The 43,996-nt window shown below is 60.2% G+C and carries 42 protein-coding genes; 17 read left to right on the top strand and 25 right to left on the bottom strand.

All coding sequences use genetic code 11. The features are described from left to right. Positions 1-189 precede the first annotated feature (189 nt). Positions 190-855 (bottom strand): fumarylacetoacetate hydrolase family protein, encoded by a 666-nt coding sequence (locus Q1V60_RS14450; protein WP_300631450.1) that lies wholly within the window; start codon positions 853-855, stop codon positions 190-192. Positions 856-879: 24 nt separating this feature from the next. Continuing rightward, the gene (locus Q1V60_RS14445) at positions 880-2,274 is read right to left on the bottom strand and encodes an FAD-binding oxidoreductase (protein WP_300631449.1); all 1,395 of its coding nucleotides are present in this window, start codon (positions 2,272-2,274) and stop codon (positions 880-882) included. Positions 2,275-2,639: 365 nt separating this feature from the next. Here Q1V60_RS14445 and serA point away from each other — a divergent pair, with 365 nt between their 5' ends. Beyond that, positions 2,640-3,869 (top strand): phosphoglycerate dehydrogenase, encoded by a 1,230-nt coding sequence (gene serA / locus Q1V60_RS14440; protein ID WP_003195214.1) that lies wholly within the window; start codon positions 2,640-2,642, stop codon positions 3,867-3,869. A gap of 178 nt (positions 3,870-4,047) precedes the next feature. On the opposite strand, the gene Q1V60_RS14435 is transcribed toward serA, so the two are convergent. Next, a complete protein-coding gene (locus Q1V60_RS14435; RefSeq protein WP_300631446.1) occupies positions 4,048-4,488 on the bottom strand; it encodes a DUF4399 domain-containing protein in 441 nt (146 codons plus the stop codon). Between the two features lie 134 nt (positions 4,489-4,622). Between Q1V60_RS14435 and Q1V60_RS14430 the strand changes: the two genes are divergently transcribed. Further along, positions 4,623-5,117, top strand: coding sequence for a transporter substrate-binding domain-containing protein (locus tag Q1V60_RS14430; protein WP_300631444.1), 495 nt, complete (start codon positions 4,623-4,625; stop codon positions 5,115-5,117). A gap of 30 nt (positions 5,118-5,147) precedes the next feature. Here Q1V60_RS14430 and Q1V60_RS14425 read toward each other — a convergent pair whose 3' ends face one another. Further along, entirely contained in the window at positions 5,148-5,780 is a 633-nt protein-coding gene (locus tag Q1V60_RS14425) for a 2OG-Fe(II) oxygenase (protein ID WP_300631455.1), read from the bottom strand. Between the two features lie 131 nt (positions 5,781-5,911). Here Q1V60_RS14425 and Q1V60_RS14420 point away from each other — a divergent pair, with 131 nt between their 5' ends. Next, on the top strand, positions 5,912-6,664 hold the full coding sequence (locus tag Q1V60_RS14420) for a DUF2059 domain-containing protein (protein ID WP_300631442.1): 753 nt from the start codon (positions 5,912-5,914) through the stop codon (positions 6,662-6,664). Positions 6,665-6,701: 37 nt separating this feature from the next. Here Q1V60_RS14420 and Q1V60_RS14415 read toward each other — a convergent pair whose 3' ends face one another. Further along, positions 6,702-7,643 carry an alpha/beta hydrolase gene (locus tag Q1V60_RS14415; protein WP_300631453.1) on the bottom strand — a complete coding sequence of 314 codons (942 nt, stop codon included), beginning with the start codon at positions 7,641-7,643 and terminating at the stop codon, positions 6,702-6,704. 99 nt (positions 7,644-7,742) lie between these two features. Here Q1V60_RS14415 and Q1V60_RS14410 point away from each other — a divergent pair, with 99 nt between their 5' ends. Then, the gene (locus tag Q1V60_RS14410) at positions 7,743-8,318 is read left to right on the top strand and encodes a DUF6436 domain-containing protein (RefSeq protein WP_300631441.1); all 576 of its coding nucleotides are present in this window, start codon (positions 7,743-7,745) and stop codon (positions 8,316-8,318) included. Between the two features lie 27 nt (positions 8,319-8,345). Continuing rightward, the gene (locus Q1V60_RS14405) at positions 8,346-10,700 is read left to right on the top strand and encodes a penicillin acylase family protein (protein ID WP_300631439.1); all 2,355 of its coding nucleotides are present in this window, start codon (positions 8,346-8,348) and stop codon (positions 10,698-10,700) included. Positions 10,701-10,741: 41 nt separating this feature from the next. Here the strand turns inward: Q1V60_RS14405 and Q1V60_RS14400 are convergent, their stop codons facing one another. Continuing rightward, positions 10,742-11,644, bottom strand: a complete 903-nt coding sequence (locus Q1V60_RS14400; protein WP_300631437.1) for an AraC family transcriptional regulator — start codon at positions 11,642-11,644, stop codon at positions 10,742-10,744. Between the two features lie 99 nt (positions 11,645-11,743). On the opposite strand from Q1V60_RS14400, the gene Q1V60_RS14395 reads away from it, so the two are divergent. Beyond that, positions 11,744-12,097, top strand: a complete 354-nt coding sequence (locus Q1V60_RS14395; protein ID WP_010167834.1) for a carboxymuconolactone decarboxylase family protein — start codon at positions 11,744-11,746, stop codon at positions 12,095-12,097. Here Q1V60_RS14395 and Q1V60_RS14390 read toward each other — a convergent pair. Beyond that, positions 12,075-13,040 (bottom strand): DJ-1/PfpI family protein, encoded by a 966-nt coding sequence (locus Q1V60_RS14390; protein ID WP_300631434.1) that lies wholly within the window; start codon positions 13,038-13,040, stop codon positions 12,075-12,077. The genes Q1V60_RS14395 and Q1V60_RS14390 overlap by 23 nt on opposite strands. A 242-nt stretch (positions 13,041-13,282) precedes the next feature. On the opposite strand from Q1V60_RS14390, the gene Q1V60_RS14385 reads away from it, so the two are divergent. Further along, positions 13,283-13,924, top strand: a complete 642-nt coding sequence (locus Q1V60_RS14385) for an HD domain-containing protein (RefSeq protein WP_300631432.1) — start codon at positions 13,283-13,285, stop codon at positions 13,922-13,924. Positions 13,925-13,970: 46 nt separating this feature from the next. Here the strand turns inward: Q1V60_RS14385 and Q1V60_RS14380 are convergent, their stop codons facing one another. The 7 genes from Q1V60_RS14380 to Q1V60_RS14350 form a co-directional block, all read right to left on the bottom strand. Next, positions 13,971-14,855: an ABC transporter permease subunit gene (locus Q1V60_RS14380; RefSeq protein WP_300631430.1), complete on the bottom strand. Its 885-nt coding sequence runs from the start codon at positions 14,853-14,855 to the stop codon at positions 13,971-13,973. Further along, positions 14,852-15,772, bottom strand: coding sequence for an ABC transporter permease subunit (locus tag Q1V60_RS14375; protein ID WP_057014223.1), 921 nt, complete (start codon positions 15,770-15,772; stop codon positions 14,852-14,854). Before Q1V60_RS14375 ends, Q1V60_RS14380 begins: the two co-directional genes overlap by 4 nt. Beyond that, on the bottom strand, positions 15,769-16,911 hold the full coding sequence (gene potA / locus Q1V60_RS14370) for a polyamine ABC transporter ATP-binding protein (RefSeq protein ID WP_003176776.1): 1,143 nt from the start codon (positions 16,909-16,911) through the stop codon (positions 15,769-15,771). Before potA ends, Q1V60_RS14375 begins: the two co-directional genes overlap by 4 nt. 62 nt (positions 16,912-16,973) lie before the next feature. Further along, positions 16,974-18,068: a polyamine ABC transporter substrate-binding protein gene (locus Q1V60_RS14365; RefSeq protein WP_300631427.1), complete on the bottom strand. Its 1,095-nt coding sequence runs from the start codon at positions 18,066-18,068 to the stop codon at positions 16,974-16,976. Positions 18,069-18,308: 240 nt separating this feature from the next. Continuing rightward, positions 18,309-19,403, bottom strand: coding sequence for a polyamine ABC transporter substrate-binding protein (locus Q1V60_RS14360; protein ID WP_300631451.1), 1,095 nt, complete (start codon positions 19,401-19,403; stop codon positions 18,309-18,311). Between the two features lie 147 nt (positions 19,404-19,550). Beyond that, a complete protein-coding gene (locus tag Q1V60_RS14355) occupies positions 19,551-20,915 on the bottom strand; it encodes an aspartate aminotransferase family protein (RefSeq protein ID WP_300631426.1) in 1,365 nt (454 codons plus the stop codon). 57 nt (positions 20,916-20,972) lie between these two features. Next, positions 20,973-22,331 carry a glutamine synthetase family protein gene (locus tag Q1V60_RS14350; protein WP_300631424.1) on the bottom strand — a complete coding sequence of 453 codons (1,359 nt, stop codon included), beginning with the start codon at positions 22,329-22,331 and terminating at the stop codon, positions 20,973-20,975. A gap of 597 nt (positions 22,332-22,928) precedes the next feature. On the opposite strand from Q1V60_RS14350, the gene Q1V60_RS14345 reads away from it, so the two are divergent. After that, positions 22,929-24,305: a glutamine synthetase family protein gene (locus Q1V60_RS14345; protein ID WP_003176781.1), complete on the top strand. Its 1,377-nt coding sequence runs from the start codon at positions 22,929-22,931 to the stop codon at positions 24,303-24,305. Between the two features lie 153 nt (positions 24,306-24,458). Further along, positions 24,459-25,088 carry a TetR/AcrR family transcriptional regulator gene (locus Q1V60_RS14340; RefSeq protein ID WP_300631421.1) on the top strand — a complete coding sequence of 210 codons (630 nt, stop codon included), beginning with the start codon at positions 24,459-24,461 and terminating at the stop codon, positions 25,086-25,088. 129 nt (positions 25,089-25,217) lie between these two features. On the opposite strand, the gene Q1V60_RS14335 is transcribed toward Q1V60_RS14340, so the two are convergent. From Q1V60_RS14335 to Q1V60_RS14300, 8 genes are all read right to left on the bottom strand, one after another. Continuing rightward, positions 25,218-25,433, bottom strand: a complete 216-nt coding sequence (locus Q1V60_RS14335; protein ID WP_169376958.1) for a TOBE domain-containing protein — start codon at positions 25,431-25,433, stop codon at positions 25,218-25,220. Between the two features lie 19 nt (positions 25,434-25,452). Then, positions 25,453-26,259, bottom strand: coding sequence for an aliphatic sulfonates ABC transporter ATP-binding protein (gene ssuB / locus Q1V60_RS14330; protein WP_300631417.1), 807 nt, complete (start codon positions 26,257-26,259; stop codon positions 25,453-25,455). Next, positions 26,256-27,044 (bottom strand): aliphatic sulfonate ABC transporter permease SsuC, encoded by a 789-nt coding sequence (ssuC, locus tag Q1V60_RS14325; protein ID WP_300631415.1) that lies wholly within the window; start codon positions 27,042-27,044, stop codon positions 26,256-26,258. Before ssuC ends, ssuB begins: the two co-directional genes overlap by 4 nt. A 9-nt stretch (positions 27,045-27,053) precedes the next feature. Next, entirely contained in the window at positions 27,054-28,202 is a 1,149-nt protein-coding gene (gene ssuD / locus Q1V60_RS14320) for an FMNH2-dependent alkanesulfonate monooxygenase (protein WP_300631413.1), read from the bottom strand. 25 nt (positions 28,203-28,227) lie between these two features. Continuing rightward, positions 28,228-29,196: a sulfonate ABC transporter substrate-binding protein gene (locus Q1V60_RS14315; RefSeq protein WP_300631412.1), complete on the bottom strand. Its 969-nt coding sequence runs from the start codon at positions 29,194-29,196 to the stop codon at positions 28,228-28,230. Between the two features lie 96 nt (positions 29,197-29,292). Further along, complete coding sequence (gene ssuE / locus Q1V60_RS14310; RefSeq protein ID WP_300631411.1) at positions 29,293-29,886, bottom strand: NADPH-dependent FMN reductase; 594 nt, start codon at positions 29,884-29,886, stop codon at positions 29,293-29,295. Positions 29,887-30,211: 325 nt separating this feature from the next. Then, positions 30,212-30,850, bottom strand: coding sequence for a peroxiredoxin (locus Q1V60_RS14305; RefSeq protein ID WP_300631409.1), 639 nt, complete (start codon positions 30,848-30,850; stop codon positions 30,212-30,214). A 271-nt stretch (positions 30,851-31,121) separates the two neighbouring features. After that, a complete protein-coding gene (locus Q1V60_RS14300) occupies positions 31,122-32,465 on the bottom strand; it encodes an OprD family porin (protein ID WP_300631407.1) in 1,344 nt (447 codons plus the stop codon). 370 nt (positions 32,466-32,835) lie between these two features. On the opposite strand from Q1V60_RS14300, the gene tauA reads away from it, so the two are divergent. Further along, positions 32,836-33,822: a taurine ABC transporter substrate-binding protein gene (gene tauA / locus Q1V60_RS14295; protein ID WP_300631405.1), complete on the top strand. Its 987-nt coding sequence runs from the start codon at positions 32,836-32,838 to the stop codon at positions 33,820-33,822. A gap of 73 nt (positions 33,823-33,895) precedes the next feature. Here tauA and argA read toward each other — a convergent pair whose 3' ends face one another. Together argA and argE are read right to left on the bottom strand one after the other, a co-directional pair. Beyond that, the gene (gene argA / locus Q1V60_RS14290; RefSeq protein WP_124368750.1) at positions 33,896-35,194 is read right to left on the bottom strand and encodes an amino-acid N-acetyltransferase; all 1,299 of its coding nucleotides are present in this window, start codon (positions 35,192-35,194) and stop codon (positions 33,896-33,898) included. A 136-nt stretch (positions 35,195-35,330) separates the two neighbouring features. Next, complete coding sequence (gene argE / locus Q1V60_RS14285; RefSeq protein WP_300631402.1) at positions 35,331-36,479, bottom strand: acetylornithine deacetylase; 1,149 nt, start codon at positions 36,477-36,479, stop codon at positions 35,331-35,333. 157 nt (positions 36,480-36,636) lie between these two features. Here argE and Q1V60_RS14280 point away from each other — a divergent pair, with 157 nt between their 5' ends. After that, the gene (locus Q1V60_RS14280; RefSeq protein ID WP_300631400.1) at positions 36,637-38,004 is read left to right on the top strand and encodes a CYTH domain-containing protein; all 1,368 of its coding nucleotides are present in this window, start codon (positions 36,637-36,639) and stop codon (positions 38,002-38,004) included. A 113-nt stretch (positions 38,005-38,117) separates the two neighbouring features. Here Q1V60_RS14280 and Q1V60_RS14275 read toward each other — a convergent pair whose 3' ends face one another. After that, a complete protein-coding gene (locus Q1V60_RS14275) occupies positions 38,118-38,588 on the bottom strand; it encodes an Lrp/AsnC family transcriptional regulator (protein ID WP_300631398.1) in 471 nt (156 codons plus the stop codon). A 127-nt stretch (positions 38,589-38,715) separates the two neighbouring features. Between Q1V60_RS14275 and Q1V60_RS14270 the strand changes: the two genes are divergently transcribed. The 6 genes from Q1V60_RS14270 to Q1V60_RS14245 all read left to right on the top strand — a co-directional run bounded on the left by Q1V60_RS14270 (position 38,716) and on the right by Q1V60_RS14245 (position 43,967). Then, positions 38,716-39,054: a hypothetical protein gene (locus tag Q1V60_RS14270; protein WP_300631396.1), complete on the top strand. Its 339-nt coding sequence runs from the start codon at positions 38,716-38,718 to the stop codon at positions 39,052-39,054. 80 nt (positions 39,055-39,134) lie between these two features. Next, complete coding sequence (locus tag Q1V60_RS14265; RefSeq protein ID WP_300631394.1) at positions 39,135-40,820, top strand: GspE/PulE family protein; 1,686 nt, start codon at positions 39,135-39,137, stop codon at positions 40,818-40,820. A 77-nt stretch (positions 40,821-40,897) separates the two neighbouring features. Next, positions 40,898-41,818: an SPFH domain-containing protein gene (locus tag Q1V60_RS14260; RefSeq protein ID WP_003176797.1), complete on the top strand. Its 921-nt coding sequence runs from the start codon at positions 40,898-40,900 to the stop codon at positions 41,816-41,818. Between the two features lie 10 nt (positions 41,819-41,828). Continuing rightward, positions 41,829-42,275 (top strand): NfeD family protein, encoded by a 447-nt coding sequence (locus tag Q1V60_RS14255; RefSeq protein ID WP_300631391.1) that lies wholly within the window; start codon positions 41,829-41,831, stop codon positions 42,273-42,275. Positions 42,276-42,343: 68 nt separating this feature from the next. Then, on the top strand, positions 42,344-42,658 hold the full coding sequence (locus Q1V60_RS14250) for a DUF2388 domain-containing protein (RefSeq protein ID WP_003176799.1): 315 nt from the start codon (positions 42,344-42,346) through the stop codon (positions 42,656-42,658). A 163-nt stretch (positions 42,659-42,821) separates the two neighbouring features. Next, complete coding sequence (locus tag Q1V60_RS14245) at positions 42,822-43,967, top strand: DegT/DnrJ/EryC1/StrS aminotransferase family protein (protein ID WP_300631388.1); 1,146 nt, start codon at positions 42,822-42,824, stop codon at positions 43,965-43,967. The last annotated feature ends 29 nt before the right edge of the window (positions 43,968-43,996 follow it).

The raw sequence follows: 43,996 nt of genomic DNA, 5'->3' as shown, positions 1-43,996 counted from the left end.
GCTTGCCCTAATGCCAGTCAGTTAAGACAGAACCGGTCACTGTGGCGAGGGAGCTTGCTTCCGCTGGACTGCGTAGCAGTCCCATTTTTGGGGCCGCTTCGCGCCCCAACGGGAGCAAGCTCCCTCGCCACGGGGACCGGTTCTGTCTTAACTGACTGGCATTAAGGCTTGCCCTCCTCCTGCAGTCTCTCAGCGAACTACGCTTTCGAAGCGGTTGACGCCCGACAATTCCAGTACCAGCTTATCCCCGACATTCAGCGGCCCTACGCCGGCCGGAGTGCCCGTCAGGATCACATCGCCCGCCTGCAGCGAGAAGCAGCCGGCCATGTGCTGGATCATCGGCACGATCGGGTTGAGCATTTGCGCACTGTTGCCGTTCTGACGCACTTCGCCATTGATGGTCAGGCGAATGCCGATATCGGTCAAATCCGCAAAGGTGCTGCCGACCACGAAAGGCGCGATCACCGCCGCGCCGTCGAACGACTTGGCGATTTCCCACGGCAGGCCTTTGGCCTTTAACTCGGCCTGCTTGTCACGCAGGGTCAAGTCCAGCGCCGGGGCGAAGCCGGAGATGGCGTCCAGCACTTCTTCGCGGCTTGGCTTGTTCGACAACGGCTTGCCGATCAACACGGCGATTTCCGCTTCGTAATGCACCGAACCGCGCTCGGTCGGAAGGGTGAAACCGCCTTCCAGCGGCACCACGCAACTGCCCGGCTTGATGAACAGCAGTGGCTCGGTCGGCACCGGGTTGTCCAGTTCCTTGGCGTGTTCGGCGTAGTTACGCCCGATACACACCACTTTACCTACGGGAAAGTGGATGTTGGTGCCGTCGACATACTTGTGCTGGTAGCTCATGGAACGACTCCTTAAACAGCGTCCTTAAACAGCGAAGATCTTGCCTGGGTTCATGATCCCGTTCGGGTCAAACACCGCTTTCACGGCCTTCATGTATTCGATTTCCACCGGTGAGCGGCTGTACGTCAGGTAATCGCGCTTGGTCATGCCCACGCCGTGTTCGGCGGAGATCGAGCCGTTGTATTTGGCGACGGTCTCGAACACCCACTTGTTGACGGTGGCGCACTTGGCGAAGAACTCGTCTTTGCTCAGGTTTTCCGGCTTGAGAATGTTCAGGTGCAGGTTACCGTCGCCAATGTGGCCAAACCAGACGATTTCAAAGTCCGGGTAGTGTTCGGCGACGATAGCGTCAATTTCCCTGAGGAACGCCGGCACTTTGGAAACGGTGACAGAAATATCGTTTTTGTACGGCGTCCAGTGGGAAATCGTCTCGGAGATATACTCGCGCAGTTTCCACAGATTATGCAGCTGGGTTTCGCTCTGGCTCATCACGCCGTCCAGCACCCAGCCTTGCTCGACGCAGTGCTCGAAGGTTTCCAGGGCGTGATTGGCGACTTCTTCGGTGGTGGCTTCAAATTCCAGCAGCGCGTAGAACGGGCATTCGGTGTCGAACGGCGCCGGCACGTCGCCACGGCCGAGCACTTTGGCCAGTGCCTTGTCGGAGAAAAATTCGAAAGCGGTCAGGTCCAGCTTGTTCTGGAAGGCGTGCAGCACCGGCATGATCGAGTCGAAGTCGGTGGTGCCGAGCACCATGGCGGTCAGGTTTTTCGGTGTACGGTCCAGGCGCATGGTGGCTTCCACCACAAAGCCCAGAGTACCTTCGGCGCCGATGAACAGCTGGCGCATGTCGTAGCCGGTGGCGTTCTTGATCAAGTCACGGTTCAGCTCCAGCACATCGCCCTTGCCGGTGACGACTTTCAGCCCGGCCACCCAGTTACGGGTCATACCGTAGCGAATCACCTTGATCCCGCCGGCATTGGTGCCGATATTGCCGCCAATCTGGCTGGAACCCGAGGATGCGAAATCCACCGGGTAATACAGCCCGTTTTCTTCGGCGACGTTCTGCAATTGCTTGGTGACCACGCCCGGCTGGCACACAGCGGTGCGGTCGGTCAGGTTCACGTCGAGGACCTGGTTCATATAATCGAACGACACCACCACTTCGCCGTTGGCCGCAACAGCCGCCGCCGACAGACCGGTTCGCCCGCCGGATGGCACCAGCGCCATCTTGTGCGTATTGGCCCAACGGACGATGGCCTGCACCTGCTCGATGGTCTTAGGGAAGACGATGGCGCACGGCGCGGGCGCAAAATGCTTGGTCCAATCCTTGCCGTAAGCCTCCAGGGAGTCGGCGTCGGTCAGCACTTTGCCGGGCTCAACCAGGGTCTTCAGCTCATCAATCAGGGCAGCATGGGTCATTGACAGAACTCTCGAACAATTCATGGTCATCCTGAGAACGCTTCACGTCGCAGGAATAGGTGTTTAGCGGGGCGCGTATGCTAGCATACCGCCCCCGCAGGACAGAGCCCAAGGGCGTTTCTGCGGTGACGGCTTTCCTGCCGTCCGGGTCAGCTCTGTGCCTTGATTGACCAATACGTTTCTGTTGACGAGTGGCTGTTGTCGTCAGGCAAGACGCCGTGACGACTCATAGCTGGCTATGGGGAGGAGCGGCAACGCAGCATGACGGCAACAGTCGCCGTCAAACGGGAACAGTATTGGTGGATCAGGGCACATCCGGCTATTCGATTCCCTGCCATTTTTCTCCGGGATACAGGTTTACGCAGATGAGCAAGACTTCTCTCGATAAGAGCAAGATCAAGTTCCTTCTTCTGGAAGGCGTCCACCCATCGGCTGTCGACGTTCTGAAAGCCGCCGGGTACACCAGCATTGAGTACATCACCAGTTCTCTGCCGGAAGCCCAGCTCAAGGAAAAGATCGCCGACGCGCACTTTATCGGCATTCGCTCCCGCACTCAGCTGACCGAAGAGATCTTCGACCACGCCAAGAAACTCGTGGCCGTCGGCTGTTTCTGCATCGGCACCAACCAGGTCGACCTCAATGCAGCGCGCGAGCGCGGCATCGCGGTGTTCAACGCACCGTACTCCAACACCCGTTCCGTTGCGGAGCTGGTGCTCGCCGAGGCCATCCTGCTGTTGCGCGGTATCCCCGAGAAGAATGCTTCCTGCCACCGTGGCGGCTGGATCAAAAGCGCAGCCAATTCCTTCGAAATACGCGGCAAGAAGCTGGGTATCGTCGGTTACGGCTCGATCGGCACGCAGCTGTCGGTACTGGCTGAAGGCTTGGGCATGCAGGTGTTCTTCTACGACACCCTGACCAAGCTGCCGCTGGGCAACGCCACGCAAGTGGCGAGCCTGACCGAACTGCTGGGCATGTCCGACATCGTCACCCTGCACGTTCCGGAAACCGCTGAGACCCAGTGGATGATCGGCGAGAAGGAAATCCGCGCTATCAAGAAAGGCGGGATCCTGATCAACGCCGCGCGCGGCACCGTGGTCGAACTGGACGCCCTGGCCGACGCGATCAAGGACAAGCACCTGATCGGCGCCGCCATCGACGTGTTCCCGGTGGAGCCACGCTCCAACGACGACATCTTCGAAAGCCCGCTGCGTGGCCTGGACAACGTGATCCTCACCCCGCACATCGGCGGCTCCACCGCTGAAGCCCAGGCCAACATCGGCCTGGAAGTGTCGGAAAAGCTGGTCAAGTACAGCGACAACGGCACCTCGGTATCGTCCGTGAACTTCCCGGAAGTGGCCCTGCCGGCTCACCCTGGCAAGCACCGCCTGCTGCACATCCACCAGAACATTCCGGGTGTGATGATGGAGATCAACAAAGTCTTTGCGGAAAACGGCATCAACATCTCCGGTCAGTTCCTGCAGACCAACGAGAAGGTCGGCTACGTGGTGATCGACGTCGACGCCGAGTACTCGGACCTGGCGCAAGAGAAGCTGCAGCACATCAATGGCACAATTCGTAGCCGCGTTCTTTTCTAAGAACTCCGGGCGAACTGTAAGAGCGAGCTTGCTCGCGAAAGGCCCGAGGACGCCGCGTTCAATCCGGATAAACGCGTTATCGCTGACGTTCTTCGCGAGCAAGCTCGCTCCTACAGATGATCACCAAAAAAAATGGGAGACCCGCAGGGGTCTCCCATTTTTTTGTCTGCACACATCTTTACTTGACGTTAACCGTGATGACTTTCGAGGCTATCGTAGGCTCGAACTGGCGATGCAAGTTGTCGCCGGCGACCAGTTGCAAGGTGTGCTCGCCTGGCGTCAGGGTCAGCTCGGTTTCGGTTTGCGCCTTGCCGAAGTGAATCGAAGTGGGGTCGGCTGGGATAGGGGCATTTGCGTCAAGCGATTTCACGTCCCGGTCTACCAGCAGGTGGTGGTGGCCGGCGTTAGGCACTTGCTTGTCGATCGGCTCCAGGTCCAGCTTCTTGATGCCGAATTTTACGGTAAAGGTTTTATCGACGGTTGCGCCATCCTTCGGCGAGACGATAAACACTTCGGCACCTTCAGGCGCGGGCGTACGAGGAAGGTCTGCGGCACTGGCCAACATTGAGGTACCCAGCAAAAGGCTGGCGATCGTTGCACGGGACAAAAGGGCTTTCATTCGTTTCTCCAGTTTTTCTGTGAATTCTGTAGGGTTACGACAACTTCGCGATAATTTGGGGTCCAAGGCAACCAACACCATAGCAAAACGATGCTCAACGGCACCTCGTACATTCGAATTCTTTAGGAGTGACCATGCGCTTTTCGCCTGGCCTGTTACTGTTGCTTCCCCTTCTGAGCCCTTGGGCTCACGCCGAGCTGATCGACGATGTCAACGATCGCGGCGAGCTGCGCATCGCCCTTGATGCCAACACCCCGCCTTACAACTTCAAGCAAGGCGACAAACTCACCGGCTTTGAAGTCGAGCTGGGCGAATTGCTGGCAAAAGAAATGGACGTACGCTCCTCGTTTCTCACCACCGATGATGCCGACCTGCTGCCTGGCGTGGCGACCGGCAAATACGACGTGGCGATTAACCATATCGCTATGACTGCCGAGCTTAAGGATCAGTTCGATTTCAGCACGGCTTATCACGAGTCGCCTGAGCTGGCGATTCCCTTCCAGAAAGGCAACCCGGCGTTCAAGAGCAGCCTCGACAATGCGCTGGGCCGGGTGAAAGCAGATGGTCGATTGAAAGCGCTGGAGAGCAAATGGTTTGAAGGGGATGCGCCGGTAGCCAACACGCAGTAATGCCCGCAGCAGCCAGACTCTTTGGCCTGCTTAAAACGGCTCGTTGCCGCGCCGGCGAAACCAGCCGGTCAGGGACAGGCGCTCACGCGTGGCAGGCAGGACCTCATGTGGCACCTCGCCCGAGAGGAACACCACCAGGCTACCGCCGGCGGGCAACACGTCGTGTTCGATGCCACCCTTGAGGTACATGCGCAACTGGCCGCCATGTTCGGGCAGCCAGGCGTCGTTCAAATAGATCACGGCCGAGACCATGCGCCGGTCATCGTCGCGAAAACGGTCCACGTGCTTGAGGTAGAACGCCCCCGGCGGGTACATCGCGAAGTGGCTTTCGAAATCTTCCAGGCCCAGGAACAGGCCACGGTTCATTGCCAGGCGCAGGCTGTCCATCACCGCCATGTAGGTGTCGCAGACGGCGGCGTCGCCCTCTTCCAGCCATTGGATATGGTCGCCGCGAATCCCCTCGCGAATTTCCTGGGCCGGCCCACGCCCTACCGCGGCCGGCGCCAGCTCACCCTCCGCCGCACGTTTACGGCACTCGGCCGCCAACTCCAGGGTCAGAGCCTGGGGCAGGAAAGCATTTTGCTGCGACCAGCCTTTTTCGGCCAGGTCGTCGACAATGCGTTGCAGCAGTGGGTGATCAAGGGGTATTTGCATGGCGCGCATAGTATCCATACGCCTGTTAATCCGACAGCGCCGTCGAGCGTCTGAATACACTTTAGTCAGGTGACTGATAGGACTTCTCGACAAATCCTACGCCCGACACGGACAATAGTGGCCGCCTGACAGGAGTCCTTATGCGTCGTTTGTTTTTTTCCTTGCTGATGTTCTGCGTTTTGCCCGCCTGGGCAGACGGCCATGACCAGTTGTACAAGGTCGCCGGCTGGGCCGAACAACGTGCGCATTTCAATGACGCCCTCAGTGCCGCCCAGCAGCGCTACCGCAACAGCTTGCCGCCGGCGGTGTACCAGGCGCTGGTGGATAACAGCAACAAACGCTTCGCGGCCCAGGCCATGGACCAGCGTGCCGAAGCGCAATTGCGCCAGCACCTGGCGGACTCGAAACCGGCCCTTACGTTTTTCCAATCGCCCCTGGGCCGCAAGATTGTCGCCGCCGAGTTGCTCGCCACGCGTCGCGACCAGTTGGCGAAAAACGCTCAGGGCCTGCCGAAAATTCAAGCCGACGCCACCCGCAGCTTGATCATCGGCCACCTGGCCCAGGCCCTGCCCGCGCGTGAAGCCGGCGCCGAAGTCAGCTTGGCGATTGCCGGTGTGGCGGCGGACAGCTTGAGCCAGATGATCCCCGGCCTGTTGGGCGGCGGCCAGGCCCAGGGCATGCTGAATGGGCAGCGTGAGCGGCTGATGCAGCAGATCGATAAAGACCTGAACAACACGTTGTTGTACGTCTACCGGGACTTGTCCGACCCGGAGCTGGAAGAATTCGCTACGTTTGCCGAATCGCCGGAAGGTAAGGCGTATTACCAGGCGGCGCTCGCCGCCATTCGCGCAGGATTGGCTGTCGGCCAAAGCACCTCAAGCCTGGCCCCGTAAGCGGGGCTGGCTTGCCAGCTTGCACATTTGGATCGCGTTATTTCGAATGGTCCGTCAGGTAGCGGAAATACTCTTCGCGAATCTCCGGAATCTCGTTCGCCAGATGGTGCCGCCCGCGCTTGAGCATCAGCACCTGCGGCTCATCGAACTTGCCCCGCAGCACGCGCAAATTATGCTGCCAGTCCACCGTCATATCCTCTTCCCCCTGTACGATCACCGGCCGCCGTGGGCTGCGCGGGGCGGCTTCGATGCGCTTGATCCAGCGCGCCAGGGCGCCTACCCAGGCGGTGGGCAGTTGGCGCGGCTGCAGGGGGTCGGCTTCGAGAAAGGGTTTGAATGCCGGGTCGTTGGAGTTATCGCTGAACCGTCGCGCGATGCCTTTGACGAACGGGCGCAGCAGGTAATAGCTGAACTGGGACCAGCCCCAGGCGCGCGGGCGCACCAGCGGCGACAGCAGAAAGGTCTTGCCTTGGGCCGGGCTGTGGGCGCCGTGGTTGAGCAGGTGGTCCACCACAATCGCGCCGCCGGTGCTTTGCCCGAACAAGTGCCAGGGTTGCGGCAATTGCAACGCCTTGGCCTCGGCGAACAACGCCTGCATCACGTCCTGGTACACCGCAAACTCATCGATGCTGGCGCGCACGCCGCTGGACAAGCCATGGCCCGGCAGGTCGCAGGCAATCACCACGAAGCCCTGGTCCAACGCCCAGTCCACGACGTGGCGGTACAGCCCCATATGGTCGTAGAAGCCGTGAAACAGGAACATCGTCGCCACGGGCGCAGGCGGCCACCACACCTGGGCCACCACCTCGAACCCGCCCACCTCCAAGCGCCCCAGACGGCTCACGGCCGGCACCGTGCGTGCGCCCAGGTCGAGCCCATAGAAACGTTGATAAACCCTCGCTTCGGCTGACAGCGGCTGCGCATCCACCAGGGGGCGCAAGCTTTCGCGCAGATGATCAGGGTCAAAGGTGACGGGCATAAAGGGTTCCAGACTGACGGTGAAGATGAAAATCGAGCTGCGATATTCATCTGTCAGGACAAGCATGGCAAGCTACGCGACCCGCGAGGATACAACTGAATGCGACAGCCCTACCGCACTGCCTTGTTCGCCAGCCTGGTGCTGATTATCTGCGCCGGCATGCTGTGGGCCGCCTATGACTGGTTCCAGGGCCGTTACCTGCGCGCCTTCAGCGAGCACACGGCGGTATTCTCCGGCGATGCACTGCAACTGCCCGCCGCCCTCAGCGGGCACGGCCCGATTCGCCTGGTGCACTTCTGGGACCCGGCCTGCCCGTGCAATGTCGGTAACCAGCAACACCTGGGTGAGCTGATCGAGCAATACGCGCCGCAAGGTGTCGAGTTCTACGCCCTGCAAAAAGCCGGCAGCCACGGTGCCCTGCCGGACAACCTGCGCCTGATGAAAACCCTCAACGCCCTGCCCGGCGCCGATCAGGTGCCGGCCAGCCCGGCCGTGGGCATTTGGGACCGTACGGGCAAGCTGGCGTATTTCGGTCCGTACAGCGAAGGGCTGACCTGCAATGCCAGCAACAGCTTTATCGAGCCGATCCTCAAAGCCTTGCAAGCCGGGCGCGAAGTGAATGCCACGCACACCCTGGCGGTGGGCTGCTATTGTTCGTGGCCTAAGGAACCGTAGTCCGTCCATTCCGGGTGAGGAAAGTCGATGAAGCGTGTCTTGCAGGCCCTTGTGGCACTGGTGGTGCTGGTCGCCCTCGGTGCCGGCTGGTACGTCTACAGCAAGCAACCGACCCGCCAGGGCACGGCCACGCTCGCGCACCTGCAAGACTCGGTCACGGTGCGCTACGACGACCGTGGCGTGCCGCATATCCGCGCCGAGAACGAGACCGACCTGTACCGCGCTTTAGGCTATGTGCATGCCCAGGACCGGCTGTTCCAGATGGAAATCATGCGCCGCCTGGCCCGTGGCGAGCTGGCCGAGGTGCTGGGGCCCAAGCTGCTGGAGACCGATAAGCTGTTTCGCAGCCTGCGGATTCGCGAGCGCGCCTTGAACTATGTCGAGCATATGAACCCTGACTCGGCCTCGTGGAAGGCCCTGCAAGCCTATCTGGACGGCATCAACCAATATCAGGCCAGCCACGCCAGCCCGATGGAGTTCGATGTGCTGGACATCCCCAAGCGCCCGTTCACCGCCGAGGACTCCATCAGCGTCGCCGGGTATATGGCCTACAGCTTCGCCGCAGCCTTTCGTACCGAACCGGTGCTGACTTACATACGCGACCAATTGGGCGGCGACTACCTCAAGGTGTTCGACCTTGATTGGCACTCCAAAGGCGCGCTTAACCTGGCGGCCGGCGACTGGAAGACCCTCGGCGCCCTCGCCGGCCTGAGCGAACAAGCCCTGGCGGACAACGGCTTGCCGCAATTGGAAGGCAGCAATGCCTGGGCCGTCAGTGGCAGTCGCACCCGCAGCGGCAAGCCATTGCTGGCGGGCGACCCCCATATCCGTTTCTCGGTGCCGTCGGTGTGGTACGAGGCGCAGCTGTCAGCGCCTGGCTTTGAGTTGTATGGCTACCACAACGCGCTGGTGCCGGTGGCATTCCTGGGGCACAACCTGGATTTCGGCTGGAGCCTGACCATGTTCCAGAACGACGACCTCGACCTGATCGCCGAAAAGGTCAACCCGGCCAACCCCAACCAGGTCTGGTATCACGGCCAGTGGGTTGATATGAGCAGCAGCGAACAGCAAATCCAGGTCAAGGGCCAGGCCCCGGTCACGCTCACCCTGCGCCGGTCGCCCCACGGCCCGATCGTCAATGACGTGCTCGGTGAAAACGCCGGCACCACGCCGATTGCCATGTGGTGGGCCTTTTTGGACACCGAAAACCCGATCCTCGAGGGTTTCTACCAGCTCAACCGTGCCGACTCCCTGGCCAAGGCCCGTGCTGCGGCGGCCAAGGTGTCGGCGCCGGGCCTGAATATCGTGTGGGCCAATGCCAAGGGCGATATCGGCTGGTGGGCGGCGGCGCAATTGCCGATACGCCCGGCCGGCGTCAACCCGGCATTCATCCTCGATGGCAGTACCGCCCAGGCCGACAAGCTCGGCTTCTACCCGTTCAGCGCCAACCCCCACGAAGAAAACCCGGCGCGCGGCTATGTGGTCTCCGCCAATGCCCAGCCGGCATCGCCCACCGGCATGGAAATCCCCGGTTATTACAACCTGGCCGACCGTGGCCAGCAGTTGAATGCGCAATTGAGCGACAACCGCGTGAAGTGGGATGTGAACAACAGCCAGGCCCTGCAACTGGGCACTATCACCGCCTTTGGCCCGCGCCTGCTGGCGCCGCTGTTGCCGGTGTTGCGTGAGGTGGTCACAGACCCGGCGCAGTTGAAGCTGGTGGAACAGTTGGCAAGCTGGAAAGGCGATTACCCGCTGGACTCCACCAGCGCCACCCTGTTCAACCAGCTGCTGTTCAACCTGGCCGACGCGACCTTCCACCCGAAACTGGGCGACGCCATGTTCAAGACCCTGCTCAGCACTCGCGTGATCGACGCTGCACTGCCACGCCTGGCCGCCGCGCCGGATTCGCCGTGGTGGAACGGCACGCGAGCCGACACCGTCAAGCTGGCCTGGGACGACAGCCTGGCGCACCTGAAAGCCACCTTCGGCGATGACCCGTCGCAGTGGCAGTGGGGCAAAGCGCACACCCTGACCCACGGCCACCCGCTGGGCATGCAGAAGCCGCTGGACAGGCTATTCAATGTCGGCCCCTTCGCGGCGCCGGGCAGCCACGAAGTGCCGAACAACCAGACCGCCATGATCGGCCCGGCGCCCTGGCCGGTGACCTACGGCCCTTCGACCCGTCGCCTGATCGACTTCGCCGACGCGGCCCATGCCTTGACCATCAACCCGGTGGGCCAGAGCGGCGTGCCGTTTGACCGGCACTACAGCGATCAGGCGCAAAGCTATATCGAAGGCAGATACGAGCAGGCGCATTTCAGTGAGGAGGAAATCACAGCCAATACCCGTGGCACCCTCAAGCTGTTGCCTGCGAGATAGATTCGGCCACGCCCACATCTTGAAAGATGTTGGGCAGGCGGCTACCGCGCCCGCAGTCGCCCCGGCGCTTCGCCGTAGGTGTCCTTGAATTTCTTGCTGAACGCCGCCTGGGATTGGTAGCCCACCCGGGCGGCGATGTCGATCAGGCTCAGGCGGGACTGGCGCAGCAGGTTGAACGCCAACTCCATGCGCAACTGGGTCAACAGTACCCACGGCGACACCCCCGCCACTTTGACGAACGCCCGCATAAAGGTCGCGCGCGACATGTTGGCAGCCAAGGCCAGGCTGTCGATGGTCCATTCATGCCCCGGCTCGGCCAGCATGGCTTGCCAGGCGTTGCTCAAGCGCTTGTCGGCGAGCAAGGCGAAGGTCCCGGCCACCGGCGCCTGGTCGTTCAACCAGGTGCGCAGGATCAAGGTGAACAGGGCCGAGGAGAGTGCATCGATAAACGAACGGGCGCCCAGTCGCTGGCCGTCCGCTTCACTGCGCAGCAGGGCGATCAACGCCGCCAGTTGCCCGTCGCCCTGCCACTGTCGACTGGACACCACCAGGTAATCCGGCAAGGCACCGAACAACAACGACTGGCGGTTGTAATGAAAGCTGCCGCACAGCATGTCCAGGTCCGGCTGGTCGCCGCCCAGGCGATGCACCGTCAACACACCGCCCTCGATGACCCGTGGCTGCATCGGCCGAATCCGCGCGCCCTGGCTGCGCAGCAGATGAGTCCCGCCACCGGGCATCAGCAGGATATCGCCCTCCTCCAATGTCACCTGCTGCCCGCCCGACAGCTCGGCGCGGCAAGTGCCGCTAAGCACGATGTGATAAGGCGCCACGCCGAGGTTTTCCGGCGCATGGTCCAGCGCCCAGTCACCCTGGAACTGGCAACGCAAATCCAGACTGCCGCGCAGGTTGGCCAGCGCGATAAGGGTGTCGATCGAATTCATTTGCGAGCATCGGTCAAAAAGATGAGCGGATTGAACAATAACCCCGACAACGAACGGCACAGACTGGCTTCACACCCAACCCGTTCAGGAGTTACCGCAATGTTCAATAACTGGTCCGACTTGCTGCCTACCGTGAAGAAAGCCTTTGGCGCGCTGGGCAAGAGCAACCCGAAGATGGTCAAAGCCTACATGGCGCTGGGGGAAGCTGCCGAGGAAAACAATGTCCTCGACGCCAAGACCCGCGAGCTGATTTCCATCGCCGTGGCCATCACCACCCGCTGCGACGGTTGCATCGGCGTGCATGCCGATGCCGCGATCAAGGCCGGGGCGACCCGCGAAGAAGTGGCCGCTACCCTGGCCACCGCAATTTCCCTGAATGCGGGTGCGGCGTACATCTACTCGCTGCGCGCACTCGAGGCCTACGACACGCTCACACCGGCGCCGCAAAGTTAAGTCTGAACTGTTGCGGCGTCACGCCCAGCCGGCGGTTGAACACACTGCGCATGTGCTGGGCATCGCGAAAACCGCACTGATAGGCCACCGTCTTCAGCGGCGCGTGGGTGCTTTCGAGCATAATCCGCGCCGCATCCACGCGTGCCCTCTCCACAAATTCCGCCGGCGTAATCCGCGCTTCACGGGCGAATACCCGAGAAAAATTGCGCGCACTCATATTCGCCGCCCTGGCCAGGTCGGCAATGCTCAAATCCCCGGTCAGGTTCGCCAGCACGTACAACTGCACCAGCGCCACCGCCGAGGTGGTTTCGGCATGAGGCGTGAGGAACGGGCTGAACTGCGACTGGCCGCCCGAACGCTGAGTGAACACGACTAACCGCTTGGCCACGCTCAACGCGACTTCCGGGCCATGGTCCTGGGCCAGCAGGTAAAGCGACAGGTCGATCCCCGCCGTGACCCCGGCCGAGGTGTAGAGGTTGCCGTCCTGCACATACAGACGGTCGGCTTCGACCTGGGCCGAAGGGCACAAGCGCGCCAGGTCGGCGGCGTCACCCCAATGCGTGGTGACGGTTTTACCGTCCAGCAGACCGGCGCGGGCCAGCATGAAGGCGCCATTGCAAATCGAGCCGAAGCGCCGGGCCCGCGCGGCGGCGGCGCGTAGCCAGTCATCAAACGGCGGGCCGAAATCCTCGAAGGGCAACTGCGGTCCGCCGGCGACCAGCAGCAGGTCATAGGCCTGCAAGGCTTGGCTGTAATGCTGGTGAGCCTGTAACGACAAACCGTTGGAGCACGCCATGCTGCCGTGGCCAAGGCCGATGACTTCCAGCTGATAGTGGTCTTCAGGCGCCAGGAATCTGTTCGCCTCGCAGAACACGTCCATCGGCCCGGTCACGTCCAATGACTGGACGCCGGGGAAGATCAGGACGGCGACGGTTTTTTGCATGGGGAAACCTTTATCTCCGGGCGCACTTCAAAACCCTGGGGGAGCGGGCTTGCCTGCGATGCAGACAACTCGGTCCATCAGGTATACCGAGGTGATGCTATCGCAGGCAAGCCACCGTCCACATTTGATCGCGTGCCGCTTTGGCACGATGTGGCGGCACATTGGCCGGGATCGCACCCTCACCACGATGGCCCACTCGCGGGTGCGCGACCAGACTGGAGACTTTCCCGAGGAGAGTCACCATGAGCACCACCATTGCCGGTATCAAGATCCCCGACAGCGCCCTGGCCAGGGCCACCACCGAGTACATCCGCGACATCGAGTCCGACCTGCTCTACCACCACTCCCGCCGGGTCTTCCTGTTCGGTGCATTGAGCGGTGAGCGCAAGCAACTGGCTTATAACCCGGAGCTGCTGTACGTGGGCGCAATGTTCCACGACCTCGGCCTGGTGGAAGGCCATCGCAGCGACAACGAGCGCTTCGAAGTGGACGGCGCCAACGCGGCGGCCGCCTTTCTCAAGCCCTATGGGCTGAGCGATGACGATATCGAACAAGTGTGGTTGTCCATCGCCCTGCACACCACGCCGGGCGTGCCGCAGCATCTGCGCCCCACCGTGGCGCTGGTGACTGCCGGTGTGGAGATGGACGTGCTGGGCATGGACTACGCCGCGTTCAGCAGCGTGCAGCGCGAAGCGGTGGTGCATGCGCACCCACGTGGTGAGGGATTCAAGGAATGCATCATCTGCGCGTTCGCCGACGGCTTGCGTCATCGCCCGCAGACCACGTTTGGCAACGTGAAGACCGATGTGTTGGTGGATCAGGAGCCGGGGTTCAAGCCGATGAACTTTGTGGAGGTGATCCGCAAGTCGCCGTGGGCTGCATAGCTGGCTTGAATGCAAGCCAGCTACAGTTTTTACCCGGTTCCGGCAGTCAGACCGGCGCCGGCGCCCGACGCTTGTCCGGCTGCTGCCAGCCATCGGCAGCGGCTTCTTCAATGGCTTGCTGAATGGCCTTTTTGCGGTGTTCCTCGGCCCGACGGCTGAAGAACCACACCAGGAAGGTCACCAGCGACACCGCCAGCAGAATCAGGCTGGCCACCGCATTGATCTCGGGCTTAACCCCAAGCCGCACGGCCGAGAAGACTTCCATCGGCAAGGTGGTCGAACCCGGGCCCGACACGAAGCTGGCCAGTACCAGGTCATCCAGCGACAGCGCGAACGACATCATGCCGCCCGCCGCCAGTGACGGCGCGATCATCGGGATAGTGATCAGGAAGAACACCTTCCACGGCCGCGCCCCCAGGTCCATCGCTGCTTCTTCGATCGACAGGTCCAGCTCACGCAAGCGGGCCGACACCACCACCGCCACATACGCCGCACAGAACGTGGTGTGGGCGATCCAGATGGTGACGATGCCACGCTCCTGGGGCCAGCCGATCAACTGCGCCATGGCCACAAACAGCAGCAACAGCGACAGGCCTGTGATCACTTCCGGCATCACCAGCGGCGCCGTGACCAGGCCGCCGAACAGCGTGCGGCCCTTGAACTGGCTGATGCGCGTCAGCACGAACGCCGCCAGGGTACCCAACGCCACCGCCGCCACTGCGGTGTAGCAGGCGATTTCCAGGGAACGCGCCACCGAGCCCATCAACTGGGTGTTGTCCAGCAGGCCCACGTACCACTTGATCGACCACCCGCCCCACACCGTCACCAGCTTGGATTCGTTGAACGAGTAGATCACCAGGATCAACATCGGCAGGTAGATGAACAACAACCCCACGACCAGCATGAAGCTGGAGAAACGAAAGCGCTTCATATCTTGCCCTCCAGCTCTTTGGCCTGGCTGCGGTTGAACAGGATGATCGGCACGATCAGGATCGCCAGCATCACGACCGCCAATGCAGAGGCCACCGGCCAGTCACGGTTGTTGAAGAATTCCTGCCACAGCACTTTACCGATCATCAGAGTTTCCGGGCCGCCGAGCAGCTCAGGAATCACGAACTCGCCCACCACCGGGATAAACACCAGCATGCAGCCGGCGATGATGCCGTTCTTGGACAGCGGCACGGTGATCTTCCAGAAGCTGTTGAAGGTGCTTGAGCCCAGGTCCGAGGCCGCTTCCAGCAGGCTCTGATCGTGTTTCACCAGGTTGGCGTACAGCGGCAGGATCATGAACGGCAGGTACGAATAGACCACGCCGATATACACCGCGATGTTGGTGTTGAGGATCTGCAGCGGCTCGTTGATCAACCCCATGGACATCAGGAAGCCGTTGAGCAAGCCGTTATTGCTGAGGATGCCCATCCACGCATACACGCGGATCAGGATCGCGGTCCAGGTCGGCATCATGATCAGCAGCACCAGCACCGTTTGCATTTCCTTGCGCGCGGTGGCGATGGCGTAGGCCATCGGGTAGCCGATCAGCAGGCACAGCAGCGTGCTGAAAAACGCCATTTTCAGCGAGCCCAGGTACGCGGCGATGTACAACTCATCGCCCGCCAGCAAGCTGTAGTTGGCCAGGTTCAGCACCACTTGCAGCTTTTGCTCAACGTAGGTGTAGATCTCGGTGTAAGGCGGGATCGCCACATCGGCTTCGGCAAAGCTGATTTTCAACACGATGAAAAACGGCAGTGCGAAAAACAGGAACAGCCAGAGGAAGGGAATCCCGATGACCACCTGCTTGCCACTGGGCACGATGCGATCCAAGCGCCGCTTGAATTTCTTCATGTTCATGAGCGTAGTACCACGCCGCTGTCGTCTTCCCACCATACGTACACCTGGTCACCCCAGGTTGGGCGCTGGCCACGGCGTTCGGCGTTGGCCACGAAGGACTGCACCAACTTGCCGCTCGGCAGCTCCACGTAGAATACCGAGTGACCGCCCAGGTAGGCGATGTCGTGCACTTTGCCGCTGGACCAGTTGTGCTCACAGGTCGGCATTTCGGTGGTGACCAGCAGTTTTTCCGGGCGGATGGCGTAGGTCACCGATTTGTCTTCCACCGCGGTGGCGATGCCGTAGCCCACGTAGATATCGCGGTCCAGGTCCGGGCACTTGAGCACGGCGTGGCCTTCGGCGTCGTCCACCACTTGGGTGTCGAAGATATTGACGTTGCCGATGAACTCGCACACCAGGCGGCTGGTAGGCGTTTCGTAGATATCGATCGGGCTGCCGATTTGAGCGATCCAGCCCAGGTGCATGATCGCGATGCGCTCGGCCATGGTCATGGCCTCTTCCTGGTCGTGGGTCACCATCACACAGGTCACGCCGACGCGTTCGATGATCTCGACCAGTTCCAGCTGCATCTGCGAGCGCAGCTTCTTGTCGAGGGCGCCCATGGGCTCATCGAGCAGCAGCAGTTTTGGACGCTTGGCCAGGGAGCGGGCCAAGGCCACACGCTGGCGCTGACCGCCGGACAGCTGGTGCGGCTTGCGCTTGGCGTACTGGCTCATCTGTACCAGCTTGAGCATCTCGGCCACGCGGGCATCGACTTCGGCCTTGGGAATCTTGTCCTGTTGCAGGCCGAAGGCGATGTTCTGCGCCACGGTCATGTGCGGGAACAACGCGTACGACTGGAACATCATGTTGATCGGCCGCTCATAGGGCGGCATGTCGGTGATGTCCACACCGTCGAGGTAGATGCGGCCTTCAGTCGGGCGCTCGAAACCGGCGAGCATGCGCAGCAAAGTGGACTTGCCCGAACCCGAACCGCCGAGCAAGGCGAAAATCTCGCCTTTCTTGATTTCCAGGGACACATCGTCCACGGCAATCGTCTCGTCGAACTTCTTCGTGACCCGGTCGATTTTGACCAGCACCTTTTTCGGTGTCTGGTCGCCCTCGAGGGCTTTCTTATAGGCGCCGGAGGCAACTGCCATTTACGAAACTCCCAACAAATTTGCAGTTCGCCCCAGGTGAGCGAACTTGGATAGTTTGAGCCTTACTTGCCCGTCTTGACCTTGGTCCAGCTACGGGTCATTAAACGCTGCACTTTGGGGGGCAACTCGAAGTTAACGAATGTCCGGTCAAGAACCGCCTGCGGTGGGTAAACCGCTGCGTCGGTGCGTATCGATTGCTCCATCAGTTTGTCCGACCCTGGGTTCGGGTTGGCGTAACCGACGTAATCACTGACCTGCGCGATCACTTCAGGTTGCAGCAAATAGTTGATGAAGGCGTGCGCCTCCTTAACGTTGGCGGCGTCCTTGGGAATCGCCAGCACGTCAAACCACAGGTTGCCGCCTTCCTTGGGAATCGCGTAGGCGATGTTCACGCCTTTGCCCGCCTCGGCCGCGCGGGCCTTGGCCTGGAACACATCGCCGGAGAAACCGGCGGCCACGCAGATGTTGCCGTTGGCCAGGTCCGAGATGTATTTGGAGGAATGGAAGTAGGTCACGTAGGGACGCACTTTCAGCAGTTTTTCTTCGGCCTTCTTATAGTCGGCCGGGTTGGTGCTGTTCGGGTCCAGGCCCATGTAGTTGAGCACCGCGGGCAGCATTTCATCCGCCGAATCCATGAATGACACGCCGCAGGTGGCGAGCTTCTTCATGTTTTCCGGTTCAAACAGCATGGCCCAGGAGTCGATCTTGTCGACGCCCAGTACCTCCTTCACTTTGTCGACGTTGTAACCGATGCCGTTGGTACCCCACAGGTAAGGCACGGCGTAGGCATTGCCCGGATCATTCTTCTCAAGGCGCTTGAGCAATGCCGGGTCGAGGTTGGCGTAGTTCGTCAGCAACGACTTGTCGAGTTTCTGGAACGCTCCAGCCTTGATCTGCTTGCCCAGGAAGTGGTTGGACGGCACCACCACGTCATAACCGGTGCGCCCGGCGAGCAGCTTGCCTTCCAGGGTTTCGTTGGAATCGAACACGTCATACACGGGCTTGATGCCGCTGGCCTTTTCGAAGTTGGCCAGGGTGTCGGGGCCGATGTAGTCCGACCAGTTATAAACATGCACGGTCGGTGCGGCCTGCACGCTGACAGCCAGCGTGATACCTGCACCCACCAGCATGGCTTTGCGAAATAAAGAAATTGGCAAGTGGAGGTCCTCTTAAATAGTTGGGCCTAAAGTTGTTGCCCGGCAACAAAACCGGCGCGCAACTTACCCTCGATAAACCGATCCGGCAAAGCTTTCTGTCATCTAATTTGTGGAAGACGGTTTGCGCGGGAGCGGGCTTGCTCGCGAAGACGGTGTGTCAGCCAGCCAATGCATCAACTGATACGCCGCTTTCGCGAGCCAGCCCGCTCCCACACAGGCCCGCTCTCACAGGTTTAAGGGTTATTTACCTGATTTGATTTTGGTCCAGCTGCGGGTCATTTCACGCTGAGTCGCAGCCGGCAAGTCGGCAATCGCGTAGAGCTTGGACTGCACCTCAGCCGACGGGTAGATGCCCGGGTCGCTGGTGATGTCTTTGTCGACCAGCGCAGTGGCTTTCTCGTTACCGTTCGGGAATCGCACGCTGTTGGTGATCGCCGCCATGACGTCCGGCTTGAGCAGGAAGTTCATGAAGGCGTAAGCGGCCTCGACGTTTTCAGCATCTTTGGGGATGGCGACCATGTCGAAGAAGCTGCCGGCGCCTTCTTTTGGAATGTCGTAGGCGACTTTGACTTTGCCACCGGCTTCAGCCGCTCGGGACTTGGCCTGCTGGATGTCACCCGAGTAACCCACGGCTACGCAGATGTTGCCGTTGGCCAGGTCTGAGATGTACTTGGAGGAGTGGAAGTAGCCAATCGAAGGACGGATTTTCAGGAACAGGTCTTCGGCTTGCTTGAGGTCGGCCTTCTTCTGGGTGTCGGTCGGCAGGCCCAGGTAATGCAGCGCGATCGGCAGCATTTCGGTCGGCGAGTCGAGGAAGCTCACGCCGCAGCTTTTCAGCTTGGCGATGTTTTCCGGCTTCATCAGTACATCCCACGAATCGATCTTGTCCACGCCCAACGCGGCCTTGACCTTCTCCGGGTTGTAGCCGATACCAATCGAGCCCCACATGTACGGGAACGCGTGCTTGTTGTCCGGGTCGCTGATCGACACGGCCTTGAGCAAGGACTTGTTCAGGTTGCTGTAGCCCGTCAGCTTGGACGTGTCCAGCTCCTGATAGACACCGGCCTTGATCTGCTTGGCGAGGAAGTTGTTCGACGGCACGACAATGTCGTAGCCGGACTTGCCTGCCAGCAATTTGGCTTCCAGGGTCTCGTTGCTGTCGAAAACGTCGTACACCACCTTGATGCCCGACTCTTTTTCAAAGTTGGCGATGGTGTCCGGTGCAATGTAGTCGGACCAGTTGTAGACGTGCAGCACTTTATTGTCCGCCTGGGCCGCGCCCGCCATTGCGCCCATCAGGGACAAGGCGAGGAGGGTCTTGCCAGCGTTCTTCAAACCTAATGCCTTCATTGGGTAATGCTCCGATTTTTCTTTTTTGGGCCGCAAGTTGTATGTTTCGGGCCCAGCCAAAGGGCAACAAAACAGGACGACAGTCTGGCAAGTTCGGGGGCCTGCTTTCAACCGGCCCCCACATTTATCTACTCAGTCCTGCAATGCCGCCAAAGTCAGGTCCAGGCACTGGCGGGCCTTGGTCACCAACTCGTCGATCTCAGCCTTGCTGATCACCAACGGCGGCGACATGATCATGGTGTCGCCCACGGCGCGCATGATCAGGCCATTGTCGAAGCAGAAAGTGCGACAAATCATGCCGGCGCCCTTCCCTTCGTAACGCTTGCGCGTGGCCTTGTCCTGCACCAGTTCGATCGCACCGAGCATGCCCACGCCGCGCACTTCACCCACCAGGGGATGGTCCGCCAGTTCCCTCAGACGTTTCTGCAAATAAGGTGCCGTTTCGTCGTGTACGCGGTTAACGATTTTCTCATCGCGCAATATGCGGATGTTTTCCAGGGCCACCGCCGCCGCCACCGGATGCCCGGAGTAGGTGAACCCGTGGTTGAAATCGCCGCCTTCGTTGAGCACGGCCACTACATCGTCGTGCACGATCAGGCCGCCCATGGGCACGTAGCCCGATGTCAGGCCCTTGGCGATGGTCATCATGTGTGGCTTGAGGTCGTAGAAATCGCTGCCGAACCACTCGCCGGTACGGCCGAAACCGCAGATCACTTCGTCGGCGACAAACAGGATGTCGTATTTGGCAAGGATTTCCTTGATGCGCGGCCAGTAAGTATCTGGCGGCACGATCACGCCCCCGGCGCCCTGGATCGGCTCGGCAATAAAGGCGCCGACGTTATCCACGCCCAGTTCCAGGATCTTCTCTTCCAACTGGTTGGCGGCCCAGGTCCCGAATGCTTCAGGGCTCATGTCGCCGCCTTCGCCAAACCAGTAAGGTTGGGCGATGTGGGTGATGCCAGGGATCGGCAGGTCGCCCTGTTCATGCATATAGGTCATGCCGCCCAGGCTGGCGCCGGCCACGGTGGAGCCGTGGTAGCCATTCTTGCGGCTGATGATGGTTTTCTTGTTGGGTTGGCCTTTGATCGCCCAGTAGTGGCGGACCATGCGCAACATGGTGTCGTTGCCTTCGGAGCCGGAACCGGTGAAGAACACGTGGTTCATCCCGGCGGGTGCGACTTCGGAAATAACTTTGGCCAGCTCGAGTACCGGCGGGTGAGCGGTCTGGAAGAACAGGTTGTAGTACGGCAGTTCTTTCATCTGCCTGGCGGCGGCATCAGCCAGTTCATCGCGACCGTAACCGATCGCCACGCACCACAGGCCGGCCATGCCGTCGAGGATCTTGTTGCCTTCGCTGTCCCACAGGTAAACGCCGTGAGCTTTGGTGATGATCCTTGGGCCTTTCTCTTTCAATTGCTTGAAGTCGCTGAACGGCGCCAGGTGGTGATCATTGCTCAAGGCTTGCCATTCACGGGTTTGCGGGTTGTTGCTGGACATACCGTTCTCCTAGACTTTTCAGTGAAGGCGCGCCGTTTGAAGGGCGCGCCCGGCGCATCAGACGGCGAAGAGCAGGAATTCCCGCTCCCACGAACTGATCACGCGCTTGAAGTTTTCATGCTCGGCCCGCTTGACCGCGACGTAGCCTGTGATGAACTTCTGACCCAGGTATTTCTCGATGGTCTTGCTGTTTTCCATACGTTCCAACGCGTCTTCGATGGTCAACGGCAGGCGCAGATTGCGTCGCTCGTAACCACGGCCCACCACGGGTGCGCTCGGGTTATGACCTTCGACCATGCCGATGTAGCCACAGAGCAAACTGGCGGCGATCGCCAGGTACGGGTTGGCATCGGCGCCCGGCAAGCGGTTTTCCACGCGGCGGTTCTGCGGGCCGGCATCCGGTACGCGCAGGCCCACGGTGCGGTTTTCCTCACCCCACTCCACGTTCACCGGCGCCGAGTTGTCGGGCAGGAAACGGCGGAATGAATTCACGTTGGGGGCGAATAAAGGCAGCAATTCGGGGATGAATTTCTGCAGGCCACCAATATGGTTGAGGAACAGTTGGCTCATGCTTCCGTCTTCATTGGAGAAGACGTTCTTGCCGGTGGTTGTGTCGATAATGCTCTGGTGCAGGTGCATCGCACTGCCGGGCTCGCCGGTCATGGGCTTGGCCATGAAGGTAGCGGCCACATTGTGCTTGAGCGCGGCTTCACGCATGGTGCGCTTGAACACCAGAATCTGGTCGGCCAGGGACAATGCATCGCCGTGACGGAAGTTGATTTCCATCTGGGCGGTGCCGTCTTCGTGGATCAGCGTGTCGAGGTCAAGCTCCTGCAGTTCGCACCAGTCGTAGACATCCTCGAACAGGGGGTCGAATTCGTTGGCCGCTTCTATAGAGAAGGACTGACGCCCCGTCTCCGGGCGACCGGAACGGCCAATCGGCGGTTGCAGCGGGAAGTCCGGGTCTTCGCAGCGCTTGGTCAGGTAGAACTCCATCTCCGGCGCCACGATTGGCTGCCAGCCGCGGTCGGCGTAGAGCTTGAGGACTTTCTTGAGCACGTTGCGCGGCGACAGCTCGATCGGGTTGCCTTGCTTGTCGTAGGTGTCGTGGATCACCTGGGCGGTCGGCTCGATGGCCCAGGGCACCAGGAATACCGCGTTCTGGTCGGGGCGGCAGATCATGTCGATGTCGGCCGGGTCGAGCAATTCGTAATAGATGTCGTCTTCGACATAGTCGCCGGTCACGGTCTGCAACAGAACGCTTTCGGGCAGGCGCATGCCTTTTTCGGCGATGAACTTGTTGGTCGGCGAGATCTTGCCCCGGGTGATGCCGGTGAGGTCGCCAATCATGCATTCGACTTCTGTGATCTTGTGGTCTTTCAACCAATCGGTGAGCTGGTCGAGGTTGTTACTCATAAATGCCTCTGGGCTGGGTTTCCTGGCATCCATTAAAGGCCAGGCGTTGGTTGACGCAGCATCCGCGTCGTTTGTTCGTTCAGGGTAAGAGCTTACCTGCCATTTGCCCCAGGGTTGCATTCCTCACGCCAAACTTGTGCAGAATCATGATCGGCACAGCGAATGAGGGCCGGTCGGCGGCGTGGGAGTTGGCAAAGAAGAGGTCGGACGGGCCGTCAAGAATATTGGCCGGTGCGTGAGCGCTCACGCGGGACGAACGGACTGCGGGCAACGCCTGGCTGAAGCAGGCAGAGACGCCGATTGGCGGCAGGTGAAACATGAAGCACCCCGATATTATTGCTGTTATGGGTTTGAATCGAGCTTAGCCTTGTTCATTTTTTTACACAACACCCCCGTAAAAAATACAACACGGCCCGCTCAAGGCTGCATGTCCTCAGCCACCAAAACCCAAAAAACCGCCCCAAAAAGCCCCAAAAAAGGCGCCTCGGCGCTTTTTTAGGGCAAAAAAGGCCTCGCTTGACTTCGGCATGCCGTTCGGGTTGACTGAAACCAGAAAAGATCAATGATTGATATTTTTAACAACAAAGGTGTTGCATCATGTCGGTACCCCCGCGTGCCGTTCAGCTTAACGAAGCGAACGCGTTCCTTAAGGATCATCCTGAGGTTCTGTACGTAGACCTTCTAATTGCGGATATGAATGGTGTGGTGCGCGGTAAGCGCATCGAACGCACCAGCCTCCACAAGGTTTACGAGAAGGGCATTAACTTGCCTGCCTCTTTATTTGCCCTGGATATCAACGGCTCTACGGTGGAAAGCACCGGCCTGGGCCTGGATATCGGCGATGCTGACCGAATCTGTTATCCAATCCCCGACACCCTGTGCAACGAGCCATGGCAAAAGCGCCCAACCGCGCAATTGCTGATGACCATGCACGAACTGGAAGGTGAACCGTTCTTCGCCGATCCGCGCGAAGTGCTCCGTCAAGTCGTCAGCAAGTTTGACGACATGGGCCTGACCATCTGCGCCGCCTTCGAGCTTGAGTTCTACCTGATCGACCAGGAGAACGTGAACGGCCGGCCACAACCGCCGCGCTCGCCGATTTCCGGCAAACGCCCGCACTCGACACAGGTCTACCTGATCGACGACCTCGACGAATACGTCGACTGCCTCCAGGACATTCTGGAAGGTGCCAAAGAGCAAGGCATTCCGGCCGATGCGATCGTCAAGGAAAGTGCCCCGGCGCAGTTCGAAGTTAACCTGCACCACGTCGCCGACCCGATCAAGGCATGCGACTACGCGGTATTGCTCAAGCGCCTGATCAAGAACATCGCCTACGACCATGAGATGGACACCACCTTCATGGCCAAGCCTTACCCAGGCCAGGCAGGCAATGGTTTGCACGTACACATCTCCATTCTGGACAAGGACGGCAAGAACATTTTTGCCAGCGAGGATCCCGAGCAGAACGCCGCATTGCGTCACGCGATCGGCGGTGTGCTGGAGACCCTGCCCGCCCAAATGGCGTTCCTGTGCCCCAACGTCAACTCCTACCGTCGTTTCGGCGCACAGTTCTACGTGCCGAACTCGCCGTGCTGGGGCCTGGACAACCGCACCGTGGCGATTCGCGTACCGACCGGCTCGTCCGATGCGGTGCGTATCGAACACCGTGTGGCCGGCGCCGATGCCAACCCGTACCTGCTGATGGCTTCGGTCCTGGCGGGCGTGCATCACGGTCTGACCAACAAGATCGAACCGGGCGCGCCAGTGGAAGGCAACAGCTACGAGCAGAACGAACAGAGCCTGCCGAACAACCTGCGCGATGCCCTGCGTGAGTTGGACGACAGCGAGGTGATGGCCAAGTACATCGATCCTAAATACATCGATATCTTCGTCGCCTGTAAGGAAAGTGAGCTGGAGGAGTTCGAACACTCCATCTCCGACCTTGAGTACAACTGGTATCTGCATACCGTGTAAGCGGTTGCTGCAGTAGAGGAACGCCGCTGACTGGGGTCAGCGGCGTTTTTTTTGGTTTGTCCGACCGACCGCAGTGGCTTGCCTGCGATGGCGCTTTGGCAGACAACACAGATTCCTGCTCATACAATGCCTGTTGCCTTGCAGGAGACTTTCATGACCACCCGCCCCGCCGCCCCTCGCAAACCGCGCGCCCGCAGCCAGGCCCGGATAGACGCGATTCTGGACGCCGCCCGCGCCTTGCTGGCAGCCGAAGGCGTGGCCGGTTTGTCGATCTACAGCGTGGCCGAACGGGCGCAGATCCCGCCCTCCTCGGTGTACCACTTTTTCGCCAGCGTGCCGGCATTGCTGGAGGCGTTGACCGCCAATGTGCACGCGGCCTTTCGCGCGGCCATTGAAGCGCCCATCGAACATGACTCAATCAAGACGTGGCGCGACCTGTCCTGCATCGTCGAGCAGCGCATGCTCACCATCTACAGCAACGATGCCGCCGCCCGCCAGTTGATCCTGGCCCAGCATGGGCTGACCGAAGTAACCCAGGCCGATCGCCAGCATGATCTGGAGTTGGGGGATTTGATGCTGGAGGTGTTCAACCGCCACTTCGAAGTGCCCACACTGCCGAGCGATGTGGATGTGTTTGCTCTGGCGCTGGAATTGAGCGACCGCGTCTATGCGCGCTCGGTGCATCAGCATGGGCTGATCACGCCGCGCATGGCGCAAGAAGGGATGCGGGTGTTTGATGCGTATGTGGGGCTTTATTTGCCGGCGTATTTGCCCAAGCGCTGAGTTGTGTAACGGCTGGACTGGCCTCTTCGCAGGCAAGCCAGCTCCCACATTGACCGGGTTTCACCTTTGAAAGGCAGTCAATGTGGGAGCAGGGTTTGCCCGCGATGAGGGCCTCGGGATCGATGCAAATCACAACTTGGCAATCGACACCTCAGTGGATTTCACAAAGGCAATCACCTCACTGCCAATCACCAGCTCCAGCTCCCTGACCGAGCGGGTGGTAATCACGGACGTGACGATGCCGGACGCTGTCTGCACGTCGATTTCCGACAGCACGTCGCCTTCGACGATTTCCTTGATGGTGCCTTTGAACTGGTTACGCACGTTGATGGCTTTGATAGTCATGATGTTTCTCCTGTGTGAGTTATTGCGCCCAACGCAATTGCGTCGGCAGCGGTGAAACCGGTTCGGGTTCCGGTGGTGAGCCGGGCAGCGACAGCACGCGGTTGAGCACTTCGGCTTCCAGCGCAGCCAGGCGGTGTGAGCCACGGGCGCGGGGACGCGGCAGCTCGACATTCAGGTCGAGGCCGATTTCGCCGTCTTCGATCAGGATGACCCGGTCGGCGATCGCCACGGCTTCACTGACGTCATGGGTGACCAGCAACACGGTGAAGCCGTGTTTGCGCCAAAGATTTTCGATCAGTTGCTGCATTTCGATACGGGTCAGGGCATCCAGCGCGCCCAGCGGTTCATCCAGCAATAACAGACGCGGCTGGTGAATCAAGGCGCGCGCCAGGGCGACGCGCTGCTTCTGGCCACCGGACAAAGCCGCCGGCCACTCATCGGCACGCTCGGCCAGGCCCACCGCCTCCAGCGCGTCCAACGCCCTGGGGCGCCAGTTGCCCCTGAGGCCAAGGCCGACGTTATCGATGATCTTTTTCCACGGCAGCAAGCGCGCTTCCTGGAACATCAGCCGCGTGTCTTCGATCGCTTCGTGCAGCGGCGCACAGCCCGCCAGCAGCTCGCCGCCAGTGGCTTTGTCCAGGCCCGCCAGCAGGCGCAGCAAGGTACTTTTGCCACAGCCGCTGCGGCCGACCACGGCCACGAACTGGCCGGCAGGAATATGCAGGTCGATTTCCTTGAGCACTTCGCGAGCGCCAAAGGACTTGCGCAACTTGCGCACCGCCAGGGGAATACCCTTCAGCAAGCGCGGGGGTTGTTGGGCCGTCATGCCGCACCTCCCTTATTCACTTGATACGCCGGATGCCAGCGCAGCCATACCCGTTCCAGGCCACGCGCCGCCAGGTCGGCCAGCTTGCCGAGGATCGCGTACATCACGATGGCCAGCACCACCACGTCGGTTTGCAGGAACTCGCGGGCATTCATCGCCAGGTAACCGATGCCGGAACTGGCCGAGATGGTTTCCGCCACGATCAGCGTCAACCACATAAAGCCCAGGGCAAAGCGCACGCCCACCAGGATCGACGGCAACGCGCCCGGAAGAATCACTTGCCGGAACAGACTGAAGCCGGACAACCCGTAGCTGCGCGACATCTCCACCAGCGCCGGATCGACGTTGCGTATGCCGTGGTACGTATTCAGGTAGATCGGGAATAACGTGCCGAGCGCCACCAGGAAAATTTTCGCGGTCTCGTCGATCCCGAACCACAGGATCACCAATGGAATCAGCGCCAGGTGCGGCACGTTGCGGATCATCTGCACCGAGCTGTCCAGCAACCGTTCGCCCCACTTCGACAGGCCGGTGATAAAGCCCAGGGCCAGGCCGATGCTGCCACCGATCACAAAGCCCAGGCCTGCGCGCCAGCCACTGATGGCCAGATGTGTCCAGATTTCGCCGCTGCGGATCAGGTTGATGCCGGCCTCGATGACGGCACTGGGCGCCGGCAGGATACGCGTCGACAGCCAACCCGCCGTCACCGACAACTGCCACACCGCCAGCAATAAAATCGGCAACACCCAGGGCGCCACGCGATGACTGAATTTTTCCAGGTTCATAGCGCCGCCTCAGCTCTGCGATGCAGCTTTGGGAAGGATGTCGTTGGCCACCATCTCACCGAATGGGCTGACGTAGCCGGCGCTTTTCGGCAGTTCGGCACGTTCGATATCCAAGTGAGGGAACAGCAGCTCGGCAACCCGATACGCCTCTTCCAGGTGTGGATAACCGGAGAAGATAAAGGTGTCGATGCCCAGGTCGGCGTACTCCTTCACCCGCGCCGCAACCGTTGGGCCATCGCCCACCAGCGCAGTGCCCGCGCCGCCGCGCACCAGGCCGACGCCCGCCCACAGGTTGGGGCTGACTTCCAGGTTGTCGCGACTGCCGCCATGCAAGGCCGCCATGCGCTGCTGGCCTACCGAATCGAAGCGCGCCAGGGACGCCTGGGCGCGGGCGATGGTTTCGTCGTCCAGGTGGGAAATCAGTTTATCGGCGGCTTTCCAGGCCTCCTCGTTGGTTTCACGCACGATCACATGCAAGCGAATGCCAAAGCGCAGGGTGCGACCGAGTTTCTCGGCCTTGGCGCGCACTTGTTGAATCTTCTCCGCCACCGCTGCCGGGGGTTCGCCCCAGGTCAGCACCATTTCCACTTGTTCGGCCGCCAAGTCCTGGGCCGCTTCGGACGAGCCGCCGAAGTACAGCGGTGGGCGTGGCTGCTGGATCGGCGGGTAGAGCAACTTGGCGCCTTTGACGCTGATGTGCTCGCCGTCGTAATCCACGGTCTCGCCTTCGAGCACGCGGCGCCAGATACGGGTGAATTCCACCGACGCTTGATAGCGCTCTTCGTGGCTGAGGAACAAGCCGTCGCCGGCCAGTTCCTCCGGATCACCGCCGGTCACCAGGTTGAACAGCGCACGGCCACCGGACAAACGGTCCAGCGTCGCCGCCTGGCGCGCGGCTACCGTCGGGGAAATGATTCCGGGGCGCAGCGCGACGAGGAATTTCAAGCGCTGAGTCACGGGAATCAGCGAGGCGGCCACCAGCCACGAGTCTTCGCAAGAGCGCCCGGTAGGGATCAATACCCCACCGAAGCCCAGGCGGTCAGCGGCTTGAGCCACTTGTTGCAGGTAACCATGATCGACGGCGCGAGCGCCTTCGGCGGTACCCAGGTAATGACCGTCGCCGTGGGTAGGCAGGAACCAGAAAATATTGAGGCTCATGGAGTTGTCTCCTGAAAAAGTCGGATTACGGCGCTTTGGCAACAGCGGCGGGCGGGGTCCAGATCACGTCCTTGATGCTCAAGGGCTTGGGGATCAATTTGAGCTGGTAGAAGCTGTCGGCGATTTTCTGCTGGGCCGCGACCACGTCAGGCGTGAGGAACAGCGCGCCGTAGCCCTGGCGTTTCACCGAGGTCAGGGTGATATCAGCGGGCAGGCCGAGCAGCGGTGCGACCTGGTCAGTCACTTGCTGGGGGTTGGCCTTGGACCATTCGCCCACGGCGCGCACTTCTTCCACCAGCGCCTTGATCACCTCGGGGTGCTGTTCGGCGTAGGGCCTGGTCGCCAGGTAGAACTGGTGGTTATCGGCAATGCCGGTACCGTCGCGCAGGGTGCGCGCTTGCAGCTGTTTCTCGGCGGCGGCCTGGTAGGGGTCCCAGATCACCCAGGCGTCCACACTGCCGCGCTCGAAGGCGGCGCGGGCATCGGCGGGCGGCAGGAACACGGTTTTCACGTCGGTGTAGGCCAGGCCGGCGTCTTCCAGCGCACGTACCAGCAGGTAGTGCACGTTGGAGCCTTTGTTCAGGACAATTTTCTTGCCCTTGAGCTCGGCCACCGATTTGATCGTTGACTCCTTCGGCACCAGGATCGCTTCACTGGTCGGCGCCGGCGGCTCGTAGGCCACGTAAAGCAGATCCGCACCGGCGGCCTGGGCGAATACGGGTGGGGTTTCGCCGGTGACGCCAAAGTCGATTGAGCCGACGTTCAGGCCCTCGAGCAATTGCGGGCCGCCGGGGAATTCGGTCCATTGCACCTGCACGCCCTGGGCCGCCAGGCGACTTTCCAGGGAGCCCTTGGCCTTGAGCAGCACCAGCGTGCCGTATTTCTGATAACCGATCCGCAGGGTTTGTGCGGCGTGGGCTTGAACGATGGCGCCGAAGGACACAGCCGCAGCAAACAGTGCGACCAGACCACGACGCAAAATGACAGTGCGCATGGCGCTCTCTCCAAATATGCGATGGGGGTGTTGGCTGCACCTGCTTGGCCGTTGGCGGCTGAGTAAGGTGAGTGTTTCCAGATGTCGGGGTGAGGCTCAAATGCTCCAGCGAGCACTCAACAAGCGTTCATTCAATACATGCGGGTCCAGCGGTTTCGGGCGGCGGGCCATGGCGCTGTAAAACTGCTCCAGGGCCTCGTGCAAACGCTGTTCAAGCACGGGCACCAATTGCGCCTGGGCACTGCCTTCGCCGTAGGCGATCTGGCTGTCTTCGGCGTAAATCCCATGGAGCAATTCCTGCGCCTTCAGCGCCGACAGCACGGGCTTGAGGGCGTAGTCCACCGCCAGCATGTGCGCGATGCTACCGCCGGTGGCCATCGGCAAGACCACCTTGTGGGCCAGGGCGCGCTCGGGCAGCAAGTCGAGTACCGTCTTCAAGGCACCGGAGAACGACGCCTTGTACACCGGCGTGGCGATCACCAGGCCATCGGCATTCGCCACTTGCTGCAACAGGTCAATGACCTTGGGGCTGTCGAACCGCGCATGCAGCAGGTCTTCAGCCGGGAAGTCGCGTATCTGGTAACTCACCACTTCCACGCCCTGGTCCTGCAACCATTGACGGGCTTTGTGCAGCAAAACCCCTGAGCGGGAACGCTGACTGGGACTGCCTCCAAGTGTTACGACCAGCATGCAAGTATTCCTTGAGCAAGTGTCGGCGATTCGTTGTGTGACGATGGCGCCAAGATGGAACAGACCTTAGCAGCAGATTCATATATCTTTAAATCTTATTTATTCATTTGTTTATTCCATAAAAACATATGTAACAAACGGATCTTCAGGCGCAAAAAAAGGCCGTCGAAACGGCCTGAAAACCCCTGCTGCGCGAGTCGATTTCAGCTTGAAACGCGGTAGAAATGTGGGAGCGGGCTTGCTCACGAATGCGGGCTGTCAGTTGATGCTTCTTTTGACGACACGCCGCTTTCGCGAGCACGCCCGCTCCCACATCAGTTTTGCGTCAACGATTGGGCTGTGGAGTAAGGCGCAGGTACGGTTTGACTGCCCTGTAGCCCTTCGGAAAGCGTTTCTTGATCTCTTCCTCATCCTTGAGCGACGGCACGATCACCACTTCATCCCCGTCCTGCCAGTTGGCCGGGGTGGCGACCTTATGGTTGTCGGTCAATTGCAACGAGTCGATCACCCGCAGGATTTCATGGAAGTTACGGCCAGTGCTGGCCGGGTAGGTGATGGTCAGGCGAATCTTCTTGTTCGGGTCGATCACGAACAAGGAACGCACCGTGAGGGTGTCGCTGGCGTTGGGGTGGATCAGGTCGTAGAGGTCCGAGACCTTGCGGTCGGCATCGGCCAGGATCGGGAAATTGACGACGGTGTTCTGGGTTTCGTTGATGTCTTCGATCCACTTGTGGTGCGAGTCCACCGGGTCTACCGACAACGCAATGGCCTTGACGCCCCGCCGGGCGAATTCATCCTTGAGCTTGGCGGTGAAGCCCAACTCGGTGGTGCACACCGGTGTGAAGTCCGCGGGGTGGGAAAACAGCACACCCCAGCTATCGCCCAGCCATTCGTGGAAACGAATCGTGCCGGCGCTGGAATCCTGCTCGAAGTCGGGGGCGATGTCGCCCAATCTTAGGCTCATGATGTGGCTCCTGATGACTGCTTATGGAGCCCACTGTGCAGGGTTTGAAGAGAATTTAAAAAGAATGAATATCGATTTATCTAGACGATAAAAGAATATTAAAAATCTGTTCATTGGACGTCATCAGGGCCGAGGAGCACCATCGCTTCCAAGGTTCGAGAAGGCCTTGAGACGCTGTACAAAGAGGGTTCAGGAAGGGCTTGCGGGGTTGAGCCCGACTTGAAAAGCAAGACACCTTGCCCGGCATTGCGCCGGGCAAGGTTTTACAGTCTTACAACAGCGGGATCGAGTAGCTGACGATCAAGCGGTTTTCGTCCTGGTTACGCGCGTTGGCGATATCGCTGCGCCACATAGCGTTTTTCCATGCCACGCCGACGTTTTTCAGCGGACCTTCCGGTACGACGTAGGCAACAGTGATGTCACGTTCCCACTCGGACTGGCCGGTGAATTCGGCACGGTTGCTGGCGACGGTGTCGATATGGTCGCCCTTCAGGTACACGAGGCCGGCGGTCAGGCCAGGTACGCCAACCTTGGCGAAGTCGTAGGAGTAGCGAGCTTGCCAGGTACGCTCGCCTGCGCGGGCGAACTTCTGGATTTGCATGTCGGTGGTGATATACGCCGACGAGCCATCACCCTGGTTCAGCCAAGGGAAGTCGCTGCTGCCGTTGCTGACCTGATAACCGCCACCAAAGGTGTGACCGGCCACCGAGTACAGGAACAGGCCGCTGTACAGGTTGTTGTCGACCTTGCCACGGCCGGAGTTGACGCCACCGTAGTTGCCGGTGGAGAAGTACGCGGACTGGTTGCCGTTGTTACCGTCGTCGGAGCTGTTGAAGTAACGCAGGTCGGACTTCAACACGCCTGGACCGATAGCCCAGTTGTGAGTCAGGCCCAGGAAGTGTTGTTTGTAGAAATCTTCCAGGTTGCCGTAGTAGTACTGGGCGGTCAGATCCTTGGTGATCTTGTAGTCGCCACCGGCGTAGTAGAACTTGTTGCTCGAACGCCAGTTCACACCACGGCTGTTGGCGCCGGAGATGGACAGGCTTTCGTTGTTGCTGGAGTTACGGCCTTTGGCTTTTTCGATCTGACCGGCAACCAGGGTCAGGTCCTTGAATTCGCCGGAGGTGATCTGGCCACCCTGGAAGGTCTGCGGCAGCATACGACCATCGTTGGTCACGATAACCGGCAGCTTGGGCTGCAAGGTACCCAGCTTCAATTCAGTCTGGGAGACCTTGGCTTTGGCAGTCAGGCCCAGGCTCGAGTAGTTATCAACGGCTTCGCCATTGGATTTGCTCGGGAAGATGGTGCCGCCGTACGAACTGGCGGTTGCGCCGTTGGTACCGCCACCGGAATCAAGACGGACACCCAACAGGCCAATCGCGTCAAGACCGAAGCCAACGGTGCCTTGGGTATAACCGGAGATGAAGCGCAGATCGAAGCCTTGGCCCCATTCTTCGTTCTTGCTTGGGTTGGCAGTGCCTTCGCGGTTATCGGTGTTGATGTAAAAGTTACGCAGACCCAGTGTGGCCTTGCTGTCTTCGATGAAACCGGCAGCGCCTGCTTGCTGGGCGATTGCGCCCAACGCTACAGCCACAGCCAAGGTGGACTTCTTCATGTACCGCTCCTCTCATTTCTAATTTTTGTATTTCTTTGGTCTCGGGTCTGACGCCCTCGATCCACAGATGCGCGATTAGCGCCAGATAGTGACTAGCAAGTCAATCGTAACCTGACGTGTCTACTACCTTCGTCTAATCGCAGTTGATTTGGTCCCTGCAGGGTAATGAGTTTTTCATACACCCAAAAAGAATTGTTTCATTCTTTTTAATACGATTCAGGAATAAGCACAATCATGAAACAGGCTAGTCAGGCTAGACGAACCCACCCATAAGCTAATTCCTAAAGGGTATTTATTAGTGCTTTTTTAGATCGACTAGTGTTGACGCTCTGTTGCATACGTCACTCACGATCAAAAAGGCGACGCCATCATGGCCAAACGCACATCCTCCCGTCAATTTGTTACAGTTTTTGTATCGGCATTACTTTCTTTTTGTGTCAACGCGGCCGACCTGACGGTCGGCTACCAGACCGGCATCGATCCCAGCAAAGTCCCCCAGGCCGATGGCCTCTACGAAAAAGCCATTGGCGAAAAGATCCATTGGCGCAGGTTCAACAGTGGCCCCGACGTGGTCACGGCCATCGCCTCCGGCGATGTGCAAATCGGCAACCTGGGTTCCAGCCCGCTCGCGGCGGCAGCTTCACGCAATCTACCGATTGTGGCGTTTATCGTATCGGCACAAATCAATGCTTCTGAAGCCCTGGTGGTGCGTAATGGCAGCGGTATCGACAAACCCGCCGACCTGATCGGCAAAACCATCGCCACGCCGTTCGTTTCGACCTCCCATTACAGCCTGCTGGGCGCACTGAAGCATTGGGGGCTGGACACCCGACAAGTCAAAGTCGTGAACCTGCAACCGGCCGAAATCGCAGCCGCATGGAAACGGGGAGATATTGACGGCGCATTCGTGTGGTCACCAGCCCTCGGCGAAATCCGCAAGACCGGCAAAACCCTGACAGACGCGGCGCAGGTGGCTCAGTGGGGGGCGCCGACCTTTGAGGTATGGGTGGCGCGCAAGGATTTCGCGGAAAAACATCCCGAAGTCGTGGCCAGGTTTGCCAGGGTCACGCTGGACGCCTTTGCCGACTATGCCGCGCATAAGGACAGCTGGACGGTGGATTCAGAACCGGTACGCAAAATCGCCAAATTGACAGGCTCGAACGCCGCTGACATCCCTGAATTGTTGGCCGGCACCACATTCCCGGATGCACAGGCGCAGCAAACCGACGCGTTGCTCAAGGGCGGCACGGCGAAAGCGATTGGGGAAACGGCGAAGTTTCTGAAGGAGCAGGGCAAGGTGGAAACCGTATTGCCGGATTATTCCGCCTATGTGACCGATAAATTCATCACGGAATAAACGCGGTCCAATGTGGGAGGTTGGGGGGCAAGCCCCTCCCACATTTTGATAGGTAGTGTTTGCTGGATCGCGTTTACAGGGCTTTCTCGAAGATCTTCGAATTGCGCTGATAGTTGTACAGCGACGCCCGCGCCGAGGGCAGGCGGTCCACGCTGCTGGGCACAAAGCCGCGCTCACGGAACCAGTGCGCGGTGCGGGTGGTGAGGACAAACAAAGTCTTCAAGCCCTGGGCCCGGGCACGGGTCTCGATGCGTTCGAGCAACACATCGCCTCGTGCGCCATGGCGGTATTCCGGGTTCACCGCCAGGCACGCCAACTCACCCGCATCCGAATCCGCGATCTGATACAACGCCGCGCAGGCGATGATCATGCCTTCACGCTCGACCACGCTGAATTGCTCGATCTCACGCTCAAGCACTTCCCGGGAACGACGTACCAGAATGCCCTGCTCTTCCAGCGGGCTGATCAGGTCGAGCAAACCGCCGACGTCTTCAATTGCCGCTTCGCGCACCAGTTCGAATTGCTCCTGTGCGACCAGCGTACCGCCGCCGTCGCGGGTGAACAGTTCAGTGAGCAAGGCGCCATCTTCGACGTAGCTGACGATATGACTGCGCCCTACTCCACCCCGGCAAGCTTCGGCGGCGGCATCGAGCAGCTCTGCCTGATAATTGCTGCCCAGGCGCTGCAGATGAGCCGGCACTTGCTGCGGACGCAACTCACGCACCAGCCGGCCGTTTTCATCGATCAAGCCCAAGTCGGCCCCGAACAGCAGCAATTTGTCGGCACCCAAGTCGATGGCGGCACGGGTGGCAACGTCTTCGCAGGCCAGGTTGAAAATCTCACCGGTGGGCGAATAACCCAGCGGCGACAGCAGTACGATCGAGCGCTCGTCCAGCAACCGGTTGATGCCCTTGCGGTCGACCCGGCGTACTTCACCGGTGTGGTGATAGTCCACGCCTTCAAGCACACCGATTGGCCGCGCGGTCACCAGGTTGCCGCTGGCCACCCGCAGGCGCGAGCCCTGCATGGGCGATGAGGCCATGTCCATGGACAGGCGCGCTTCGATGGCGATACGCAATTGCCCTACCGCGTCGATCACGCATTCGAGCGTCGCCGCATCGGTAATGCGCAAGCCTTCGTGATAAGCCGGGGTCAGGCCCCGCGCCTCAAGGCGCGCTTCAATTTGCGGACGCGAGCCGTGCACCAGCACCAATCGCACACCCAGGCTGTGCAGCAGCACCAGGTCGTGGACGATATTGCCGAAGTTGGGGTGTTCCACACCATCGCCCGGCAGCATCACCACAAAGGTGCAGTCGCGGTGAGCGTTGATGTAGGGCGAAGCGTGACGAAGCCAATTAACGTAGTCGGGCATAACACCTGGGCCTGTAATAAAAAGCAGCCAAAAAAGGATCAATCGTGAAAGCGCACAGCGGGCTGATGGTTATCGTCGGAACAGGCTTGGCGACACGCTCACTCTCCTTTCTATGTACGAACAGGCGGGGGTTAATTTATGCAGGTTTCAGGCAGTAATGTTCGATCAATTCCCGCAATAGACGCACTGTAGGCGTCAAGCGTGACATTTCAAGGTATTCGCCCGGCTGGTGCGCACAGGCGATATCGCCAGGGCCGAGCACCAGGGTTTCACAACCAAGGCGCTGAAGATAAGGCGCTTCGGTGCCGAACGCCACTGCTTCGGCACGATGGCCGGTCAAACGTTCCGCCACCCGCACCAGCTCGGCGTCTTCGGGCTGCTCGAAGGGCGGTACTTCCGGGAACAGCGGCGCGTAATCGATCTTGACTTTATGGCGCTCGGCCAGGGGCTCGAGTTTTTGCCGGATGGCGGCGCGCAGTACCTCAGGGTCCATGCCCGGGAGGGGCCGCAGATCGAATTCCAGAGAGCACTGGCCGCAGATGCGGTTGGGGTTGTCGCCGCCATGGATGCAGCCGAAATTCATGGTCGGCTGTGGCACGCTGAATTGCGGATTGCGGTATTCGCGCTGCCAGGCAAGGCGCAGGCCGCGAAGTTCGCCGATGGCGTCGTGCATGGCTTCGAGGGCGCTATGGCCCAGGCTCGGGTCTGACGAATGGCCGCTGCGGCCGAGGATGTCGATCCGCTCCATCATGATGCCTTTGTGCAGGCGGACCGGCTTGAGGCCGGTCGGTTCGCCGACCACCGCCGCCCGGCCCAACGGCCGCCCCGCTTCGGCCAATGCACGGGCACCGGACATCGAGCTTTCTTCATCGCAGGTGGCGAGGATCAGCAGCGGTTGCTTGAACGGCTGGTCCAGCAGTGGCAACACCGCTTCAATCGCCAGCGCAAAAAATCCTTTCATGTCGCAACTACCCAATCCTACCCAGCGGCCGTCGACTTCCGTCAGCTTAAGCGGATCGGTTTTCCACAGTGCTTCGTCGTAGGGCACCGTGTCGCTATGGCCGGCCAGCACCAAGCCACCAGGACCACTGCCAAAGCTTGCCAGCAGGTTGAACTTGCCGGGGCTGACTTGCTGGATATCGATGGCGAAGCCCAGGTCGCCCAGCCAAGCGGCGAGCAGATCGATTACCGGGCGGTTGGTCTGGTCGAGCGACGCTTGAGTGCAACTGACCGACGGCGCGGCAATCAATGCGGCGAACTGCTCTTTCATGGACGGTAACGGCATGCGCGGTCTCCCACTTCCCGGATGAACCCCACTATAGAGCCATCTGCACGACACAATAAACCGTTGCGGCACGTTGCCGGGCTCAGTCCTGTACACTGCACGACCTTGGCAGCCACACTTTTCCCCGGCTGCGCTCCCGATCCTGGATTTTCCGGCCATGCAGAAAGAAACCGAAATCAAGCTACGCGTCAGCCGCGAAACACTCGCCGCGCTGCGTGAGCACCCGCTACTGAAAAAACGCAACAAAAGTGGCTGGGAACGCCGTGAGTTGATGAACCAGTATTTCGACACCCCCGAGCGCGACCTGGCCCAGGCCAAGGTGGCCCTGCGCTTGCGCAAGGACGGTGACGACATCATCCAGACCCTCAAGACCCGCGGCCAGAGTGTCGCCGGTTTGTCGGAACGTAACGAATACAATTGGGACCTGCCCAAAGCCAAGCTCGACGTGAAGAAACTCGACGGCGAGTGCTGGCCCGAGCAACTGGCCGAGCTGGACAAAAAGACCCTCAAGCCGATTTTTACCACCGATTTCGTGCGCGAGCGCGCCGAAATCGCCTGGGGTCGCGGCAAAGCCAAGGTGGTGATCGAAGCCGCCCTGGACCTGGGCCACGTGGTAGTCGGCAAGCAGAAGGAAGAAATCTGCGAACTGGAGCTGGAACTGCGCGAAGGCGAACCGGCTGCCCTGCTGGAGCTGGCCGCCGAGCTGGCGGCGACCCTGGCACTGATGCCCTGTGACATCAGCAAGGCCGAACGTGGCTATCGCCTGTACGACGCCAGCAGCTATTCCTTGAGCTTGCCGGCACCGCAGATCCACGCCGAAATGCCGCTGGACGATGCTTTCGCCGCGATCATGTGGCACCTGCTGGGCAGCAGCCAGCGCCTGGCCGAGCAATATCGTTTCAATGGCCACTGGCGTCTGCTGCAGGACTGGGTCGAGAACCTCGGCGAATTGCGCGCCCTGATCGGCAGCCTCGGCCAGGCCGCGCCGCGTCAATCCACCAGCGAGTTGCGCAGCGCCCTGGATGCGTTGCTGGAAGACTGGCGCCCGCTGGTCCAGGCCGGTGACGACGATGAAGACATCCGCAAAGCCGCGCCCGAGCAGTTCGTTGAAGAACTGCAGGATGTGCGCTGGGGCCTTTTCTCCCTGAACACCTCGCGCTGGCTGCTGGCACGCACCTGGACCGTCGAGCGCACCGTGCGTGGCAACCGCCAAGGCGCCGCGCAAATCACCAACTGGCTACCGCGCCTGCTGGCCGATGACGCCGTTGCCCTGCAACTGCCTCGCTACCAGCAGCAGCCGGAAGACTTGGCCGAGCAACTGCCGCGTATCGAACGCATCCAGGCCTGGCTGCACCATGCGCGTCACGTGGTGGACATTCCGGAACTGGACCGCTTGTACGGCGAGCTGAACAAGCTGGCGCACCTGGCTAACCAGCCGATTACCGATGAGTCGCTGGATGCGCGGATGCACCAAGCGATTGCGGTGTATCAGAATCGCGCGTGGAAGACCCTTCTGCGTCTGTAATTCATAGCGCAGCACAGTCCCTGTGAGAGCGGGCTTGCTCGCGAAGGCGGTGTATCAGTCATCAGGTATCGACTGACACGACGCCTTCGCGAGCAAGCCCGCTCTCACATTTGTCAGCCCAATACCGGCAGGCTGGTGGTGGATTTGATCTCGGACAAAGCCACAATCGAATTGACCTCCTGAATGCCTGGCACCATCGACAACTTGTCAAAGAAAAACCGCTCGTACGCCTCGATGTCCGACGCGACAATGCGTAACAGAAAATCTACCGCGCCCATCAATACGTAACACTCCAACACTTCCGGAAAGCCACGAATCGCCTCGGTGAACTCAGTGAAGTTGGACCGACCGTGGGCGTTGAGTTTGACCTCGGCGAAAATCTGCGTATTGAGGCCGATTTTCTTGCGGTCCAGCAATGTGACCTGGGCGCGGATCACGCCTTCCTCCTTGAGCCGCTGAATACGCCGCCAGCAAGGTGACTGCGAGAGGCCGACCTTCTCGGCGATCTGTGCGCTGGAGAGCGAAGCGTCCTCCTGGAGCAGGGCCAGGATGCGGCGGTCGTACACGTCCAGTTCGCTGTGCATAAAAATACCCTGTTAACCGATTACTTTGGATTGCTTGATTCATTTCATGGCCTATCAGACCAATCTTAGATAAGAAATCTCCGACAACCAATGTAAAAATTTCTCCAGTCGAATCTGGAGAGTCCGCATGCACGCCGTCGAAACCGTCCACTCTGTAACCCGCGCCGATGTATGGGCCGTCGATAACCTTCACTGCGAGGCGCATTACCGGATCGTCGCGGAGGCGGAACCGGACGTGCTGTGCCGATTGCTGAATTACTTCGCGCTGCAATTTCTTACGCCCAAACAGGTGATCGTGAACAGGCAAGACGACCTGCTGCACATCGACATCGTGACGGACGGCCTGAGCTGGCATCGCGCTCAGGTGATCGGTGAAAAATTTCGAAACCTGATCAACGTGTGTTCTCTGGAACTGTGGCCGGCGGGTTGCGCACGGCCCCAAGCCGTGGCGGCGACGTCTCGGTAAAAGCCTGCAATACACGCCCGAGGAGGATTTTCAAAAGCTGGCTAGCCTGGGATTACCCCCGACGCCAACCGGAAACCCTTATGCCCGCCGCCCTGCAAGATCGCCCTCTGGAACTGCATCAGCTGCTGCCTGCATTGATCGAGCAGCATCTGATTACGCCGGAGACGGCGCGGCGGTTGTCGTCCGCCCCCACCAGCGCCCAGCATCCCCTGGAACGTATTGCCGAGGAAGGACCGTGCCTGGAAACGCTTACGCAGTGGCTGGCCCGGCAGGTCGATCAGCCTTACCTACGCATCGACCCGCTGAAGATCGACGTGGCGACGGTGGTGCCGTTGATGTCCCACGCCTTTGCTCAGCGCCACGCCATCCTCGCAGTGGCCGTGGATGCGCGCAGCGTTACGGTCGCCAGTGCTCAACCCCACGTCAGCGGCTGGGAGGCGGGCCTTTCCCAAGTACTCAAACGCTCGATCAAGCGCGTGGTAGCCAACCCCCAAGCCATCCAGCGCTGTATCAACGAGTTTTACCGGTTGGCCAAATCAGTCAGTGGCGCTGATCAAAAGATGGCGGCGCCCGGTAATGTCGAACTGCTCAACCTCGGCGCCAGCGATAAGGAGCCCCACGCCGATGATGCGCATATCGTCAATATCGTCGACTGGCTGTTGCAGTACGCCTTTAACCAACGGGCCAGCGATATCCATATCGAGCCCTGCCGCGAACAGGGTCGCGTGCGCTTTCGCATCGATGGGCTGTTGCATGACGTCTACCAATTTCCACCCCAGGTCACCACCGCTGTGGTCAGCCGGTTGAAAAGCCTTGGCCGTATGAACGTGGCAGAAAAGCGCAAGCCCCAGGATGGCCGCATCAAAATGAAAACCCCGGCAGGCACTGAAGTGGAACTGCGCCTGTCGACCTTGCCCACCGCCTTTGGCGAGAAGCTGGTCATGCGCATTTTCGATCCCCAGGTGCTGCTTAAGGATTTCGACCAGTTGGGGTTGTCTGCCGAAGATCAACAGCGCTGGCAGGCCATGACGCGGCAGGCCAACGGCATCATTCTGGTCACCGGCCCCACCGGCTCGGGCAAGACCAGCACGCTCTACACCACCCTCAAGCAACTGGCGAGCCGCGAGGTCAACCTGTGCACGGTGGAAGACCCCATCGAAATGGTCGAACCGGCGTTCAACCAGATGCAGGTGCAACACAACATCGACCTTACCTTCGCCAGCGGTATCCGCGCGTTGCTGCGCCAAGACCCGGACATCATCATGATCGGCGAGATCCGCGACCAGGAAACCGCCGAAATGGCGATCCAGGCAGCATTAACCGGGCATCTGGTGCTGTCGACCCTGCATACCAACGATGCGCCGAGCGCCATCAGCCGCCTGCAGGAACTGGGCATTGCCCATTATTTGATCAAGGCGACGTTGATAGGCGTGATGGCACAACGCTTGGTGCGGGTCCTGTGCCCTCACTGCAAGCGCGCCGTAGCCGAAGGTTACGAAGCCGCCGGCTGCGTGGAGTGCCGCGACAGTGGTTATCGCGGCAGAGCCGGGCTCTACGAAATCATGACCCTGGACGACACCCTCAAGGCGCTGATCACCCCCGGCGCGGACGTGCAGGCCATGCGCCATGCGGCTCTCGGGCAAGGCATGCACAGCCTGCGGATGGCCGGCATGCAAAAGGTGAAGGCCGGGCTCACGACAATGGCGGAAGTACTCAGGGTTACCCCAGGGGATTCAGAAACAAATCCTTTGTTCGTGGGGCACTGAAACCGTTCTTATCCGTGACGAGACCGTTACAATCGGCCGAACGTCGTGTCACTGACATCATCAGATAGGAAATCGCTATGCAGATCGGAACCGTACTGCTTCTTTTCGTAGGGTTGGCCATTGCCATCCTGTTCATGGGTTTCAAGGTGGTGCCCCAAGGCTACCAGTGGACAGTCGAACGTTTCGGCCGCTACACCAACACCCTCAAGCCCGGCCTTAACATCATCATCCCGGTCATGGACCGCATCGGCCGCAAGATCAACGTGATGGAAAGCGTGCTGGATATTCCTCCCCAGGAAGTGATTACCGCTGACAACGCCACCGTGCAGATCGACGCCGTGTGCTTCTTCCAAGTGGTCAACACTGCCCAGGCGGCGTATGAGGTGAACAACCTCGAGCATGCCATCCGCAATTTGCTGCAAACCAATATTCGTACGGTGCTTGGCTCCATGGAGCTGGATGCCATGCTCAGCCAGCGCGACGGTATCAACGAAAAACTGCTGCGCACCGTCGACGAAGCCACCGCGCCGTGGGGCATCAAGATCACCCGTATCGAAATCAAGGACATCAGCCCGCCAGCCGACCTGATGGCGGCCATGTCCGGGCAGATGAAAGCCGAGCGGATCAAGCGTGCACAGATCCTCGAAGCCGAAGGCCTGCGAGCCTCGGCCATCCTCACCGCCGAAGGCAAGAAGCAGGCGCAGATCCTCGAGGCCGAGGGTAGCCGCCAGGCCGCCTTCCTTGAATCCGAAGCGCGCGAGCGTCAGGCCGAGGCTGAAGCCCGCGCAACCCAAGTGGTATCGGAAGCGATCGCCTCCGGCAACGTGCAGGCTGTGAATTACTTTGTCGCGCAGAAATACATTGATGCCTTGGGCAAGCTGGCGTCGGCCAACAACAGCAAAGTAATCCTGATGCCGCTGGAAGCCAGCCAGGTAATTGGCGCCGTGGGCGGTATCGGCGAGATCGTCAAAGCGACTTTCGACAACAAGAAAGGCTGAGGTCGCCACCATGTGGGATTTTCTGCAGCATCTTTCGTTTTGGGACTGGTTGGCGCTGGGCACCGTGTTGTTGATCCTCGAGGTGTTCGGTGCCGGAGGTTACCTGTTGTGGATGGGTATCGCCGCAGCCGCCGTGGGGGTGATCAAGTTTCTCGTCCCGCCCCTGGGGCTTGAGTGGCAACTGTTGCTGTTCGCCCTGTTGTCGATATTGACCGCCGTGTACTGGTGGAGACGCCAACGCAGCAGCGCCAAGACCAGCGACCAACCGGGCTTGAACGAGCGCGGCTCGGAGCTGGTGGGGCGCACCTTCGTGGTGCATCAGGCGATCGCGGATGGCAGAGGCAAGGTCAAGGTCGGTGATGGCGTATGGATGGTAACGGGTGCCGACGCCCCCGTAGGCGCTCAAGTCCGCGTGGTTGGCCAGGATGGGGTCGTTTTAAAGGTTGAAACTGTTTAGTCAGTGATGGAACTGGATCAAGTTAACTACAATCAAAACGTACAGATAACCCACCGGAGTCACCCACCATGCGTCTCAAATATGCTGTCGCAACCCTCGCTGTGCTATCCCTCCCTGTCGGCTCAGCCATGGCCGACAGCTTCTGGCGTAATGTCATCTCGTCGGGCGCCACCACCGGCTCGACTTACCTGACGTTCAAGGACCACAAGCTGGTCGTTGCTGCCCAGGATGACGCCGGCAGCTTCGTTGCCAGCGACGGCGGCATCCGCGGCCCGTACCTGGAAGCGGCCATGCAGAAAGTCCGCGCCGATAACCCTGGCCTGCAGGCCACGGATATGGAACTGGCCAACGCCATCCTCGCGAAGAACGCTGTCACCGAGTAACAACTGCACGTTAAAAAATGCCGCTTTTTCAAGCGGCATTTTTTTGCCCGCAACCTGACGAATCGTTCACGGGCGACAGGCTATATTCAGTCGAGCCGTGCAACCATGCAGGCCTCACACGTCCATCACTCATCGCCTACCCGAAACGGATGCCTTCTTCGTCATGAGCCAACAGCCCTTCCTGCCGTTCTCCAAACCTACCATTGACGAAGCCACGATCTCGGCGGTCGGCGATGTCCTGCGTTCCGGCTGGATCACCAGCGGGCCGAAGGTGCAGGCGTTCGAAGCGCAATTGTCGGAGTACTTTGGCGGCCGTCCGGTACGCACCTTCAACTCCGGCACCTGCACCATGGAGATCGCGTTGCGCATCGCCGGTATCGGGCCTGGGGATGAAGTCATCACCACGCCTATCTCGTGGGTCGCCACGGCCAACGTCATCCTCGAAGTGGGTGCCACCCCTGTATTTGCCGATATCGACCCGCTGACCCGCAACATCGACCTGGCCCAGGTTGAAGCGGCAATTACCCCGCGCACCAAGGCGATCATCCCGGTCTATCTGGCCGGCTTGCCTCTGGACATGCCGATGCTTTACGCGCTGGCCAACAAGTACAACCTGCGCATCGTCGAGGATGCCGCCCAGGCCCTGGGTTCCAGCTGGGACGGGGAACGCATCGGCGCTACCGGCGACTTCGTGTCGTTCAGCTTCCAGGCAAACAAGAACATCACCTCATCCGAAGGCGGCTGCCTGGTGTTGAACAACGCCGAAGAAGCCCGTCTGGCCGAGAAATACCGCCTGCAAGGCGTTACCCGCAGCGGTTTCGACGGCCTGGACGTGGACGTGCTGGGGGGCAAATTCAACATGACCGATATCGCCGCCGCCATTGGCCTGGGGCAATTTGCCCACATCGAGAAGATCACCGCCCACCGCCAGCACCTGGCACGGCACTATTTCAAATGCTTCGGCAGTGACTTTGAAGAACAGTACGGCGCGCAACTGCCGCCGGCAGACTTCGAAAACAGCAACTGGCACCTGTTCCAACTGGTCTTGCCGGAGCGTCAGGATGGTTTGCCCGCACGCGCCACCTTTATGGAGCAGATGCAGGCCCACGGCGTCGGCATTGGCTATCACTACCCGCCGATCCACCTGCTGAGCCTGTATCGGGCACAGGGGTTCAAGGAAGGCATGTTCCCGGTTGCAGAAAAAGTGGGGCGTTTGATTGTGTCGTTGCCGATGTTTACGGCGATGACGGAGGCGGATGTGGAGCGGGCTGCAGCGGCTGTGAAAGCGGTGTTGAAAACTCACGGTTGATACAGCTAAGTGTGGGAGCGGGCTTGCTC

The sequence above is a fragment of the Pseudomonas sp. genome (assembly GCF_030147005.1).
In the GTDB taxonomy this organism is placed as follows: Bacteria; Pseudomonadota; Gammaproteobacteria; order Pseudomonadales; family Pseudomonadaceae; genus Aquipseudomonas.
This window is presented reverse-complemented; position numbering and strand designations above follow the sequence as displayed.

Coding starts and splice junctions, on each gene's coding strand:
- Q1V60_RS14450 (WP_300631450.1), bottom strand. CDS start 855: ATGAGCTACCAGCACAAGTATGTCGACGGCACCAACATCCACTTTCCC.
- Q1V60_RS14445 (WP_300631449.1), bottom strand. CDS start 2,274: ATGACCCATGCTGCCCTGATTGATGAGCTGAAGACCCTGGTTGAGCCC.
- serA (WP_003195214.1), top strand. CDS start 2,640: ATGAGCAAGACTTCTCTCGATAAGAGCAAGATCAAGTTCCTTCTTCTG.
- Q1V60_RS14435 (WP_300631446.1), bottom strand. CDS start 4,488: ATGAAAGCCCTTTTGTCCCGTGCAACGATCGCCAGCCTTTTGCTGGGT.
- Q1V60_RS14430 (WP_300631444.1), top strand. CDS start 4,623: ATGCGCTTTTCGCCTGGCCTGTTACTGTTGCTTCCCCTTCTGAGCCCT.
- Q1V60_RS14425 (WP_300631455.1), bottom strand. CDS start 5,780: ATGCGCGCCATGCAAATACCCCTTGATCACCCACTGCTGCAACGCATT.
- Q1V60_RS14420 (WP_300631442.1), top strand. CDS start 5,912: ATGCGTCGTTTGTTTTTTTCCTTGCTGATGTTCTGCGTTTTGCCCGCC.
- Q1V60_RS14415 (WP_300631453.1), bottom strand. CDS start 7,643: ATGCCCGTCACCTTTGACCCTGATCATCTGCGCGAAAGCTTGCGCCCC.
- Q1V60_RS14410 (WP_300631441.1), top strand. CDS start 7,743: ATGCGACAGCCCTACCGCACTGCCTTGTTCGCCAGCCTGGTGCTGATT.
- Q1V60_RS14405 (WP_300631439.1), top strand. CDS start 8,346: ATGAAGCGTGTCTTGCAGGCCCTTGTGGCACTGGTGGTGCTGGTCGCC.
- Q1V60_RS14400 (WP_300631437.1), bottom strand. CDS start 11,644: ATGAATTCGATCGACACCCTTATCGCGCTGGCCAACCTGCGCGGCAGT.
- Q1V60_RS14395 (WP_010167834.1), top strand. CDS start 11,744: ATGTTCAATAACTGGTCCGACTTGCTGCCTACCGTGAAGAAAGCCTTT.
- Q1V60_RS14390 (WP_300631434.1), bottom strand. CDS start 13,040: ATGCAAAAAACCGTCGCCGTCCTGATCTTCCCCGGCGTCCAGTCATTG.
- Q1V60_RS14385 (WP_300631432.1), top strand. CDS start 13,283: ATGAGCACCACCATTGCCGGTATCAAGATCCCCGACAGCGCCCTGGCC.
- Q1V60_RS14380 (WP_300631430.1), bottom strand. CDS start 14,855: ATGAAGCGCTTTCGTTTCTCCAGCTTCATGCTGGTCGTGGGGTTGTTG.
- Q1V60_RS14375 (WP_057014223.1), bottom strand. CDS start 15,772: ATGAACATGAAGAAATTCAAGCGGCGCTTGGATCGCATCGTGCCCAGT.
- potA (WP_003176776.1), bottom strand. CDS start 16,911: ATGGCAGTTGCCTCCGGCGCCTATAAGAAAGCCCTCGAGGGCGACCAG.
- Q1V60_RS14355 (WP_300631426.1), bottom strand. CDS start 20,915: ATGTCCAGCAACAACCCGCAAACCCGTGAATGGCAAGCCTTGAGCAAT.
- Q1V60_RS14350 (WP_300631424.1), bottom strand. CDS start 22,331: ATGAGTAACAACCTCGACCAGCTCACCGATTGGTTGAAAGACCACAAG.
- Q1V60_RS14345 (WP_003176781.1), top strand. CDS start 22,929: ATGTCGGTACCCCCGCGTGCCGTTCAGCTTAACGAAGCGAACGCGTTC.
- Q1V60_RS14340 (WP_300631421.1), top strand. CDS start 24,459: ATGACCACCCGCCCCGCCGCCCCTCGCAAACCGCGCGCCCGCAGCCAG.
- Q1V60_RS14335 (WP_169376958.1), bottom strand. CDS start 25,433: ATGACTATCAAAGCCATCAACGTGCGTAACCAGTTCAAAGGCACCATC.
- ssuB (WP_300631417.1), bottom strand. CDS start 26,259: ATGACGGCCCAACAACCCCCGCGCTTGCTGAAGGGTATTCCCCTGGCG.
- ssuC (WP_300631415.1), bottom strand. CDS start 27,044: ATGAACCTGGAAAAATTCAGTCATCGCGTGGCGCCCTGGGTGTTGCCG.
- ssuD (WP_300631413.1), bottom strand. CDS start 28,202: ATGAGCCTCAATATTTTCTGGTTCCTGCCTACCCACGGCGACGGTCAT.
- Q1V60_RS14315 (WP_300631412.1), bottom strand. CDS start 29,196: ATGCGCACTGTCATTTTGCGTCGTGGTCTGGTCGCACTGTTTGCTGCG.
- ssuE (WP_300631411.1), bottom strand. CDS start 29,886: ATGCTGGTCGTAACACTTGGAGGCAGTCCCAGTCAGCGTTCCCGCTCA.
- Q1V60_RS14305 (WP_300631409.1), bottom strand. CDS start 30,850: ATGAGCCTAAGATTGGGCGACATCGCCCCCGACTTCGAGCAGGATTCC.
- Q1V60_RS14300 (WP_300631407.1), bottom strand. CDS start 32,465: ATGAAGAAGTCCACCTTGGCTGTGGCTGTAGCGTTGGGCGCAATCGCC.
- tauA (WP_300631405.1), top strand. CDS start 32,836: ATGGCCAAACGCACATCCTCCCGTCAATTTGTTACAGTTTTTGTATCG.
- argA (WP_124368750.1), bottom strand. CDS start 35,194: ATGCCCGACTACGTTAATTGGCTTCGTCACGCTTCGCCCTACATCAAC.
- argE (WP_300631402.1), bottom strand. CDS start 36,479: ATGCCGTTACCGTCCATGAAAGAGCAGTTCGCCGCATTGATTGCCGCG.
- Q1V60_RS14280 (WP_300631400.1), top strand. CDS start 36,637: ATGCAGAAAGAAACCGAAATCAAGCTACGCGTCAGCCGCGAAACACTC.
- Q1V60_RS14275 (WP_300631398.1), bottom strand. CDS start 38,588: ATGCACAGCGAACTGGACGTGTACGACCGCCGCATCCTGGCCCTGCTC.
- Q1V60_RS14270 (WP_300631396.1), top strand. CDS start 38,716: ATGCACGCCGTCGAAACCGTCCACTCTGTAACCCGCGCCGATGTATGG.
- Q1V60_RS14265 (WP_300631394.1), top strand. CDS start 39,135: ATGCCCGCCGCCCTGCAAGATCGCCCTCTGGAACTGCATCAGCTGCTG.
- Q1V60_RS14260 (WP_003176797.1), top strand. CDS start 40,898: ATGCAGATCGGAACCGTACTGCTTCTTTTCGTAGGGTTGGCCATTGCC.
- Q1V60_RS14255 (WP_300631391.1), top strand. CDS start 41,829: ATGTGGGATTTTCTGCAGCATCTTTCGTTTTGGGACTGGTTGGCGCTG.
- Q1V60_RS14250 (WP_003176799.1), top strand. CDS start 42,344: ATGCGTCTCAAATATGCTGTCGCAACCCTCGCTGTGCTATCCCTCCCT.
- Q1V60_RS14245 (WP_300631388.1), top strand. CDS start 42,822: ATGAGCCAACAGCCCTTCCTGCCGTTCTCCAAACCTACCATTGACGAA.